We start from the raw sequence: 55,556 nt of genomic DNA, 5'->3' as shown, positions 1-55,556 counted from the left end.
CGACGACTTCTGCTCCGGTCCCGGCATCCTCGCCGCGATCGACGCGGCGACCAGCGACGGCGTCGACGTGATCAACTTCTCGATCGGCGGCGGCTCGGCCACCTCCACGCTCACGTTGATCGACGAGGCGTTCCTCAACGCCGCCGCCGCGGGCGTCTTCGTGGCGGCATCGGCCGGCAACTCCGGCCCCGGCGACTCCACCCTCGACCACGCCTCGCCGTGGTACACGACGGTCGCCGCCTCCTCGATCCCGACCTACACGGCCACCGCCACCCTCGGTGACGGCCAGGCCTTCCCCGGCGGATCGATCACCGTCCACGAGGACGTGACCGGACCGCTCGTGAACAGCGCCGACGTCGTCCTCCCTGGCGCCGAGACTCCCGAGATCTGCGAGACCGGCACCCTCGACCCCACGAAGGTCGCGGGGAAGATCGTCGCCTGCACCGCCGGCGTCACCGCCCGCGTGTCGAAGTCGGCCGAGGTCGAGCGGGCGGGCGGCATCGGCATGCTGCTGCTCAACCCGTTCCCCAACGCCCTGCACGTCGACGACCACTCGGTCCCGAGCATCCAGATCGACTCGGAGGCGTACAACCCCATCACCGCCTACGCGTCCACTCCCGGTGCGACCGTCACGCTGAGCGAGGGCAACACCTCGGGGATCGCCATCGCGGTTCCCCAGGTCGCCGGCTTCTCGTCGCGCGGTCCGGCCGAGGCCGACGGCAGTGACGTGCTGAAGCCCGACATCACGGCGCCCGGCGTCGCGATCCTCGCCGACAGCTTCAACGCCGAGGGCGACGACCCCGCCTTCGCCTTCGAATCCGGCACGTCGATGTCGTCGCCGCACATCGCCGGCCTCGCCGCGCTGATCCTCGGCGCCAGCCCGAACGCGTCGCCCTCGGCCGTCAAGTCGGCCATGATGACGACCTCGTACGACAGCGTCGACCAGTCGGGGAACGCCTCCGAGGACGTCTTCGCCCAGGGCGCCGGTCACGTCGACCCGACCGCCTTCCTCGACCCCGGACTGATCTACGACAGCGGCCCGAGCGACTGGATCGCGTTCCTCAAGGGTGCCGGCTACGTCTTCAACCCCGACCCCGCGATCGACCCGATCGAGGCCATCGACCCGTCCGACCTCAACCAGGCCTCGATCGCCATCGGCGCGCTCGCCGGAACGCAGACCGTCACCCGCACGGTGACGTCGACCGCTCCCGGCACCTACACCGCATCGCTCGACATCCCCGGTGTCGAGACCGTCGTGTCGCCCTCCACCCTCTCCTTCACCGGAGCAGGCCAGACGGCCGAGTACACGGTCACCTTCACGACCGGGGACGCCGAGCTCTCGGAGTTCGCGACCGGCTACCTCACCTGGTCGAGCGCCGAGCACGAGGTGCGCAGCCCCGTCGCCGTGCGCCCCGTCCTGCTGGACGCGCCCTACGAGGTCTCGGGCTCCGGCTCGACCGGCTCGACCGACGCGACCATCACGCCGGGCATCGACGGCGCACTGCCGCTGTCGACGACCGGACTCGCCCAGGGAGTCCTCGCCGAGGACGCCACGGCGGCCGACGGCCACTCCGGCACCCTGCCGGCGGGCACGACGCTGATCACCGAGGTCGACGTGCCCGAGGGCGCCGACTTCGCGCGCTTCGATCTCGACTCGCTGGACGAGACGGCCGACCTCGACCTGTACGTCGAGCTGCTCGATGCGGCGGGCGAGCCCGTCTCGCAGGCCGTCTCGGCCACCGCCTCCGCCGACGAGCGCGTCGACCTCGCGGAGCCGGAGGCCGGCACCTACCGTGTCACCGCCGACATCTACGCGGTCGGCGCGGAGACCACGGTCACCTTCGACCTGCGCAGCTTCGTCATCACTCCCGAGAACGGCGTCGGCTCGCTGACGACCGAGCCCGCGGTGATCGACGCGACGCAGGGCGAGCCGACGAGCTACGCGATCTCGTGGTCCGACCTGGCCGGCCCCGCCCGGTACCTCGGACGGGTCGCCTACTCCGACTCGGGTCTCGCGACTCTGGTGAGCGTCGACGTGACGGAGTCGGCGACGCCGACTCCCACGCCCACCGCGACTCCGGAGCCCACGGGAACCCCGGAGCCGACGGCGACGCCTGAGCCGACGCCGACCGCAGGACCCACTGCGGGCCCGGCGCCGACCACGACGCCGACGTCCACGCCGTCCGCCTCGCCGACCGCCGGACCGGGTGCGCCCGGCCACGGCGGCGGCTCGGGCGGCCTGCCCTCCACCGGTTTCGAGGGCGGTCTTCTCGGAGCCGCGGCTCTGGCGCTGATCGGCGCCGGAGTGGTGATCTCCGGTGTCCGCCGCCGGGCCCTCGCCCAGCGTGAGGGAGTGGCTGCGGAGTAGCCCTCCGCGTCCGCCTCGACGGCCGCCCCGCGCGCTCCCACCGGAGCCGCGGGGCGGCCGTTCGCGTTCGCGGCGCCTCCGGAGGTCGGGGCGCGCTCGGAGGAGACCTCGAGGGAGGCGTCAGGAGACGGCGCGACGCCCGGCGATCACGCCGGACACGACCGCGACGACGCCGAACACGATCGCGACGATCGGCTGGCCCATGTCGAGCCACGCCACGGCGGCGGCGCCCATGACCAGCAGCTCGATCAGCGAGCGCCCGTAGACGTCGATCGAGAGAACGGCCCGCGGAGAGAGGAACAGCGCCCAGACCAGAGCGGCGAGAACGGGCGCTCCGACGCCGAAGACGATGCTCAGGGGCAGGGTCCAGCTCGTGAAGCCCCAGATCCCGAAGGTCGCCAGAGCGAAGAGCTCGAGGACGAAGCGCAGCACGTCGTTCGGACCGATCCTGATGTCGGATCCCGCGGCGGTCGCTCCTGCTCGATTCACGCCGACCATCGTAGCCGCGCCGTCCTGGGCGCGAGGCCTAGCGGAAGATGATCGTCCGCGCTCCGTCGAGCAGCACCCGGTCCTCCGCGAACCACTTGACCGCCTGCGTGAGCGTGCGGCTCTCCTCGTCCTGCCCGATCGCCACGAGCTGGGCCGCCGAGCGCGAGTGCTCGACGCGCACGACGTTCTGCTCGATGATCGGTCCCTCGTCGAGATCGCTCGTGACGAAGTGGGCCGTCGCTCCGATCAGCTTCACGCCGCGGGCGTGCGCCTGCTTGTAGGGGTTCGCCCCCTTGAAGCCGGGCAGGAAGGAGTGGTGGATGTTGATCGCGCGGCCGGCCAGGCGTGCGCAGAGCTCGGGGGAGAGGATCTGCATGTAGCGGGCGAGCACGACGAGCTCGATGTCGTACTGCTCGACGACCTCGATCACCCGCTCCTCGAACTCGCGCTTCGACTCCGGAGACACCACGGGCCGCGACTCGAACGGCACGCCGTAGAACTCGGCGAGATCGCGGAGGGTGGCGTGATTCGAGAGGATCAGCGGCACGTCGACCGCCAGCTGCCCCGCGCGTTGGCGGAACAGCAGGTCGTTCACGCAGTGCGCCGCGGTCGAGGCGAGCACGAGGGTCCGGAGCGGCCTGCCCACGACGTCGAGCCGCCAGGTCATCCCGTAGCGCTCGGTGACCGGCAGCAGCGCCCGCTCGAACTCGTCGCGCGTGACGGCCGACTCGACCTGCAGCCGCATGAAGAAGCGGCCGGTGTCGGCGCTCGAGAACTGCTGGCTCTCGGTGATGTTGCCGCTCGCCTGCACCACGGCTCCGGAGACGGCGTGCACGATGCCCGGCAGGTCGGGGCAGGTGAACGTCAGGGTCCAGTGGTTGGCGGGCTGCTGCCGAGTCGCGCCGGCGTCGTCGGTGCCGGTGGGCACGGGCAGGTCGGAGGAGGGCGCGGCGGGGTCGGACTGCATCCGCTCAGGATATCGGCGCCCGTCAGCGCACGACGACGGTGGTCGAGGCGGTGGCGCCGGTGCGCCCGTCCCGGGAGGCGTAGCGCGCGCTGATCACGTGATCTCCCGCCCCGAGATCGACTGTCGCGACGAAGCCGACGCTCGAGACCGTCCGTTCGAGCGCGACCTCGCCGTCCACGAGGAGCTGCACGATGCCCGGCTCCGCCAGCACGAGCACGGGGACGCCGGAGTCGGAGCTCGCCGGGGCGAGGATGCTCGGCGCCAGCAGTCGCACGGTCTCGGAGGCGCCCACCGTCTCGGTGCCGTCGGGCGAAGTGGTCCGCACGATCACCGCGGTGTCGCCCGCCGGCAGCGGGATCGCCTGCAGCGACCACGTCCCGTCGGCTCCGGCGACCGTGCTCGCGTAGACGACGCCCGACTCCGCGTCCTCGACCGTCACCGTCGATCCGGGAGTCGCGGTTCCCGTGGCCTCCGGGAGCAGGCGCTCCGCGGGGTCGGGCTCGAGAGTCGTCGTGGTCGGGATCGTCGGGGTGGGTGTCGGGAGGGGGGAAGGGGTGGAGGTCGGCGGAGGGGTCGCGGACGGCGCCGCGGTGGGGGTCGGAGTCGGCCCCGGCGAGGACGGCGGCTCCACGGTCTCGGGGACGGCCGTCGCAGCCTCGTCGATCGGATCGGGTCGGGTGGTGGGCGCGGGTTCGACCGGCGCATCCGGCTCGCGACTCGGCGTCGGCTCGACGGCCGGGACCGGGGCGATCGTCGCCTCCACCGCCGGAGTCGACGAGACCTCGTCCGGCGCAGCACTCACCGACTCCGGCACCTCTGATGCCTCGGGTCCCGAGGCGGGCAGCAGCGCCGCGATCGCGACGCCCGCGACGAGCAGCAGTCCGGCGGCAGCGACGACGACCGCGGTGACGGAGACGCCCCCCGCGGCCGTCCCGGCGCTCGCCACTGCGCCACCCGCGCCGGCCACAGCAGCACCGGCCCCGCCCGAGACCGCACCGCCTGCGGCGTAGGCCGCCGCACCTCCGACGCCCGCGACGAACGGGAGGAGCACCGTCGCCAGTCGAGCGCCCGTCTGCTCCGCGTCGGCGAGAGCCGTGCGGCAGGACGCGCATTCCACGAGGTGCGAGCGCACCCGGAGGCGGCCGCGCGCCGGCAGGCGTCCCCGCACGTGCGACCCCGCCCGCTCGAGCACCCAGCGGCACTCTCCCTCCGCCGCCACGTCGGTCACGTGCTCCTGGATCCACGCCCCGCGCAGCCCCTCTCGCGCGCGATGGCTCAGAGCGGCCACCGAGTTGGGACGCAGGCCGAGAAGGGGCGCGGCCTCGACCGGGGTGAGTCCCTCCACCTCCGTGTACCAGAGCACCTCCTGCCAGCGGGCGGGGAGTGCGCGGAAGGCCCGCACGCCCAGATCCCGATCGAGCGCCGCGAGCGCGGTCTCCTCCGGGCCGGGGCCCGACTCGACGACGTCCTCCTCCGACCCGAACGGGCGCTCGCGGTCCTGGCGTCGACCCCACGAGGCGGCGACGTTGCGGATCGCGGTGAAGAGGTAGGGGCGGAATGCGCCCTCGGGCCCGCCGCCGCGCTCGATCGTCGAGAGCACGCGGAGGAACGCCTCCGAGACGAGGTCGTCGGCGTCGAGCGACCCCGACCATGCTCGCGCGACGGAGCGTGCGGCTGCCGCGTGCCGCCGCCACAGCTCCGCCGTGGCCGAGGCCTCGCCGTCGCGGACCAGCTCGATCAGCTCGGCGTCGCCGAGCGGGTCGACGGCCGTGCGAGCGCTCGCCCTGCCTCTCACGATGGTCCCTCCCGCGTCCGGCACCAGGGACGACTCCGAGAGATCCTCGCACAGACGTGAGGGAGCTTCAGCCTCCGGCTCTTGCTACACTTGCCGCGTCGCGACTGGCGTTCGGATGGGTGACCATCAGGGAGCGACACCTCCTCCGGTGCATTCTCGCCGGACACTTTTCCTGCCGCACGCCTGGGCCGGAACGGATACCGTAGTCCCGGTCGCCCGAACGAGCCTCGTCGCCTCGCCGCGACGGCACGGGTGCCATCCGTTTCGCCGTCAAGGAGCGTCCGTGTCCTCTTCCTCCGCCGCGAGCACCAGCCTCGCCGCCACGTTCGACCAGCCCGTCTCGGTCGTCGATCCCGAGATCGCCGCCGTCCTCCAGCAGGAGCTCGACCGCCAGCGCGGCTACCTCGAGATGATCGCGAGCGAGAACTTCGTCCCGCGCGCGATCCTCGAGTCGCAGGGCTCCGTGCTCACCAACAAGTACGCCGAGGGCTACCCCGGCCGCCGTTACTACGGCGGTTGCGAGTACGTCGACATCGCCGAGCAGCTGGCGATCGATCGGGCCAAGGCACTGTTCGGCGCCGAGTTCGCCAACGTCCAGCCGCACTCCGGAGCCACGGCCAACGCGGCGGCGCTCGCCGCGCTCATCCAGCCCGGCGACACCATCCTCGGGCTCGAGCTCGCGCACGGCGGCCACCTCACGCACGGCATGAAGCTCAACTTCTCGGGCAAGCTCTACAACGCCACGGCATACGGAGTCGACCCGCAGACGTTCCGCATCGACATGGACGTGGTCCGCGAGAAGGCCCTCGAGGTGCGCCCCCAGGTGCTCATCGCCGGCTGGTCGGCCTACCCGCGCCACCTCGACTTCGAGGCGTTCCGCGCCATCGCCGACGAGGTCGGCGCGAAGCTCTGGGTCGACATGGCGCACTTCGCAGGTCTCGTCGCCGCGGGGCTGCACCCCTCGCCCGTGCCGCACGCCGATGTCGTCACCTCGACGGTGCACAAGACGCTCGCGGGTCCCCGCTCCGGCCTCATCCTCGCCAAGCAGGAGTACGCCAAGAAGCTCAACTCGGCCGTCTTCCCGGGTCAGCAGGGCGGCCCGCTCATGCACGTCATCGCCGCGAAGGCGACCGCCTTCAAGCTGGCCGGCGAGGCCGAGTTCGCCGATCGTCAGGAGCGCACCATCCGCGGTGCGCAGATCCTCGCCGAGCGCCTCGTCGCCGCCGACACCAAGGCCGAGGGCATCGACGTGCTCACCGGTGGCACCGACGTGCACCTCGTGCTCGCCGACCTGCGCAACTCGCCACTCGACGGTCAGCAGGCCGAGGACCGCCTCCACGAGGTCGGCATCACGGTCAACCGCAACGCCGTGCCGTTCGACCCGCGCCCGCCGATGGTCACCTCGGGCCTCCGCATCGGCACGCCCGCGCTCGCGACCCGCGGCTTCGGCGACGCCGAGTTCACCGAGGTGGCCGATGTCATCGCCGAGGCGCTGAAGCCCTCGGCCGACCTCGAGTCGCTGCGCGCCCGCGTCGCGCGGCTCACCGACGACTTCCCGCTCTACCCGGGCCTGTAGTCGCCACCATCCGAGCGCTCGGGAGGAGCCGTGGCCAGTGCCGCGGCTCCTCCCGAGTGCCCCAGCACGAGGAGTTCCGACATGACGGCACAGGTACTCGACGGAGTCGCGACGGCGGCCGCGGTCAAAGCCGAGATCACCGAGCGGGTCGCCGTTCTGCGCGAGAAGGGCGTCGTCCCGGGTCTGGGCACGCTGCTGGTCGGCGACGACCCCGCCTCGCGCTCGTACGTCGCCGGGAAGCACCGCGACTGCGCCGAGGTCGGGATCGAGTCGATCCGCGTCGACCTGCCCGCCACGGCGTCCGCCGACGACATCCGGGCGGCGATCCGCGATCTCAACGATTCGCCGTCGGTGACCGGCTACATCATCCAGCTCCCGCTGCCGAAGGGCATCGACGAGAACGCGATGCTCGAGCTGATGGATCCTGACAAGGACGCCGACGGCCTGCACCCCACCAACCTGGGGCGACTCGTGCTGGGCGTCGAAGGCGAGCTCGACAGCCCGCTGCCCTGCACGCCGAACGGCATCGTCGAGATGCTGAAGCGCTACGACATCCCGCTGCAGGGTCGCCACGTGGTCGTCGTCGGCCGGGGGCTCACGGTCGGACGCCCGCTCGGGCTGCTCCTGACCCGCAAGGGCCTCGACGCGACCGTGACGCTGACCCACTCCCGCACGACCGACCTCGCCGCCGAGGTGCGCCGCGCCGACATCGTGGTGGCGGCGGTCGGCGTCCCCGGCCTGATCGCGGCCGACTGGGTGAAGCCCGGCGCGGCCATTCTGGATGTGGGGATCACGCGGGTCGAGAACCCCGAGACGGGCAAGGCGAAGCTCACGGGCGACGTCGCTCCTGGAGTCGCCGAGGTCGCGGGCTGGCTGTCGCCGGTGCCGGGTGGAGTCGGCCCCATGACGCGGGCGATGCTGATCCACAACGTGGTATCGGCGGCGGAGCGCGCCCTGCGCTGACCGGGTGCGCGCTCTGCAGGTGTCCCTGTGCTCTGCAGGTGCTGGTGCCGTCTGCAGGCGTTCGTGCCATCTGCAGGCGATCCCCCGTTCTCCACTCCCTTCATACGGAGGAGAACGTTCTCTGGTTGCGACCGCCTGCGAATCGCACCATCGCCTGCGAATCGCACCATCACCTGCGAATCGCACCATCACCCTCGGCGACGCGCGGCGCGGAGGCTCACCGGGCTCCCCGGTACCAGCTGCGCCAGCAGATCCAGCGATGCGGAGTCGACCACCGCGACGACGGGGTATCCGCCGGTCACCGGGTGATCCGGCCCGAACACCACCGGCAGCCCCGAGGGCGGCAGCTGCACCGAGCCGTGCACGAGCCCCTCGCTCGGCAGCTCGCTCGAGTCGCCCGTCGGCAGTGGCGATCCGCGGAGCCGGACCCCGACCCGGTCGGCCTCGCCGCTCACTGTCCACGGCGCGGCGAGCAGTCGCTGCCAGGTGCCGTCCGGGAGGCGCTCGAGACGCGGACCCGGGTGCAGGTCGAGGGTGATCCAGGCGCCCGGAGCATCGAACGGCCACCAGTCGACCGGCAGCACCGGACCACGAGCCGAGCCGACGGGCAGCACGTCTCCGGCGCGGAGCGGCTCCGGCCCGAGACCCGAGAGCGTGTCGCGGGACCGGGAGCCGAGCACCACCGGCACCTCGACTCCGCCGCGCACCGCGAGGGTGCGGCGCAGCCCCGTCGGCAGCGGTCCGAGCCGCAGGACCGACCCCGCGCGTGCGAGGGCGGGCAGGAGGCGGTCGAGCGCTCGCCCGTCGAGGGTCGCGACCCCCGCGGCTCCACCGAGGCTGATCCACGTGTCCGCCTCGAAGCGCGCCGCGAATCCTGCGCCGAGGAGCTCGAGCACCGCCGCGTGCTCCGCATTCCCGAGGAGTCGGTTCGCCGTCCGTCGGGCGTTGCGGTCCATGGCGCCGGAGCGGCCGACGCCGAGCGCGGCTCGACCCGCGCGCCCGTCGTCCTCGACCAGCGCGAGCGGTCCCGGATCGAGCACCAGAAGGCTCACGGCACCGCCCGGAAGCGGATCTCGTCGCCGGGTGCGACGAGCGCGGGCGGGAGGCGGTCCACGTCCCACAGCACCGCCTCCGTCGACCCGATCAGCTGCCAGCCGCCGGGGGAGGAGCGCGGGTAGATCCCCGACCAGCCGCCGGCGAGGGCGACGGAGCCGGCCGGCACGCGCGTCCGCGGCTCGGCGCGCCGCGTGATCTCGGGCCAGGGTGCGAGGGCCGCGAGGTAGGCGAAGCCGGGAGCGAAGCCCCCGAACGCCGCGCGCCACACGCTCGCGGTGTGGCGGCGGACGAGCTCGTCCGCGCTCCAGCCGAGCCCCTCGGCCACCGCGTCGAGGTCCGGGCCGTCGTAGCGGACCGCGATCTCGTGCCGCCGCCCGCCGAGCCCCGTGTCGCCGACAGTGGCGGTGCCGGCGACGGCGCTGATCCAGCGACCGGCCGCGGCGAGCGTGAGGTGCCCCGGATCGAGGATCACCAGCACGGTCCGGGCGGCCGGCACCAGGTCGAGCACACCGACCAGGCGCTCACGATCGAGTGCGGACCGCAGTGCGAGGGCCTCGTCGAGACCCTCGACCTCGACGAGCACGGCGCGGTCGCCGGAGGGGAGGAGCCGCGTCGCGATCACGGCGCAGCGGGAGCGAGCGCGACGTCCGCCTCCGCGAGGGCCGCGCGCACCGCCTCCGCCATCGCGAGCGCACCCGGGGAGTCGCCGTGGACGCAGAGCGAGTCGACATCGACGGCGAGGTGCTCGCCCGAGCTCGTCTCGACGGCGCCCTCGACCACCATCCGCACGGCGCGGGCGGCGACGAGCGCCGGATCCGAGAGGACCGCTCCGGGCTCGCCGCGCGGCACGAGGGAGCCGTCGGCCCGGTAGCCGCGGTCGACGAACGCCTCCCGGAGGAAGCGGAGCCCGGCCGCCGCCGCCGCTCGCTCGACCGCCGAGGCGGCGAGGCCGAGCAGGGCGAGCTCGGGCGCGACGTCGCGGACCGCCGCGGCCACCGCCTCCGCCTGGAGCTCGTCGTGCACGATGCGGTTGTAGAGGGCGCCGTGCGGCTTGACGTACCGGACCCGGGTGCCGGTCGCGCGAGCCGACGCCTGCAGTGCACCGATCTGATACGCCACATCGGCGTAGAGCTCGTCGCTTGTCACCGGGATGTCGCGGCGGCCGAAGCCGGCGAGATCGCGGTACGAGACATGGGCGCCGATGGCGACGTCGCGTTCAGCGGCCGACCGGCAGCGCGCGAGCATGATCGACGGGTCGCCCGCATGGAAGCCGCAGGCGATGCTCGCGCTCGAGACCACACCGAGGATCGCCTCGTCGTCGCCGAGCTCCCAGACGCCGAAGCCCTCGCCGAGGTCGGCGTTGAGGTCGATCGCGCTCCGCATGCTCCGAGCCTACGGGGAGCGTCCAGACCCGATCGATAGCCTGGAGATGCGCACTCGCGTCCCCACCCCCGCACGACCCCGTCGTTCGCGTGCGCCCGCCCCACGAGGAGAACACATGCTCACCGTCAACGCCTACGCCGCTCCGTCCGCCACCGAGCCGCTGATCCCCACCACCATCGAGCGCCGCGATGTCGGCGCCCACGACGTGCTCATCGAGATCGCCTACTCCGGCATCTGCCACTCCGACATCCACACCGTCCGCGGCGAGTGGGGTCCCGTGAAGTACCCGCTGACCGTCGGCCACGAGATCGTCGGCGTCGTCGCCGAGGTGGGCTCCGAGGTCACCAAGCACTCCGTCGGCGACCGCGTCGGCGTCGGCTGCATGGTCAACTCCTGCCGCGAGTGCGAGAACTGCCTCGCGGGCGAGGAGCAGTACTGCCTGAAGGGCAACACCGGCACCTACGCCTCCGTCGACCGCGACGGCACGATCACCCAGGGCGGCTACTCGACCCACGTCGTCGTGGTCGAGGACTTCGTCCTCCGCGTGCCGGAGTCGATCCCCTACGAGGCCGCCGCGCCGCTGCTCTGCGCCGGCATCACGACCTACTCGCCGCTCTCGCACTGGGAGGCGGGCCCCGGCAAGCGCGTCGCGGTCGTCGGTCTCGGCGGGCTCGGTCACATGGCCGTCAAGTTCGCGCACGCCATGGGTGCCGAGGTGACCGTGCTCTCGCAGTCGCTGAGCAAGCAGGAGGACGGCCTCCGCCTCGGAGCCGATCACTACTACGCGACGAAGGACGAGGAGACGTTCACGACTCTCGCGAACACCTTCGACATCATCATCAACACCGTGAGCGCCGTGCTCGACCTCGACGCCTACCTCGGGCTGCTGCGTCGCAACGGCACCATGATCAACGTCGGCGCCCCGGCCGAGGCCCTGCCGCTGCACGTCTTCACGCTGTTCGGCGCTCGCCGCTCCTTCGCGGGATCGGGCATCGGAGGCATCAAGGAGACCCAGGAGATGCTCGACTTCTGCGCCGAGAAGGGCATCGCGAGCGAGGTCGAGGTCGTCTCGGCGTCGCAGATCAACGAGGCCTACGAGCGCGTGCTCGCCTCCGACGTCCGCTACCGCTTCGTCATCGACATCGCGACGCTCAAGAGCTGAGCCTGCCGCTAGCCTCGGCGACATGAGCGAACGCAGCCATCCCGCCGTCGACCGCGTCCTCGCCGATCTCGCGGAGCACGGCGTCCACCCGCCGGTCCGCTGGCTCGACGAGGCGGCGTCGACGGCGGCGCTCGCCGCGGCGGCGCTGGGGATCGAGGTCGGCCAGATCGCGAACTCGCTGGTGTTCCTGCTCGACGGTGAGCCGCTGCTCGTACTCACGAGCGGCGGCCACCGCGTCGACACGGCGTGGCTCGGGGAGGCGCTCGGCGGTGCGATCACGCGGGCGTCCGCCTCGGTCGTCAAGGCCGCGACCGGGCAGACCATCGGAGGCGTCGCACCGGTCGGTCACCCGCGGCGCCTGCGCACGGTGGTCGACGACGAGCTCTCGCGGTACGACACGGTCTGGGCCGCCGCGGGCCACGCCCACACCGTCTACCCGACGACCTTCGCAGAGCTCGTCGCCGTCACCGGAGGCACTCCGCGCGCCGTCGTACCGCCGTCTGAGGCCTGAGGACCGACTCCGCGATGCGGGCAAGCGCTTCGCACCGCCCTACTGATCGGGCCCGCAGCCCACGGAGCGGGCGGAGCGAGATCCACCAGCGTCAGCAGTGCGGGTCGAGCGGCTGATCCGCGGTCGGTGGCGGGGTCTCGACAGGCTCCTCCGGGGCTGCTCGACCATCAGGCATGGGGCTGATCAGCCGTGAGGTCGAGAGCCTGCCCCCTCGCGCACAGCTCGCGTCTCAGCGCACGCGCCCGGCGCCGTCCGCCGCCGTGACGAGGAAGAGCTCCGGCGCGCGGAAGCCCTTCTCCGCGAAAGCGGCGAGCACCGCAGCGCGGACCTCCGCCTCCTTCTCGACCGGCGTCAGCGCGATCGCCGAACCGCCGAAGCCGCCACCCGTCATCCGGGCGCCGATCGCACCGGCGCCGCGGGAGGACTCGACCGCCGTGTCGAGCTCGGGGACCGAGATCTCGAAGTCGTCGCGGAGCGACAGGTGACCCGCGTCGAGCAGCTCGCCGATCGCCCGCGGTCCCTCCTCGCGGAGAGTGCGCACCGTGGCGAGGACGCGCGCGTTCTCGGTGATGATGTGCCGCACACGGCGGAAGGTGACGTCATCGAGCAGATCCTCGGCCTGTGGCAGGTCGTCGACGGACAGCTCGCGCAGCGACTCGACCCCCATGGTCGAGGCACCGAGTTCGCACGAGGCGCGCCGTTCGGCGTAGCCGCCTGTTGCGTGGGCGTGCTCGACACGGGTGTCGATCACCAGCAGGACGAGACCCGCCTCCTCGAAGCCGAGCGGGATGACCTCGGTGTCCAGGCTCCGGCAGTCGAGGAACACTGCGGAGTCCCGTTCGCCGAAGAGCGAGGCCGACTCGTCCATGATCCCGGTCGGCGCACCGACCGCGACGTTCTCGGCCCGGCGCCCGACCCTGGCGAGGGTCGCCCGGTCGAGGCCGAGCTCCCACAGCTCGTCCAGCGCGACGGCCATGGCGCACATCAGCGCGGCCGAGCTCGACAGCCCGGCGCCGACCGGCACGTCCGAGTCGACGAAGGCGTCGAAGCCGGTCCGATCGTCGAGGTCGACGCCGTACTCCGAGAGAGCCCAGACGACGCCGAGCGGGTACGCCGACCACCCCGCGAGTGCGCCCGGGCCCAGCTCGTCGATGGTGGTCTCGACGATCTCGGGCGAGAAGGCGCTCGCGATGCGGATGACGCGGTCCTCCCGCGGTGCGACCGCCATCGCGGTCGCGCGGTCGATGGCGAAGGGGAAGACGAAGCCGTCGTTGTAGTCGGTGTGCTCGCCGATGAGGTTCACCCGGCCGGGGCCGGCCCAGACGCCGGCAGGGGCGCGGTCGTAGGCGCGCTCGAAGTCGCGGACCGCGCGCTCGGAGACGGAGTCGAGGGGTGCGCTCGTGTCGGTCATCGGGACTCCTCGGTGGTGTCGGAGACCGCGGCCTCGGGGTTGTCGTCGGCCTCGGCGGCCAGGGTCGCGGCGTCGGCGCGCCCGATGGCGGCGCGCAGGGCGGCGGCGCTCGTCTCGGGAGCGATGTCGCCGATCCAGGCGCCCATCGCCGCCTCGCTGCCCGCGAGGTACTTCAGCTTGCTCTCGGCGCGGCGGGGCGAGGTGATCTGCAGCATCAGCCGCACCTCGTCGCGACGCTCGTGCACGGGGGCCTGGTGCCAGGCGCTGATGTAGGGGGTGGGCGAGTCGTAGAGCGCGTCGATGCCGCGGAGCAGTCGCTGGTACATCGCCGCGAGCTCGTCGCGCTCCTCCGGGGTCGTCTCGCTGATGTCGGCGATGTGGCGGTGGGGGAGCAGGTGCACCTCGATGGGCCAGCGCGCCGCGAACGGCACGAAGGCGGTGAAGTGCTCGCCGCGGATCAGGACGCGCTCGCCGGCCTGCTCGAACGCCAGGATGTCGGCGAAGAGGGTGGGACCGTAGGAGTCGAGCGAGGCGAGGAGCCGCGTCGTCCGTGGCGTGACGTAGGGGTAGGAGTAGATCTGGCCGTGCGGGTGGTGCAGCGTGACGCCGATCGCCTCGCCGCGGTTCTCGAAGGGGAACACCTGCTGGACCCCGGGGAGCGCCGACAGGGCGGCGACGCGGTCGGCCCACGCCTCCACCACGGTGCGCGCGCGCGACGCGCTGAGGGTCGCGAACGAGCCCTCGTGCTCGGGGCTGAAGCAGACGACCTCGCAGCGGCCGACGCTGGTCAGCGTGCGGCCGAGGCCCAGCGTCCGCAGGTCGTCGAGGGAGGCGGGAGCGTCGGCGTCCTCGAGCAGCGGCCCGAAGGACGGCGAGCGGTTCTCGAAGACGGCCACGTCGTACCGGCTGGGAACCTCCGACGGATTGGTCGCCGAGGCCGGCGCGAGCGGGTCGAGCTCGGCCGGGGGCAGGAACACCCGGTTCTGCCGCGAGGCGGCGATCGACACCCACTCCCCGGTGAGGGGGTCCTGGCGCATGCTCGCCGTAGCGGGGCGCGGATCGAGCTCGCGCGCGTCGGCAGCGCGATCGGCCGGCAGCGTCGTGTCGGCGTCGTCGAAGTAGAGGAGCTCGCGGCCGTCGGCGAGCGTGTGCGGGCGCTTGACGACGCCGCCGGTGAGTGTGATCGCTTCATTCATGACAGGTACGAGAGTACCGTCCGACCTTCGGAAAGGAAAGACGGTTTTCTCTTTGACAAGCACTCGGTCACACGCCACGATGGGGCGCATGGCAGCCGACCGAGAGACCGAGGGCCACTCCGCCCTCGAGCGCCGGCTGCGCATGCTCGTGCTCGCCCAGCAGCAGGGGTTCGTCTCGGTCGCCGACCTGTCGGAGCGCCTGGGCGTGTCCGTCGTGACCGTGCGATCCGACCTCGACGTCCTCGTCGGCGAGGGCTCCGTGCAGCGGGTCCGCGGCGGTGCCATCCCCGTCGCGGAGCGCGTCGGCGAGCGCTCCCTCGAGGAGGGGCTGGCCGCCGCCGCGGACGAGAAGGCCGCGATCGGCCGCGAGGCCGCCGCCTCGGTCTCGTCGGGTGAGAGCGTCATCCTCGACGTGGGCACCACCCCGCTGGCCATCGCCCACGCCCTCGTCGCCCGCGACGATCTGCACGACGTCACCGTCATCACCAACGGCCTGTCCACCGCACTGGCCCTCGAGCCCGCGATCCCGCGCTTCACCGTCGTGGTCACCGGCGGCACGCTGCGCCCCCTGCAGCACTCGCTCGTCGAGCCGCTCGCGTCCGAGGTGCTCGAGCGCCTCCGCGCCGACGTCGTCTTCATCGGCTGCACCGGCGTCGACCCGTCGGCCGGCATCACCAATGTCAACCTGCCGGAGGCGACCCTCAAGCGCCGCATGCTGCAGGCCGCGTCTCGGCGGGTCGTCGTGGCCGACTCGCGCAAGCTCGGCGTCGTCGACCTCGGCCGAGTGGCCGCGACCGCGGAGTTCGACCGCCTCCTGACGGGCGAGGCGGCGCCCGACGACGTCGTGTCCCGTCTCGAGGAGGCGGGTCTGGCAGTCACGCGCTGCGAGCGATCTCGCGCGGCCTCCCGCCGCAGCGTCAGTCCGTAGGATTCAGCCATGGCCGACTTCACCCCCGCCCCCGCAACCGGGCGCCAGTTCGCTCTCGACCTCACCGCCGAGGGACGCACCCTGCACGCCGTCGTCACAGAGGTCGCCGCAGGGCTGCGCCACCTCTCGGTCGACGGGATCGAGATCACCGCCGCCTACCCCGAGAGCGTCGTGCCGCCGTTCGGCTCGGGCATCGTCCTGATGCCCTGGCCCAACCGCGTCAAGGACGGCAAGTGGCACCACGGCGGCCGGACCCTGCAGCTCGACATCACCGAGCCCAAGTACTCCAACGCGATCCACGGACTGCTCACGGCCACCTCCTACCGCCTCGTCGAGCAGGGGCCGTCCTTCGTCGAGCTCGCCGCCGCGGTCGTCCCGCAGCGCGGCTGGCCCTTCCACCTCGAGACGACCGTCCGCTACGAGCTGCGGGCCGACGGCCTGAAGGTCGTGCACCGCGTCGTCAACGTCGGCGCCGAGGAGGCTCCGGTCGCGATCGGCACGCACCCGTTCCTCGCGATCGGGGACGTGCCCACCGACGAGCTCACGATCACCGTCGATGCCGCTGTGCACATCGAGGTCGACGAGCGGCTCAACCCGACAGGTCAGAGCCCGGTCGACGGCTCCGACTGGGACCTCCGCGGTGGACGCCGCGTCGGCGACCTCGAGCTCGACGACGCCTGGGCAGATGTCACCGTGGTCGACGGCGAGAGCGTCCACGGGGTGAGCGCCGCCGACGGCCGCCGCGTGCTGCTCTGGGCCGACGCCTCGCACAACTACATCCAGGTCTTCATCACCCGCATCTTCCCGGAGGGCGATGACGTCAAGACCGCCATCGCGGTCGAGCCGATGACCGCTCCGGCTGACGCGCTCAACAGCGGCCAGGGCCTGCGCTGGCTCGAGCCCGGCGAGGAGTGGACCGTCGCCTGGGGAATCCGTCACGAGGGGTTCCCCGCCTCGTCATGACGCTGGCGACCACCTCCGTCGGCCGGGACGACGAGCAGAAGCGGGCCGCCCTCGTCCGGATGAAGCGCCTGGCCACGGGGCTGCTGGTGGTGATGGCGATCGTCTTCACCGTCTCCTTCGCTCTGCAGGACCGCTATCCGTGGCTGCAGTGGGTCCGGGCCGCCAGCGAGGGCGGGATGGTCGGCGCGCTCGCCGACTGGTTCGCCGTCACGGCGCTGTTCCGCCGGCCCCTCGGACTGCCCATCCCGCACACGGCGATCATCCCGACGAAGAAGGACGAGATCGGCGCGAGTCTGGCGCAGTTCGTCGAGGAGAACTTCCTCCGCGGGGCGATCGTGCGCGAGAAGCTCGACTCGTTCGGCATCGCGCGGCGAGCCGGGCAGTGGCTCGCCGAGCCGGCCAACGCCCAGCGGGTCGGCGGTGAGAGCGCGGCGGCGGTGCGCGCCGCGATCGCGCTGCTCGACGACTCCGACGTCCAGCGGGTCATCGAGGCGCTGGCCCGCCGCCACCTCCTCGACCCGCAGTGGGGCCCGCCGCTCGGCTCGCTCGTCGGCGGCATCGTCGAGTCGGGTCACCACCGACGACTCGTCGACACGCTGGTCGAGCAGGCGGAGGCGTGGCTCGCCGCGAATCCCGAGAGCTTCACCCGCATGGTCAGCGGCCGCCTCCCGAGCTGGCTGCCCTCGGCCGTCAGCCGCGTCGTCGACGAGCGGCTCTACCACGAGGCCCTGGTCTTCGTCGGGGCCGTCCGCGACGATCAGGGCCACCCCTTCCGGATCGCGATCGACGGCTATCTCGCGACACTCGCGAGGGATCTGGGGACCGATCCCGACCTCATCGCACGGGTGGAGGAGATCAAGAACCGCGCCTTCGACAGCCCGCGCGTGCGCGACCTCGCTGGTGATGTGTGGGAGACCACGAAGGCTTCGCTCCTCGGTGCGATGGACGACCCGACCAGCCCGCTGCGCGCCAGCATCGAGTCGATCGTGATCGATCTCGGCCGCCGGCTGTCGACCGACGACGCGCTGGCGACCACCGTCGACACCTGGATCGGGACGGTCGCGTCGAACCTCGTCGACCGCTACCGCACCGACATCGCCAGCATCATCGGCGAGACCATCCAGCGCTGGGATCCTCGCGAGACCTCCGAGAAGCTCGAGCTGCAGGTCGGTAAGGATCTGCAGTTCATCCGCATCAACGGCACCGTCGTCGGCTCGCTCGCGGGTCTGGTCATCTTCACGGTGGCGCACGCTCTGCTCGGGTCCTGACGCTGCGGAACGGCCCGGAGTGAGGCGATCCGCAAGCCCTCGTCCGTGTCGGTGGTCGGGCGTAGCGTCGCACGCATGAGCGATGACAACACCACCGATCCCGACGTCAAGACCGAGGGCGACGTCCTCGGTGCCCGAGCCGACGACAGCAGCGACACCAGCGCCAGTAAGGACCCGTCCGACTGGGTCACCGGCGACGAGCCGATGACCGGTCCGCAGCGCAGCTACCTCGACACCCTCGCCCGAGAGGCCGGAGAGACCCTGCCCGCAGACCTCACCAAGGCCCAGGCCTCCGAGCACATCGATCGCCTCCAGTCGGCCACCGGCCGCGGCGACGGCAGCACGAGCTGACCCGAGCACGATCCGGTCCACGCCTCGCGCGGAGTCGGGCGACAGCTGAGCAATGATGCTGTCGCTCGCCCCCGCCGCGGGGCGTATCCTCGTTCTCAGAGTCTTCATAGGGTTCGGGCATGGCGATCTCTCGCACCACGCGGACTGCTCTCGACCTGATCGTCGCGGTGCGGATCCCGGGCGGGATCGACCCCCGGCTCGCACGGCAGGTCGCTGCATCACTCCGCCTGCTCGTCGAGGCCGGTTCTTTCGGGCCCAGCGAGCGAGTCCTGCGTCGCCGTTCGCGGAGGATGCGCTCAGCGTTCTCCTCCGGCAGGCCCGGGCATCGCCGCTCCTTCGTGACCTCGCAGGGGGCAGACACCCGCCGCTCAGCGGTCTAGAGTTCGGGGCATCCGGTCCGCCGGACGCCCGCGGAGCATCCGATCGAGTGACAGCGCTGTCGCCCGGTCGAGCGGATGCCCCGTCGTCGCTCGTTCGTCGAGCGCCCCGCCACTGCCGACGCACTGCGCCGACGCCGTCTCGCTGAGGAGACCGTCATGCCGTCCTTCCGCTCCACCGTCCTCGCTCTCGCCGCCGCCGTCGCCCTGGTGGGCGCCGCCGCGACTCCTGCCCTCGCCGACCACAACGCCGGCGCCAACCTCGATCACTACGCCTCCACCGACATCTCGTCGAACGGCTCCTGCTACTACGGCGCGCTGCTCCCGGGTTCGCCGGACATCAATCTCAGTACGACGAGCTACCGCTTCGTCCGAGCGGGAGCGTCGCTGACGCTCCTGTGCTCGTACACCGGCATCCCGTCCTTCATCGCCGGAACCGAGCAGGGCGACGGAGGCGACTGGTACGCCCCGAAGAAGCCGACCCGCTACACCGCGCAGGACGCCTGCCTGCCGCCCGGAGTCGACTCCGCCGGCGAGCTCTATCCCGACGATGAGGACCGCCCGGTCGACAAGGTCGACGCCAAGACCCTCTTCTACCGCTCCACGATGACGATGGTCTGCTTCTGGGCCGACGACCCGACCCGGTGACACACGCGGGGCGGTCGGCGACCCCTTTCCGCCGGCCGTCCCGCCCCCTGGCCTCGCCTCGGCCCGCCGCTACTCGCCGCCCGCCCCGTCTGCCTGACGCCCGCCGTTTTCCGCCCGCCGTCCGTTGCCTGCTGGTCGAGTAGCCGCCGGAGGCGGCGTATCGAGACCAACCTCTGTCAGCAGATGAGCTCCGGCCCCATCCACCGCACGACCCTCCACCTCCACCCGAAAGGACGACGATGTCCCCTCGCGTCGGCACCCGCAGCGCCGTGACCGTCCGACTCGTCCGCTGGTACCGCACCGACGAGGGGTGGGCGTCCGAGATCGTCCACGGCCGCCTCCTCGAGCACCACGGCGGCGTCTGGCGTCTCCTCGACGGCGCCGTCACCCGCGACTACCCCGACACCGACTGGTCCCTCTGCCACGAGTAGTGGGAAGGGGTGCAGCAGGGGAGCGGAGGCGCGGCCTGTGGATCGGTCCGCTGCGGCGTGCGATGTGTCCACGGTGGGCCCCGTCGGGCTCGAACCGACGACCCGCGGATTAAAAGTCCGCTGCTCTGCCAACTGAGCTAGAGGCCCGCGGCATCCAGGGTAGCGCCCGGGGAGGCGGGGGCGGCACGGGGGCATACGCAGGCGCGCCCGCGCGTTACCCTCCTCGAACCGACCGGCACCATCGAGCCGATTCGGTCGAGCACCTCCACCGCGGAAGGCGGCCCCATGACAAACGGCTTCCACAAGCCGACCAAGTTCCCCTCCCACGTCTTCGAGGCGTTCCAGGGAGGCGAGGACCCGGCGCAGATCAGCCGCGTCGCGCACGAGACGGCCGTCGCGCTGCTCAGCCGCGTGCGGAACGACCCCGACCCCGTGATCATCGACCGCCTGGTCGAGTACACCGACCACAACGGCATCGACGCGCTCGCCGAGCTGTGGGCCCGCTCGAGCGCGGCCAGCCTGCCCGGCGCGCTCTGGCGCATCTACCTCCTCCGCCTCGTGATCCGGCAGGATCCCGAGAGCACGAGCTTCCTCTACCAGCGGGGTGTCGAGCTGTCGGCGACCATCGACCCCGTCGTCGCGGGAGCCGTCACCCCGACCGGTCCGGCCGAGATCACCGAGCTGGCCGACCGCATCCTCCGAGGGGTCTTCGACGGCGACTTCGCGGTGGCGCTCGATCGCGCGGCCGCCTTCTGCCGGGTGAGCGCCTCCGGTGCCGCCTCGGTCGCCGACGACGTCGAGTTCACCGACGGGGCACGGGCGAGCGAGCTGACCACCCGCGCGCTGCGGCTCTCGACGACCGCGGCCGAGCTGGTGAGCTGCGCGCGGCTCTGGCGCAGCGACTCCCTCGAGTAGCCGGCGCAACCCGCTCCCGCCCGGCGTTCTCGGACCGCGAACGCTCCTCGCGGGCTCCCGGGGGGCACCCGTTACACTGGCATGAGCCGGATCGCAGTAACCCCGGGCTCCACTTATAGCCGCTTCGAGCGGCCTCGCGCCGAGAGGCGTTTCTGCGGTCCGGCCCCATCCTTCGCGTCGGAGCGACCGGCCGAGGATCCGCGGAGAGTGATCGTCCCGATCCCCGACAGACAGGCGAGATCCGGAATGAAGAGTCCCAAGGCCTTCCGGATCGCGGCACGGCTCGTGGCGGGCCTCGGCCTCCTCGTCGCGGCTGTCCTCTACCTCGTCGCGGCTCCGGGAGTCGACTCCGCAGAGGGGGCTCTGCTGGGCGGCGGCGTCGTCGTCTCGCAGGGCGCGATCATGCGCACCCTCGCGGTCCTCGACATCGCCGCCGGCCTCTGGGTACTCCTCCGCCCGCGCAGCTACCCCGGGCTGACGGCCGCCGTGGTCGCGGTGATCTCGCTCTGGCTGGCGCCCCGGTTGTCCGACCCGGCGCTCGTCGATCTCGGGGTCGTCCCGATCGACGTGCGATTCGTGACCCACCCGCTCGAAGTGTCGGTCGTGATCGCGGGCCTCGCCGTGGCAGCCTTCTGGATGTCCCGGAACCTCACGAACCGGGCGCGAGCGGGGCGACGCGGATGACCGACGACACGACGGCCGATGCCGGAGCGCTCCTGGAGCGCATCACGACGGGCGACCAGCGCGCCTTCTCAGAGCTGTACGACCTCTTCGCCTCCCGGGTGCTCGGACTCATCACCCGTGTCCTCCTCGACCGCGCGCAGTCCGAGGAGGTCACGCAGGAGGTCTTCCTCGAGATCTGGCAAACCGCCGCGAGGTTCGCTCCGAATAAAGGAAGCGCGACGACCTGGATCCTCACGATGGCACACCGCAGGGCCATCGATCGGGTACGCGCGGCTCAAGCGGGCCGCGATCGGGACGTGCGCATCGGTATCCGAGACCTCGGTCGTGAGTACGACCAGGTCGCCGAGCAGGCGGAGGTGTCACTTGAGCACGAGAAGGTCGCCGTCGCTCTCGGGCGCCTCACCGAGCTCCAGCGCCAGGCGCTTCAGCTCGCGTACTACGGCGGGTACTCGCACAGTGAGATCGCGGGGATCCTGAAGTGCCCCATCGGCACCGTCAAGACGCGACTCCGCGATGGAATGATCAGACTTCGAGAAGAGATGGGGGTGGCCCTGTGAACGACATGAACGATCCCGATGGCGCCGCCGATCCGCGCGAGCTCGCGGCCGGCCACGCGCTCGGCATTCTTACCCCCGACGAGGAGGCGCGGTTCGCCCGCTACCTCGACGAGCACCCGGAGGCGCGCGGCGAGGCCGACGAGTTCTCCGCGGTCGCCGAGGCGCTCGCTTCCAGTGCGCCCCCCATCGCGCCCTCTCCGGCCCTCAAGACCGACCTGATGGCACTCATCGCGACGACGCCGCAGCTGCCGGCCCCGGCGGCTCCCGAGACGGCCTCCGAGCAGACCGAGGCACCGCGCCTGCGGGCCGTGACGACGCCCGACGAGGCACCCGCCCCCGCGCGACACGGCGCAGAGGCGCGGAGCCGCAGCCGGTGGTTCGCCCGTCCGGCCGTCTACCTCTCGGCCGCAGCCGCCGCCGCAGTGATCGTGGTCGGCGGAGTGACCCTCCCGCCGCTCCTCGCTCCGGACGCCGGACAGACCCAGCAGCTCACCGCGCTCGAGCAGATCCGCAGCGCTCCCGATGTGCAGGAGACGGCGGGCGCGCTCGCCACGGGTGAGACGGCGACGCTGGTCTGGTCGAGCTCGCTCGGCCGCTCGGCGCTCGTGGTCGACGACCTCGCCGCCCTCCCCGACGACAAGACGTACGAGCTCTGGTACATCGGCACCTCGGGCGCCGTGCCCGCTGGCACCTTCGACGGAGGCGACGGCCGCACGGTGGCGCCGCTCGAGGGCACGCTCGCCGCGGGGGCGGTCGTCGCCGTCACGGTCGAGGACGCGGGCGGATCGGACGTTCCGACGACCGATCCGATCCTCGCCATAGCGACCGCCTGACGACCCGAACGCAGAAGAGCCGCACTCCCCGAGGAGTGCGGCTCTTCTGCGTCGAGGCGTCGGATCAGCCGAAGCGACCCGACACGTAGTCCTCGGTCGCCTGGACGGACGGACGCGAGAACATCGTCGCGGTGTCGTCGTACTCGATGAGCTTGCCCGGCTTGCCGGTGCCCGCGATGTTGAAGAACGCGGTGCGGTCCGACACCCGCGAGGCCTGCTGCATGTTGTGCGTCACGATCACGATCGTGTAGTCGTTCTTCAGCTCCTCGATGAGGTCCTCGATGGCGAGGGTCGAGATCGGGTCGAGCGCCGAGCACGGCTCGTCCATCAGCAGGACATCGGGTGAGACCGCGATCGCGCGGGCGATGCAGAGGCGCTGCTGCTGGCCACCGGAGAGGCCGGAGCCCGGCTTGTCGAGCCGGTCCTTGACCTCGTTCCACAGGTTCGCGCCCTGGAGCGAGCGCTCGACGAGCGCGTCGGCGTCCGACTTGGAGATGCGGCGGTTGTTGAGCTTGACGCCCGCGAGCACGTTGTCCCGGATCGACATCGTCGGGAAGGGGTTCGGGCGCTGGAAGACCATGCCGACCTGCCGGCGCACCTGCACGGGGTCGACGCCCTGCGCGTAGAGGTTGTTGCCGTCGATCAGCACCTCGCCCTCCACGTGGGCGCCGGGGATGACTTCGTGCATGCGGTTCAGGGTCCGGAGGAAGGTGGACTTGCCGCAGCCGGACGGACCGATGAACGCCGTGACGGTGCGCGGTTCGATGGCGAGCGAGACGCCCTCCACCGCGAGGAACTGGCTGTAGTAGACGTTGAGGTCGTTGACCTCGATGCGCTTGGACATTGCTTCCTTCGGGAGTGGCGGCCGGAGCCGAGTGGTGGGTGTCAGCGGCCGAGCTTGGGGGCGAACGCCTTGGCGATGAGCCGTGCGCCCAGGTTGAGCACCATGACGATCAGGATGAGGACCAGCGCCCCGGTCCAGGCGCGGTTGAGGAACGCCTCCGAGTCGGGGCCCTGGTTCGCGTACTGCGTGTAGACGAAGACCGGGAGGGTCATCATCCGCTCGCTGAACAGGTCGTAGTTCATCGAGGCGGTGAATCCGGCGACGATGAGCAGCGGAGCCGTCTCGCCGATCACGCGGGCGATCGCCAGCGTGATGCCGGTGGTGATGCCGGCGATCGAGGTCGGCAGGACGATCTTGACGATGGTCAGCCATTTGGGCACGCCCAGCGCATAGGAGGCCTCGCGCAGCTCGTTCGGGACGAGCTTGAGCATCTCCTCGGACGAGCGGACGACCACGGGGATCATCAGCACGGCGAGGGCGATCGAGCCCGCGAAGCCCATCCGGACGCCGGGGCCGAGCAGGAGGGAGAAGAGGGCGTAGGCGAACAGACCGGCGACGATCGAGGGGATGCCCGTCATCACGTCGACGAAGAACGTGATCGCCCGGGCGAGGTGCCCGCGCCCATACTCGACGAGGTAGATCGCGGTCAGCAGGCCGATCGGCACCGAGATGACGGCGGCCATGGCGGTGATCTCGAGCGTCCCGACGATCGCGTGCAGTGCTCCACCGCCCGCGTCGATGACGTTGCGCATCGAGGAGCCGAAGAACAGGGCGTCGAAGCGCGCGGTGCCGTTCGTGACGACGGTCCAGAGCAGCGAGATGAGCGGGAGCAGCGCGACGATGAACGCCGTCGCGACGAGCGAGGTGACCAGGCGGTCGACCGCCTTGCGGCCGCCCTCGACGAGGCGCGAGACCACGTAGATGGCGATGTCGAAGAGGACGGTGCCCCAGAAGATCGCGCCGACGAGGCTGAAGTCGTTCATCATGCCGGCCGCCTGGAGTACCAGGAAGACGAGCGCGAACACGACCCAGCTGCCCACCAGGAGCATCCAGGGGGTCCCCTTGGGCAGCTTGCCTGTGATCAGCGTGACGGGAGGGACGACGGCGGTCGAGGTGGCGGCGGACATCAGTTGGCTCCAGAGAAGGCCTTGCGACGATTCACGATGAATCGCGCGATCGAGTTCACGACGAGGGTGATGACGAAGAGGATGAGGCCGGAGGCGACGAGCACGTTGACCCCGACGCCGCTCGCCTCGGGGAACTGCAGGGCGATGTTGGCCGCGATGGTGTTCGAGTTCTGCGAGGTCAGCAGGAGGAACGAGACGACCGTGGCGGGCGAGAGCACCATCGCGACGGCGAGGGTCTCGCCGAGGGCGCGGCCGAGGCCGAGCATCGCGGCCGAGACGATGCCGGGGGCGCCGAAGGGGAGGACGGCCATGCGGATCATCTCCCAGCGGGTGGCACCGAGGGCGAGTGCCGCCTCCTCGTGGAGCCGCGGGGCCTGGAGGAAGATCTCGCGGCACACGGCGGTGATGATCGGGATGACCATGACGGCGAGGACGACCGATGCGGTGAGGATCGTCTTGCCCGTTCCGGAGGCCTGGCCGCCGAAGAGCGGGAACCAGCCGATGTTGACGTTCAGGAAGAGGTAGAAGGGCTGCACCATCGGCGCGAGGACCGTCGCGCCCCAGAGTCCGAAGACGACCGAGGGGACAGCGGCGAGCAGGTCGACGATGTAGCCGAGCGCCATGGCGATGCGGCGGGGCGCGTAGTGCGAGATGAAGAGGGCGATCCCGATCGACAGGGGCAGTGCGATCACGAGGGCGATGACGGCCGACCAGATCGTGCCGAAGACGAGCGGGCCGACGTACGCCCAGAAGCTCGTCGCTTCTCCGGGCAGCTGGTCCGGGGTCGCGGTGAACGCGGGGATCGACTGCGCGATGAGGAAGATCGCGACGGCGGCCAGGACGAGGAGGATGAGGGAGCCGGCGGCGACGGTCGAGATCGAGAAGACCCGATCTCCGATCCGCACCTTCGCCTTCGGGCGGACGACGGTCTCAGTTGCCATTCCAGGGGACTCTCTTCAGACGAGGTGGTTCGACAGGGCTCACGGGGAGATCGTAGGGCTCGAATGCGCGCATGCGGCAGGTCGGACCCCGGTCACAGGCCGGGCCCGTCCCGCGCGTGAAGCGACGAGACGGGCCCGGCCGGTGGATTACTTGATGGACTCGATCGCGGTGGCGACCTTGTCGGCGAGGTCCGAGCTCAGGGGAGCCGAGCCGGCCTGGGCTGCGGCGGCCTCCTGGCCCTCCGAGCTGGCGATGTACGACGCGAAGGCCTTGACGACCTCGCCCTTGTCGGCGTCCGAGTACTCCTGGCACACGATGAGGTAGCTCACCAGGACCATCGGCCAGGCGTCGGCCTCGGTGCCCGTGCGGTCGATCGAGATCGCGAGGTCGTTCTCCTCGCGGCCCTCGGCGACCGGCGAGGCGGCGACGACAGCGGCGGCTCCGTCAGCGGAGATGGTCGAGAACGCGTCTCCGACCTTCAGCTGAGCCATGTCCATGCCCTGCGCACCGGACTCGTCGGCGTAGCCGATCGTGTTGGTGCCGTTCTTGACTGCGTCGACGACACCGGAGGTGCCCTTGGCGCCGTCACCGCTCTGGTACGGGAAGGTCTGCGCGGCAGGAGCATCCCAGACGTCGCTCGCGGTGGCCGCGAGGTAGTCGGTGAAGTTCTGCGTGGTGCCGGAGTCGTCCGAGCGGTGCACGGAGGTGATCGGGGCGCTGGGGAGCGTCGCGTCCGGGTTGAGGGCAGTGATCTCCGGAGCGTCCCACGTGGTGATGGTGCCCTTGAAGATGCCGGCGATGGTCGCGGCGTCGAGCTTGAGCTCGTCGACGCCCTCGACGTTGAAGATGACCGCGATCGGGGAGATGTACACCGGGAGGTCGATCGGCTTGGAGTCGGGCGCGCAGGCGGCGAAGGTGCCCGCGAGCTCCTCGTCCTTCAGCGCGGCGTCCGAGCCGGCGAAGTCGGCGGCGCCGTCGATGAAGCTGGTGCGGCCGGCACCCGAACCCTGCGGGTCGTAGTTGACGGTGACCTCGGGGTTCGCGGTCTGGAACGCGGCAGCCCAGGTGGTCTGCGCGGTGCCCTGGGCGGAGGAGCCGATGCCGGTGATGGTGCCGGAGAGCGAGGACGCGGAGGCGGAGCCTTCACCGGCGCCCGCGGAGGTCTCGTTGGAGGCGCAGGAGGTCAGCGTGATAGCTGCGACCGCGGCGATGACGGCCGCCTGGCCGAGACGCGAGAAACGCACAAGTATCCCTTTCGGGTAGAAAAGCATGGAAAACAGAACAGGGCTTGGTGCGGCCCGCAGGCGAGAGTACGGAGGGGTCGTGTCCTGGCACCGACCGCTCGGTGAACGCAGGATGAACGACGGGGTGGCCCGTTGCCCGATCCGGGCGTGCGGAGCAGAGTTCGCTCCCGGTGCATCAGCTGTGCGCGGTCAGGCGAGCGGCGCGTGCGTCTCGATCGCGACGATCCCCGAGCCGGGGTGCTCGGTCGAGAGGTGCACCACGGTGAACCCGCCTGTCGGCAGTGCGGACGCCTCCTCGAGGTAGGCGCCGATCGGAGTCGCGGTCGCGAGGGCGATCTCGCGCAGGATCTCGGGGATGACCGGGCCGTGGCTGCAGAGCACGGCCGACTTACGGGCACGCACGCGCTTGCCGACGACCGTGCGCACATCGGCCGTTCCGCGCTCGAACGCCTCCTGGCTGATGTCGTCCGAGAGCCGCACGGGCCGCTTGAGGAGGGAGGAGAGGGGAGCGGTCGTCGCGCGGCAGCGCTTAGCCGTGCTCGAGATCAGGCGTCGCGGGCGCCAGGCGGCGACGGCGCGGGCGGCCGCTTCGGCCTCGGCGGTGCCTCTGCGGTTGAGGCGACGGGTCGAGTCGCGACCGTCCCAGGAGGAGGGGGGCACGGCCTTCGCGTGCCGGAGGACGACGATCGCGAAGGTGTCGAGGGTCCCGCGCGTCACGATCCGGGCGAACTCGTCGACGATCGCGACGTCGTGCGGGTAGGTCAGGTAGCTGCGGGCCCGCTTGACGGTGACCCACTCGAGCGCCTCGACCTCGTCGTTCGGCAGGAAGTCGGAGGCGAGCACCGCCTTCTCGGTGACCTGCGCGGCCCAGTAGTACACGGCCTTCGGCCGGCCGTTCGGGAGGGTGTACTCGGTCGAGCCGAGAGGCACGCCGAGGGCGACGGCGAGCCCCGTCTCCTCCCGTATCTCGCGCACGGCGGTCTCGGGCAGGGACTCGCCGGGGTCGACCTTGCCCTTGGGGAGACTGACGTCCCTCCGGTGCGGTCGGTGGATGACGAGGATGTGCGGGCGCCCCTCGATGAGCCGCCAGCACACGGCCCCTGCCGCGAAGACGGTCCCCGTCACGGCGTCAGCGGCTCGATACGCGCGAGGCGGACCGGGAGGCCGCGCGCTTGCGGTGCGAGATGTGCTGCATCAACCGGTTCTGGAGATCCGACAGCGGAGCTCCGTCCTCGTCGAGGTGATGCCGTGTCCATGTGCCGTCCGAGCCGAGCCACCACGAGGCGGTCTTCTCGTCCATCGCGCGCACGAACATGTCGTCGATCTCGGCGAGGTGCGCGGGCTCGACGATGCGCACCAGTGCCTCGACGCGGCGGTCGAGGTTGCGGTGCATCATGTCGGCGCTGCCGATGAAGACGTCCGGCTCCCCGCCGTTGACGAAGCTGAAGATCCGCGAGTGCTCGAGGTAGCGGCCGAGGATCGAGCGCACGCGGATGGTCTCGGAGAGGCCCTCCTGCCCGGGCTTGAGGCCGCAGATGCCGCGGACCCAGACGTCGACCGGCACGCCGGCCTGGCTGGCGCGGTAGAGCGCGTCGATCACGGATTCGTCGACGATCGAGTTGACCTTGATGCGGATCCCGGAGGGAAGACCCTTGCGGGCGTTCTCGGTCTCGGCGTCGATGCGCTTGAGCAGGCCCTTGCGCAGGTGGCGCGGAGCGACCAGGAGGCGCTTGAACTTCTTCTCGATCGCGTAGCCGGAGAGCTCGTTGAAGAGCCGGGTGAGGTCCTTGCCCACCTCGGCGTCGGCCGTGAGCAGACCGAGGTCCTCGTAGATCCGCGAGGTCTTCGGGTTGTAGTTGCCCGTGCCGATGTGGGAGTAGTGGCGGAGGACTCCGCCCTTCTCCTGGCGGATCACGAGCGCGAGCTTGCAGTGCGTCTTCAGCCCGACGAGCCCGTAGACCACGTGCACGCCGGCCTTCTCGAGCTTGCGCGCCCACGAGATGTTGGCCTGCTCGTCGAAGCGCGCCTTGATCTCGACCAGCGCGAGCACCTGCTTGCCCGACTCCGCCGCATCGATCAGCGCCTCGACGATGGGCGAGTCGCCCGAGGTGCGGTAAAGGGTCTGCTTGATCGCGAGCACGTCGGGGTCGGCCGCCGCCTGCTCGAGGAACGCCTGCACGCTGGTCGCGAACGACTCGTACGGGTGGTGCAGCAGCACGTCGCCGCGCGAGACCGCCTTGAAGATGTCCTGCCGCTGGTTCGAGTCGCTCGGTGAGAGCTGCACGGCCGTCGTCGGCACGTGATTGGGGTACTTGAGGTCGGGCCGGTCGATCTTCTGCAGGCTGAAGAGCCCGCCGAGGTCCAGCGGCGCGGGGAGCTTGTAGACCTCCTGCGTCGTGATGTCGAGCTCGCGGACGAGCAGCCCGAGCGTCTCGTCATCCATGTCGTCGGTGACCTCGAGGCGGATGGGCGGGCCGAACCGTCGACGGAGGAGCTCTTTCTCGAGCGCCTTGATGAGGTTCTCGGTCTCGTCCTCGTCGACCTCGACGTCCTCGTTGCGGGTGATCCGGAAGACGTGGTGGTCGAGGATCTCCATGCCCGGGAAGAGGTCGTCGAGCTGGTTCGCGATCAGGTCCTCGAGCGAGATGAAGCGCATCGGCTCGCCGGGTGCCGCGACGCCGGCGATCCGGACGAAGCGCGGCAGCATCTGCGGCACCTTGAGGCGCGCGAACTCGGTCTTCTGCGTCTTGGGGTTGCGCACGCGCACCGAGAGATTGAGCGAGAGGCCCGAGATGTAGGGGAACGGGTGCGCCGGGTCGACCGCGAGCGGCATCAGCACGGGGAAGATCTGGGCCGAGAAGTAGTCGTCGAGCACCTCGCGCTCGGCGTCGCTGAGTTCGCTCCACCGCACGATGTCGATGCCGGAGTCGCGCAGGGCCGGCTCGACGAGGTCCTTGAACGCCCGCGAGTGACGCTGCTGCAGCAGGTGCGCCTTCTCGGAGATGTCGGTCAGCACATCGACCGGCACGCGGCCGATGTTGGTCGGCAGCGCGAGGCCGGTGAGGATGCGGCGCTTCAGCCCGGCGACCCGGACCATGAAGAACTCGTCGAGGTTCGAGGAGAAGATCGCCAGGAAGTTCGCCCGCTCGAGCACCGGTACCAGCGGGTCCTCGGCCAGTTCGAGCACGCGCTGGTTGAACGCCAGCCAGCTCAACTCGCGATCGAGGTAGCGGTTGTCCGGGAGCAGGGGATCGGAGTGCTCCTCCTCCTCGTCGTCGAAGTCGTCGTCGAGCTCGTCGCTCAGACCGTCTTCGAGAATCAGGTTGTCGCCGTCCATGCGACCATCCTGGCACCGCCTCCGGCCGCCTCGCGCCGCCGGTGGTGAATGCGGGGTGAACGCGGCCTGGGGAGGAGCCTCGTGGTCAGCGGACCGCCGGGCGCCGTTGCAGGTACTGCACGTCGACGGAGGCGTCGGTGAAGCCGAGCGAGCGGTAGAGGGCGACGGCCGAGAGGTTCTCGGCCTCGACATAGAGGTCTGCGGCGGTGCACCCGCGCTCGAGCATGCGTGCGAGGCCGGCTCCGAGGAGTGCCCGGCCGAGGCCGCGGCCCGCGGCCTCGGGTGCGATGCCGAGCACGTAGATCTCGCCCGTCGTCGATCCCGGCTCGATCTTGACCCAGTCGTAGCCGACGAGGTCGCCGCGCGCGTCTCGGAGGACGAGGAAGTCCCCCTCGTCGAACCAGGGCTCTGCCCGGCGGGCGGCGAGGTCGTCCTCGGTGAGCCGACCCTGCTCCGGATGAGCGGCGAAGACCCGCGCGTTGAGCGCGACCCACTCTGCGGGGTCGAGATCGTGGGCGTCCGCGACCGTGTACCCCTCCGGGACGACGACGTCGGGCGCGACGAGCGGCTCCAGCGCCAGGTGCAGCAGCGTCCGGACGGGGGAGAATCCGTGCGAGGCCGCGAGGGCCCGCGCCGCCGGGTGGTCGCCGTGCGCCCACGCCAGAAGGCCCGTGCGACCGCTCGCCAGCACCTGCTCGAGCGTCGCCCGGCCGAAACCGACGCCCCGCCACTCCGGATCCACGACGAACTCCAGCTCGCCCTGGCCGAGCACGGCAGCCGCGACGACGACGTCGGCGCGCAGGCCGATCAGCAGCGTGCGCGACCCCGCTCGGGCATCGACCAGGGTCTGGTCGCTGAAGGGAGGCTGCTCGTCGAACCAGGTGGCCCGGCCGATGAGGTGCTCGAGTCCGGCCGCCACGGACGGGTCGGACAGGTTCTCAACCGAGAGATTGAGCGACTCGCTCATTGTCCTCTTCGTACACGTTGAAGCGGTATCCGACGTTGCGCACGGTGCCGATGAGCGACTCGAGATCGCCCAGCTTCGCGCGAAGGCGCCGCACGTGGACGTCGACGGTGCGTGTGCCGCCGAAGTAGTCGTAGCCCCACACCTCGCTGAGCAGCTGCTCGCGGGTGAACACCCGAGACGGGTGCGTGGCGAAGAAGCGCAGGAGCTCGAACTCCTTGAAGGTGAGATCGAGCGGGCGCCCGTGGACCTTGGCCGAGTAGCTCGCCTCGTCGATGACCACGCCGGAGGCCTGGATCCGCGAGGCGGACTGCTCCTGCGCGAGCCGCCCGATGACGAGGCGGATGCGCGCATCGACCTCGGCGGGACCGGCCGAGTCGAGGATCACGTCGTTGACGCCCCAGTCGGCGCTCACGGCGGTCAGGCCGCCCTCGGTGAGGATCAGGATGAGGGGGACGTTGATGCCGGTGGTGGTGAGGATCTTGCAGAGGGACTTCGCGCTGGCGAGGTCCTGCCGGGCGTCCACGAAGATGAGGTCGCAGCTCGGGGCGTTCACGAGGTGCGCGGGTTCGGCCGGGATCTGCCGTGTCTTGTGGCTGAGGAGGCCCAGAGCGGGCAGTACCTCAGTGCCCCCCGCAGAGGTCAGTATCAACAGCTGCGCCACGGATCCTCCAGAACTGTTCTGCGGCAATCCTAGCGGCGGGCCGGGAGGGCCGATCGCCTGGGGCACAATTGACGGATGAGCAGGGACCGGGTGGGCGTCGGAATCGTCTGGGCGCTCGCCCTCATCGGCTCGGTCGTCACTCTGATCGTCGCCCCCGATGGATCCGCTCAGCTCTGGCTCGCGCTCACCTTCGGCGGCAGCGTCCTCGCCACCTTCGCCGTGCAGCTCGCGGTCGCCCGTGCCGCCGGCTACCTGCTGCGCACCATGACGAGCATGGTCGGAGCCCTGGTGATCGTCGGCGTCGCCAGCGGGATCGCCGCGATCGCCTCCCGCTGAGTTGCGGTCCGCCCGGCCTCCGTGCCGGAGCCGCCGGATAGGATGGGGTCATGCTTCTCGCCCTCGAACTCTTCTATCTCGGACTGCTCGGGCTCGCCTCGCTCGCCATCGCGTGGGTGTCCGGCGTGGTCGTCTTCAAGCTCTACCGCGGCCAGCGCTAGTCGCGCGGGCAGAGCCGGTTTGATCTCGCTGCCATCGGGCCTCCCGTCCGAGCTCGTTCCCCTCTCCTGGCTGCTCGGCGTCTGGGAGGGCTCGGGGGTCGTCGACTACGTCGTCGGCGAGGAGTCGATCCAGGCCGAGTTCGGCCACCGCATCAGCTTCAGCTACGACGGCCTGCCGTACCTCAACTACAGCTCGTACACCTGGCTGATCGAGGACGGCGAGGGCGACGGGGTCGGCCACCGCCCCCTCGTCAGCGAGACGGGCTACTGGCGCCTCAGCCGCCCGCTGACCGACGCCGATGCCGGTCCGGCGATGCTGCCCGGCCGCGGCGCTCCCGCGTTCCCCGACGCCGAATCGGTCGAGACGCTCCGCAACGCCGCGGGCGGCTTCGAGATCGAGGTCTCGCTCGTGCATCCCGACGGCGTGAGCGAGCTCTACCTCGGTCAGGTCAAGGGTCCGCGCATCGACCTCGCGACCGACGCCGTCATGCGTACCGCGGCCGCGAAGGACTACGCGGCGGCGACCCGCCTCTACGGCCTGGTCGACGACCACCTGCTCTGGGCCTGGGACATCGCCGCGCTCGGTCAGGGCCTCCGCACCCACGCCTCCGGAAGGCTCGCCCGTGTCGACTGACCCGACCCCCTCTCCTCTCCTCGCGGTCGACGGAGCCGTCGCGACGGCGAGCCCCGCCGAGCCGGGAGTCGCCGCTCACTACGGCGAGCCGTTCCGCGAGCAGCGCGCCCTCGCCGCGGGCACGGCTCTCGTCGATCTCTCGGGTCGCGGAGTCGTCACCGTCACCGGCCCGGACCGCCTCACCTGGCTCGACTCGCTGACCAGCCAGTCGCTCGCCCGTCTCGCGCCCGGCGCTTCGGCCGAGACCCTCCTGCTCGACCCGTCCGGTCGCATCGAGCACGTGATCCGCTTCGTCGACGACGGAGAGGCCGCCTGGCTCCTCCTCGACCGCGACGAGACCGCGGGGCTCGCGGCGTGGCTCGACAGGATGCGCTTCATGCTCCGGGTCGAGATCGCCGACCGCACCGACGAGTTCGCGACCGTCGCGACGCTGGGCGACGCCTCCGCCACGGCCCTCGCCCTCTCGCTGGGCGACATCGCCTGGCTCGACCCGTGGTCCGACGTCCAGCCCGGCGGTTGGCAGTACGCAGCGGTCGAGGCTCACCCCGCCGCGCTCTGGCGCTATCGCGAGACCCTCGTGCCGCGAGTCGTGCTCTCCGAGCTGGCCGCCCGGGCCGCCGACGCCGGGGTCGCCCTCGCGGGGTCCGACGCGCTCGAGGCCCTGCGCATCGCAGCCTGGCGTCCGCGACACGCGACCGAGGTCGACGACCGCTCGATCCCGCACGAGCTCGATCTGCTGCGCTCCTCCGTGCACCTGGCCAAGGGCTGCTACCGCGGGCAGGAGACGGTCGCCAAGGTCCACAACCTCGGGCACCCGCCGCGGCGCCTGGTGCTGCTGCAGCTCGACGGCTCCGACTCGGCACTGCCGGCGCACGGCGACGTCATCACCGCGCTGAAGGGCGGCGAGCCCGTCGAGGTCGGCGCCGTCACCTCGAGTGCCTGGCACTTCGAGGACGGCCCGATCGCACTCGCGGTGATCAAGCGCTCGGTGCCCGTCGACCACGAGCTCACCGTGATCGCGGGCGAGGTCCTCGTCGCCGCGTCGCAGGAGGTCGTCGTCCCGCCCGGAGCCGGAGCGGAGGCGGGAGTGCCCCGTCTGCCCCGACTCGGAGCGAAGTCCAGGTAGGCCACGCCGTGGTGGCCGCAGGATCCGCGAGGCCGGATCGGGCGGCCGAGCGGCTCCGGCGGCTCATCAGCATCGACGGACTCCGCCCGGGCCGAGGGCTCGCGCGGGCCGCCGCCTCCCTGCCCGCGGTGCTGCAGATCGTGCTCGCCGCGATCCTCGCGTACTCGGTGTCTCGCTTCGTCTTCGGGCATCCTGCTCCGGTCCTCTCGCTCACGGCGACGATCTCGAGTCTCGGCATCGCGCGCGACACCCGTCCGAAGCAGGTCGCCGAGACGGCCGTCGGGATGCTGATCGGCATCACTGCCAGCGAGGTGCTCCTCCTGCTGTGGGGTACCGGCGTCTGGCAGCTGGCGGTCGTGCTCGCCGTCGTCTTCACGGTCGGGCGGGCCCTGTCCCCCTCTCCGGGATTCGCGGTCGCCGCGGGCACCCAGGCGATGCTCGTGATGGTCCTGCCGGCGCCGGACGGAGGCGTGTTCACCCGCAGTCTCGACGGTCTCGTCGGCGGTCTCGCGGCGCTGCTCTGCACCGCGATCGTGCCGCGGAGCCCCCTCCGTACGGCTCGCGCGGAGGCCCGGCGCCTCGTCGCCGCCCTGACCGCGACGATCGACGGCCTGACCGAGGCGCTCCGCGACGGTGATGGCGCCGCTTCCCGAGCAGCTCTCGAGCGCATCCGCTCGACGCAGCCGACCATCGACGGCTGGTCGGCCGCGCTCGAGTCGGCCCTCGGAGTCGCCCGGATCTCGCCGTTCGTCCGACGCCATCGCGGCGAGCTCGAGCGGCAGCGTGCGATGCTGGCCGCCCTCGACCTCGCGACCCGCAACCTCCGGATCGTCGCCCGGCGCTCCGACTTCCTCGTCGGCGACGGAGTCCCGCGCCCGGCGCTGGCCGCTGTCGTGGCGTCGTTCGGGCCGGGGATCTCCCTGCTCGGGCGTTCCCTGAGCGACGCCTCCGTGCTGGCACTCGCCCGTCAGGATCTGGTGCTGCTGGCGACGACGCTCGACCCGCAGGAGCTGATCCCCGAGGCGCGGCTGGCCGAGAAGACGCTCCTCGTCATCCTCCGGCCGCTGGTCGTCGACCTGCTCACGGCCGCGGGGACCAACCCCGCCGAGGCGCGAGCGGCGCTCCCCGAGCTGCGCTGACGCGAGTGGTCACCGCGGATGCGGGCGATCGCCTCCGATGCGAGCGGTCACAGGAGTGACGGGGCCGGGCCCGCGGGCGCGACTGCGTTCCACGCGACGGTCACCTCCCCGAGCCGCCACCGCCGCGGCCCGTCGAGGATCGGCCACTCGGCGCGGAGAGCGCTGACCGACGCCTGCCAGCGCTGAGCCGGTCCGTACACCGCGAGCGGAGCGTTCAGCGTCCAGGCCCGCTCGAGTGCCTGGAGGAACGCGTGCACCGGCTCTCCCGGGACGTTGCGGTGGATCAGCGCCTTCGGAAGGCGCTCGGCGGCGATCATCGGCGAGGGGACGGCGCCGAGACGGAGTGACAGTGTCAGTGACCGGGGCCCGTCGCGGCCGATCGCGATCCAGGTGCAGATCCGCCCGATCTCGTCGCAGGTCCCCTCGACGAGCAGGCCGTCGGGCGTGAGCCGCTCGATCATCACCCGCCAGGCGCTCGCGACGGCCGACTCGTCGTACTGGCGCAGCACGTTGAACGCGCGGATCGAGCTCGCCCGCCGCCCGGCCGCGAGCGGGATCTCGAAGCCGCCCCGCTCGAAGCGCACACGCGCGTCGCTCGGGAACGCGGTGCCTCCGGCTCTGACTCGTGCGAGCTGCTCGCGAGCGGTGGTCACCCGCGCCGGCTCGATCTCGAGGCCGACGACCTCGACTCCCGGAGCGGCGCGGACGAGCCGGCGGTGCAGCTCGAGCGTGGTGACGGCGCTCGCACCGAACCCGAGGTCGACCACGAGCGGGTCGGCGGTGCCGCGCAGGACGGGCAGCTCGGCCATCCAGCGGTCGACCCTGCGGAGCCGATTGGTGCCCGTCGTCCCGCGGGTCACGGCTCCGATCGGCATGCCGCCCAGCGTATCCGCGCGCGAAAGGGGCCACCTCTACACTGGGCGCATGTCCGAGACCTACACCCTCATCCTCGTGCGCCACGGCAACAGCGAGTGGAACCAGAAGAACCTGTTCACCGGCTGGGTCGACGTGCGACTGACCGAGCAGGGCATCGCCGAGGCGACCCGCGCCGGCGAGCTCCTGAGCGAGGCGGGGCTGCACCCCGACATCGTCTACACCTCCCGCCAGACCCGCGCCATCCAGACGGCGAACATCGCCCTCGAGACCGCCGACCGCCTCTGGATCGACGTCAAGCGCTCCTGGCGCCTCAACGAGCGCCACTACGGCGCGCTGCAGGGCAAGGACAAGGCGCAGACCCTGGCCGAGTACGGCCCCGAGCAGTTCCAGACCTGGCGCCGCTCGTTCGACGTGCCGCCGCCCCCGCTCGACGACGACGACCAGTACTCGCAGGCCCACGACGAGCGCTACGCCGACCTCGGCGACGACCTCCCGCGCACCGAGTCGCTCAAGCTGGTCATCGAGCGGATGCTCCCGTACTGGGAGTCGGACATCAAGCCGGACCTCGTCGCGGGCAAGACCGTCATGATCACCGCGCACGGCAACTCGCTGCGCGCCCTGGTGAAGACGCTCGACCACATCTCCGACTCCGACATCGCCGAGCTCAACATCCCGACCGGGATCCCGCTCGTCTACACCCTTGACGAGAACTTCGAGCCGACCGAGCCGGCCCGCTACCTCGACCCGGAGGCGGCCGCCGCGGGTGCCGCTGCCGTCGCCGCCCAGGGCGCCAAGAAGTAGTCCTCACCCCGTCGGACGGCCCGCAGAACCCCGGTTCTCGCGGGCCGTCCGCGTCTGCGCCCGGTGTCGGAGCACCTCCGGCTCGTGAAACCACGTTCGGCTCGTAGGAATCACCGATTCCGACGAGCCGAAGCACAGCGCACGAGCCGTACGTCGTCGCCTGCGATCCCCGGCACTCAGGAACGCCTTCGGCTCGCAGGATGAGACGATTCCTGCCAGCCGAAGCGTTTCTGACGAGCCGAAGCAGCGCTCTCCCGTGCGGCAGCCTAAGAGCGCTCCACGCCGGACGATCGGTGCCGTACAGCTCTACACCAGGGAGTAGGCGAACCGGCGAATCGTGTGCGAGCGATTCGGCGTAGCCGTTCGTGACCCGCTCTGCGGTTCGCGACCCCGCTGGACAGCCGACTGCGGTCGATATCGCGCTTCGCGCGATATCGACGAATGGATTCAGGCGTAGTCGCCTGAGATCAAGTACTGCACCTTCTTGGCGATCGACACGGCGTGGTCGGCGAAGCGCTCGTGGTAGCGGCTGGCGAGCGTGGCGTCGACGGTGTCGGCGGCCTGGCCCTTCCACGCCTCGCTCAGCACCTTGTCGAAGACGCTGACGTGCAGCTCGTCGATCTTGTCGTCCTCGTCGCGGATCTCCTCCGCGATGCGGGGGTCCTGCGAGCGGAGGAGCTCGGTGAGCTTGTGCGCGACGACGACGTCGAGGCGCCCCATCTCGACGAAGGTCGGGCGGAGGCTCTTCGGCACCACCTTGTCGGGGAAGCGGTAGCGCGAGAGCTGGGCGATGTGCTCGGCGATGTCGCCCATCCGCTCGAGCGAAGCGCTGATGCGCAGCGCGGAGACGACGGTGCGCAGGTCGCGGGCGACCGGTCCCTGACGGGCGAGGATGTCGATCGCGAGCTCGTCGAGGTTGATCGCGAGCTGGTCGATCCGGTCGTCGTTGGCGATCACCTCTTCGGCGAGGGCGACGTCGGAGTGGTTGAACGCCTGCGTCGCCTTCTCGATCGCGATCTCGACGAGGCCGGAGATCTCGACGAGGCGGTCCTGGACTTCAGCAAGCTCCTGCTGGAAAACTTCGCGCATCTTCTGATCGACCCTCTCTGCGGCACGCACGAGGCCGATGCCGGGTTTGCGTCGCGCACCACGCACGACACTGCGCCTGCACCGAATCGGCGCAAGCGCAGCCATGATGACCACGGCAGGTTAACGGACGGTGCCGGGGGTTTGAACAGTACTCGACCGCCAGCCGGTCGGTCGGCGTCCGGTAGGGAGACGGTCGGTGGATGGCTAGCCTGGGTCCGTGGATACGGGCTTGTTCGTTGTTCTGGCGCTCGTGCTCGGGCTGGCCATCGGCGTCGCCATGACCGTCGTCGTCACGCTCGCCGCTCGCCAGGGCAGGGCCGCGGCCGAGGTCGCGGCGGTCGGACTCCCCGAGGGGATCGGCGCCATCATCGACGCCATCGATGCACCCGCCTTCGTGACGGACCCCTCGCACAACGTCCTCAAGGCCTCGACGAGGGCGATCTCGCTGGGGCTCGTGAACCAGGACATCCTGCTGCACCCCGATCTCGTCGCCATCGTCGACCGGGTACGGCGCTTCGGCGACGACATCGAGCAGGATCTCGAGCTGTCGACCAGCCCCCTCTCGGACGCGGCCGTCACCCTGGTGGTTCACGCCACGCGGCTCGGCTCGCGCTTCGTTCTGGTGATCGCCGAGGACCACACCGAGGCCCGTCGGCTCGAGGCGGTCCGGCGTGACTTCGTCGCCAACATCTCCCACGAGCTGAAGACTCCGATCGGCGCGGTCGGCCTGCTCGCCGAGGCACTCGACTCCGCCGCCGACGATCCGGCGCAGGTCCGCCGCTTCGCGCACCGTCTCACCCAGGAGTCGCACCGCCTCGCCAAGATCACCCGCGAGATCATCGAGCTCTCGCGGCTCCAGTCGACCGACGTCGCGGGCACCGCCGAGGTCGTCCGCGTCGACGACATCGTCGTCGCAGCACTCGAGACGACGCACGTGATGGCGGAGTCGCACGACGTGACCCTGGTCAAGGGCGGCATGAAGAAGGCGTACGTCGCCGGCCAGGAGAAGATGCTCGTCTCGGCGCTGCACAACCTGCTCGCGAACGCCATCCAGTACTCGCCGGCGGGCTCCCGCGTCGGGGTCGGCGTGCGGGCGACCGGGGGAGTCGTCGAGATCGCCGTCACCGACCAGGGCATCGGCATCCCCGAGGAGGACCTCGACCGCGTCTTCGAGCGCTTCTACCGCGTCGACCAGGCGCGATCACGGCACACCGGAGGCACCGGCCTCGGCCTCAGCATCGTCAAGCACGCGGTGCAGAACCACGGCGGCGACGTCCGCGTCTGGTCCAAGCCCGGCCGCGGCTCCACCTTCACCATCCGACTTCCCGAAGTAGACCCGGCCCGGACGCCCTACGCGTCGACGGCACCGATAGGAGACACCGCGTGACCAGCATCCTGCTCGTCGAGGACGAGAGCGCACTCAGCGAGCCCCTCAGCTACCTGCTCGAAAGAGAGGGCTACGACGTGACGGTCGCCGAGGACGGCACTCGCGCCGTCGCCGCCTTCGACGAGGGCGACTACGACCTGATCCTGCTCGACCTGATGCTGCCCGGCATGCCGGGAACGGAGGTGTGCCGCGAGATCCGCACCCGGTCCTCCATCCCGATCATCATGGTGACCGCGAAGGACTCCGAGGTCGACATCGTCGTCGGGCTCGAGCTCGGAGCCGACGACTACGTCACCAAGCCGTACTCGACCCGCGAGCTGCTCGCCCGCATCCGCGCCGTCCTCCGCCGCCGCACCGAGGACCCGGGGGAGGAGCGCATCGTCGTCGCCGGCCCCGTCAAGATGGACATCGAACGCCACACGGTCGAGGTCGACGGAGTCGAGACGCCCATGCCCCTCAAGGAGTTCGAGCTCCTCGAGATGCTCCTGCGGAACGCCGGCCGCGTCCTCACCCGCGGCCAGCTCATCGACCGCGTCTGGGGCAGCGACTACTTCGGCGACACCAAGACACTCGACGTCCACGTGAAGCGCATCCGCTCCAAGATCGAGAAGACCCCGAAGGAGCCGACGCTCCTGGTTACTGTCCGCGGACTCGGCTACCGCTTCGACGCGTGATCGCGGGCCCTGATCGCGGGCCCTGGTGGGGGCATCTGCGGCGTTGTCGTCGATTGCGATACTTCCAGTATCGCGCCCTCCTCCGCCTTGCACCTGCCCCCACCAGGACCCGCGATCCCCTCCTGCAGAAGGATTCGCGTGAGCACGCCGTCGTAGAGACGTGCGGCTTGAGGTGGGGCCGTCGCTGCGCGACGAGCAGGGCTCACGGGGCCGTCGCTGCGCGACGAGCAGTGGTCAAGGGCGCGGCGCCTGCCTGCTGGTCGAGTAGGCCTGCAGGGGCGTGTCGAGAGCCACGTCCCTTCGAGGGTGAGCCGCCTGCCGCACGCCGAAGCGCCGCCCGCTGAAGCGGACGGCCCTTCGGCGTGAGGCTGCGGACTACTCGTTCGAGGGCTCGATCGAGTTGCCGGGCTCGGTCGTGGGGGTCGGCAGGGCGGTGTTCGCCGGGTCGGGCGTGGCGGTCTGCGTCGGGGTGGCCGAAGGGGCCGGGGTGAGGGTCGCGTAGGACTCGAGGGCGGAGGTCAGGACCGGCACCAGCAGCTCCTTGCCCTCCTCGGACCCGTACTGGAAGTAGACGGGGAGGAGGCTGCCCGGGATCGTGTCGAGATCCGACATGGTCACCGAGGCGTCCTTCTGCGGGCCGACCTCGGTGTTGCCGGGAACGGCGGACACCTCGGCGTCGGTGCGACCGGTGGTCGACTCGTACTGCACCTCGAGGGTCTGCGTCTCGTCGCCGGAGTTGACGACGGTCACGACCAGGGTGCCCAGCTCGCCGTCGTCGGAGACGATGAACGCGTTGCGGAGGGCCAGATCGCCGATGGTGGCACCGACTCCGTCACTCGGGTCGTACAGATTGCGCGTCGCCTGCGGGGCGACGAGGTTGCAGCCGGCGGTTGCGAGGGCGACGCCGACCGCGAGAACGACGGATGCAGCGATACGGGCCTTCACGGATACCTCCAGATCGTCGGCCCTGCTCGCCCCGGACAGGGCTGATCCACGGAGCGGGAGCCGGACACCAGATTAGCGTAGCCAGGCCGCCGCCCATGCCCGCCGAGGCTGCCGTCGGTGCGGAGCCCCGTGCTACTCTGCCCAGCGCTGAGAGGACGTCACGCATGCAGGTCGACCCCGCCACGGCGCTCCTGGCGCCGAGCGCCGCCGTCGTCATCGTCGCCGCGGGGAGCGGGACCCGCCTCGGACGGGAGCGTCCGAAGGCCTACGTCGAGTGCGCCGGCGTGACCATTCTGGAGCGCAGCCTCCGCACCGTCCTCACCCTGTCGGAGCCCGTGCAGATCGTCGTCGTCGCGCCGCTCGAGCTGGTCGACGAGACCACGCGGCTCTGCGCCGCCGCGGCGGGACGCGCCGTCGACTCCGTCACCGTCACGGCAGGAGGCGCGACCCGCCAGGACTCGGTCGCCCGGGGCCTCGCACTCCTCGTCCCCTCCGTCCGGACGGTCCTCGTGCACGATGCGGCGCGGGCGCTGACGCCCGTCGGCCAGTTCGAGCGGGTGATCACCGCGGTCCACGAGTCGGGCGGCGGAGTCGTCCCTGGTCTCCCCGTGACCGACACCATCAAGCGCGTGGACGCGGCAGGGACGATCCTCGACACCGTCGACCGCTCCGAGCTCGCCGCCGTGCAGACTCCGCAGGGCTTCCCGCGTGTCCTGCTCGACCAGGCGTACGCCGCCGCCGAGCGCGAGTTCACCGACGACGCGGCCCTGCTCGCCGCCCACGGCCACCCGTCCGTCGTCGTCGCCGGCGACGCCCTGGCCTTCAAGATCACGACCCCGTGGGATCTGGCGCGCGCGGAGCAGCTGCTCGCGCCCTCCGCCTCGAGCACCGTCCCGCGGGTGGGCGTCGGGATCGACGTGCACGCCTTCGACGACGCGTCGCCGCTCCGGCTCGCCGGTCTGCACTGGCCGGGGGAGCGCGGGCTCTCGGGCCACAGCGACGGCGACCCCGTCGCCCACGCGATCTGCGACGCCCTCCTGTCGGCGGCCGGGCTCGGCGACATCGGCTCCCGGTTCGGCACCGATGATCCGCGGTTCCGCGACGCCCACGGCGATGTGTTCCTCCGTGCGACCCGCGAGCTGGTCGAGGCGGCCGGGTTCACGATCGGCAACGTGTCGGTCCAGCTGGTCGGCAACAGGCCGAAGTTCTCTCCGCGACGCGAGGAGGCGCAGGCGCTCCTCTCCGCGCTGCTCGCCGCTCCGGTCAGCGTGGCCGCCACGACGTCCGATGCTCTCGGCTTCACCGGTCGCGGGGAGGGAGTGACCGCTGTGGCGACGGCGCTCGTCCTCCCCAGCCCCGCGCCGCGGGTCTGATCCCCAGGCGGGCAGCGCCGCCGGGCCGCAGGGCGTCCGCCCGGTAAACTCCCCACCGTGACTCTGCGACTGCATGACTCGAAGGCCCAGGCCCTCGTCGATTTCACCCCCCTCCGCGCGAACGAGGTCGGGATGTACGTCTGCGGACCCACGGTGCAGTCCTCTCCGCACATCGGGCATCTCCGCTCGGCGCTCGTCTACGACCAGCTGCGCCGCTGGCTGCACTACCGTGGCTTCCGGGTCACGCTCGTGCGCAACGTCACCGACATCGACGACAAGATCCTGGCGATCGCGGAGGCAGCGCGCATCGCGGCGCCCGTCGGTGCCGCGTCCGAGCAGTGGTGGGCGCTCGCCTACCGCGTCGAGCTCGAGTTCACGGCCGCGTACAACGCTCTCGGAATCCTGCCCCCCACCTACGAGCCGCGTGCGACCGCGAGCATCGCCGAGATGATCGCCCTGGTGCAGCGCCTGGTCGAGCTGGGCCACGCCTACCCCGCGCCCGACGTCTCCGGCGACGTCTACTTCGACACCCGCTCGTGGCCCGACTACGGCTCGCTCACCCACCAGCGCCTCGAGAGCATGGAGGCGGCGACCGACGCCGATCCGCGCGGCAAGCGCGACCCCCACGACTTCGCCCTGTGGAAGGGCATCAAGCCCGACGAGCCCGCGTCGGCCTCCTGGGATTCCCCGTGGGGCGCCGGGCGTCCGGGCTGGCACATCGAGTGCTCCGCCATGTCGACCAAGTACCTCGGCACGCAGTTCGACATCCACGGAGGCGGGCTCGACCTGCGCTTCCCGCACCACGAGAACGAGCTGGCCCAGTCGAGCGCGGCCGGCTACGCCTTCGCCAGCTACTGGCTGCACAACGGCCTCGTCTCGGTGACGGGCCAGAAGATGAGCAAGTCGCTCGGAAACTCCGTGTTCGCCTCCGAGCTCCTCGACTCGGCGCGCCCGCTCGTCGTGCGCTACTACCTCGGCTCCGCGCACTACCGGTCGACCCTCGAGTTCCACGACGGCGCGCTCGAGGAGGCGGAGGCGGCGCTCGAGCGCATCGAGGGCTTCCTCGACCGCTCGCGCCGACGCCTCGAGGGGACTCGCTTCGCCTCCCTGGGCGACCCGGTGGTGCCCGACGCGTTCGCCGAGGCGATGGACGACGACCTCTCCGTCCCGCAGGCCATCGGCGTCCTGCACGAGACGGTCAGGGCGGGCAACGCCGCCCTCGACGCCGAGGACCTCGGGACGGTGTCCTCGCTGCGCACCCAGGTGCTCGCGATGGCGTCCGTCCTCGGCATCGATCCGGAGGCGCCAGAGTGGGCGCGCGCCGACGACGAGCCGACCTACCGGGCGCTGAGCGTCCTGGTCGACAGGCTGGTCGCCGACCGCCAGACCGCGCGAGAGCAGCGCGACTGGGCCGCCGCCGACCGCATCCGAACCGATCTCGCCGCGGCGGGAATCACGATCGAAGACACCCAGACGGGTGCACATTGGAGTCTCGATGGCGAATAAGGACAACCGCCCCGGCGCGGTCAGGAAGAAGAGCAGGGGCAAGGCCGTCGGCTCCGGTGGCCAGGGCCGCCAGGCGCTCGAGGGCAAGAAGCCGACCCCCAAGGCCGAGGACCGTCCGTACCACCCCGCGGGCAAGGCCAAGGCGGCGCGCGAGCGCTTCGTCGCGGCCGGAGGCAAGGGGCGCCCGGGCAGTGCGCTGTCGGCCGCGGCGCGCGGTCAGGGCCGTTCGCCCGGGCCCCGCAAGCCCAAGAGCGGCGACGAGTCCGAGATGGTCACGGGCCGCAACTCCGTCCTCGAGGCGCTTCGGGCGAAGATCCCGGCGACGACGCTCTACCTCGCCACCCGCATCGAGATGGACGACCGGGTCAAGGAGGCGATGAAGCTCGCGACGGCGCGCGGCCTCCCCGTCCTCGAGGTCATGCGCCCCGAGCTCGACCGGCTCGCCGGCCCCGACTCGGTGCACCAGGGTCTCGTGCTCAAGGTGCCGCCGTACGAGTACGCGCACCCCAGCGATCTGCTCGAGAAGAGCGTCTCGCGAGGCCTCGTGCCCCTGTTCGTCGCGCTCGACGGTATCACCGACCCGCGCAACCTCGGTGCGATCATCCGCTCCGTCGCGGCGTTCGGCGGCCAGGGCGTCATCGTGCCCCAGCGTCGCTCGGTCGGCCTCAACTCGGCCGCGTGGAAGACGTCGGCGGGAGCCGCGGCGCGTGTTCCCGTGGCGATGGCCGCGAACCTCACCCAGATGATCAAGGACTACAAGCGCGAGGGCGTCTTCGTGATCGGCCTCGACGGTGACGGCGACGTCATGCTGCCGGGCCTCGAGCTGGCCGACCGGCCGCTGCTCGTCCTCGTCGGCAGCGAGGGAAAGGGGCTGTCCCGCCTCGTCGCCGAGCAGTGCGACGCGATCGTCTCCATCCCGATCAGCTCGGCAGCGGAGTCGCTCAACGCGGGCATCGCGGCGTCCGTCGCGCTCTACGAGATCTCGAAGCGCCGCTCCACCTCCGAATAGCGAGGCGCCCGGTACGGCGATCTGCGGCGTTGTCGTCGGTCGCGATACCTCCGGTATCGCTCCCTCCTCCGCCTTGCAGCTCACCGCACCGGGTACCTCGCCGGGGCGCGAGGTGGGACAGCAGGACGGGCTCGTCCGGATCAGTGATCCGGACGAGCCCTTCGGCGTTCAGAGGGTCAGACGTTCTTCGTCCAGTCGACGTCGGAGTCCTCGTCGGTCAGCTCGGCGTCGCCCGCCTCGTCGATGACGAGATTGGGGAGAGTGAGAGCCTCGGTCGGAGGCGCGATGATCGTCGCCTCGTCGCGGCGGTGACGGAGGATGTCGTTCACGTAGGCGGTGACCGCCTCCGCCAGCGGCACGTCGCGGGCCTGCTGCTGCGACATGAACCAGCGGTGCTCGAGCAGCTGGTGGAACATCTCCGCCGGTTCGAGCCGCCCCTTCAGATCGCGGGGGATCGAGCGGATGACGGGCTCGAACACCTGCGCGAGCCACTCGTGCGCCACCATCTCCTCATCGAGGCCCTGCTTGTCGTAGGTCGCCGTGTACGAGTCGAGGTCGTTCAGGAGGCGGCGCGCCTGGTTCTCCTGCGCGTCCAGACCGGTCAGGCGCAGCAGTCGGCGCTGGTGGTGACCGGCGTCGACGACCTTGGGCTGGATCCGCACGGTCGAACCGGCCTCATCGGTCTTGATCGCCAGCTCCTCGATGTCGAAGCCGAGGTCGTTCAGGCGGTTCACGCGGTCGTTGATGCGCCAGCGCTCCGAGGTCGCGAACGACTCCACGCCGGTCAGCTCCTTCCAGAGGCTGCGGTAGGCCGCGACGATGCCGTCGGACACCGTGATCGGGTCGAGGTCGTCGTCGACGCGACCTCCCGCCTCGAGATCGAGCAGCTCGCCGGCGATGTTCACGCGGGCGATCTCGAGGTCGTTCTCGCGTTGGCCGTTCGAGAGGCCCCCCGTGTAGAGCTGACCCGTCTCGGCGTCGACCAGGTAGGCCGCGAAGGCGCCGGCGTCGCGCCGGAACAGGGTGTTCGAGAGCGAGACGTCACCCCAGAAGAACCCGATGACGTGCAGCCGCACCAGCAGCAGTGCGAGCGCGTCGACGAGGCGGGTCGCCGTGTCGGGGCGCAGCGTCTGCGAGAACAGCGCGCGGTAGGGGAGCGAGAACTTGAGGTGCCGCGTCACGAGGACGGCGGGCAGCTCTCCGCCCTCGTCGTCGCTCCGGTTGGTGATGACCGCGCCGGGGACGACGCACGGGACGTCGAGGCGCTGGAGGGTCTTGAGCATCTCGTACTCGCGACGCGCCATCTCGGCGGTCGTCTCCTTGACGGCGACGACGTGCCCCGAGAGGTGCGCGAAGCGGACGGTGTGCCGCGAGATGCCCTTGGGCAGTGCGGCGATGTACTCGTCGGGCCAGTCGTTCAGCCGCAGAGCCCACGGCAGATCCAGGAGCGCCGGGTCGACGGTGGCGGAGGTGATGTTGAGGGAGCCGGACATGCTGCGCCGTTCGTGTGGTGGTGCGGACGGTGGGGAGGCCCCGCGAACGACACTGCCGCCGTCCCGGAGGAGACGGCGGCAGTGTCGTTCGCGAGGTGACGCGAGGTCAGGAGAGGCGCAGGCCCGACTCGCCGTCGAAGATGTGCACGCGGTGGTTCGCGGTCACGTAGACGCGGTCGCCCGCGGTCGGGTGCACACGGCCGTCGACGCGCGCGACGATGTCGGTGCGGCGACCCTCGACCTCGGTGTGGCCGTAGAGGTAGCCGTCCGAGCCGAGCTCCTCGATGAGGTCGACCTCGATCGGCAGGCCGCCGGGCTGGGTCGAGACGGTGACGTCCTCGGGACGCACGCCGAGCGTGACGACCTTCTGGGTGGTCTTCGCGAGCGCCTCGCGGGCGATCGGGAGGACGGTGTCGCCGAACTTGACGCCGCCGTCGGTGACGTCGGCGTGGAACAGGTTCATCGCGGGCGAGCCGATGAAGCCGGCCACGAAGACGTTGTTCGGGTTCTCGTAGAGGTCGCGCGGGGTGCCGACCTGCTGGAGGAGGCCGTCCTTGAGGACCGCGATGCGGTCGCCCATGGTGAGCGCCTCGGTCTGGTCGTGGGTGACGTAGACCGTGGTGATGCCCAGGCGGCGCTGGAGGGTGCCGATCTGGGTGCGGGTCGAGACGCGGAGCTTCGCGTCGAGGTTCGACAGCGGCTCGTCCATGAGGAAGACCTGCGGCTTGCGGACGATGGCACGACCCATCGCGACGCGCTGACGCTGACCACCCGAGAGGGCCTTCGGCTTGCGGTTCAGGTAGGGCTCGAGGTCGAGCATCTTCGCGGCCTCGAGGACGCGGGCGGCGCGCTCGTCCTTGTTGACGCCGGCGATCTTGAGCGCGAAGCCCATGTTCTCGGCGACCGACATGTGCGGGTACAGCGCGTAGTTCTGGAACACCATCGCGATGTCGCGGTCCTTCGGCGGAACGTCCGTGACGTTGCGGTCGCCGATGAGGATGCGGCCCTCGTTGACCTCTTCGAGGCCGGCGAGCATGCGGAGGGAGGTGGACTTGCCGCAACCGGAGGGGCCGACGAGGACGAGGAACTCCCCGTCACCGACCTCGAGGTTGAGCTTGTCGACGGAGGCACGCGTGGCCCCGGGGTAGACGCGGGACGCGTGGTCGAAAGTTACGGACGCCATTGTGCTTGCTCCTTCACCGGCAGGTACGTGCCGGACGATCCGAGTGAATGGAAGTGATGGCCATCGCCGTCTGGACGACAGTGACCAACCGTCACAGTATGCCATGGGCGGTGATCGCGGGAGTGTCCGGCGGGTGGACGCTCCGCCGCCCGGGGCCGTATCCGTCGTTTGGAGGATTCCCAGGGCTCGCGCGTAGGATTCCGGCGAGTCGCTGCCCGAGCGACAGTCTTCCCCTCTCACTCGGAGTGTCCTTGTCATGACCAACGGCGGAGCCAACGACCGTCTCTCGAAGAATCAGCGTCGAGAGGCCGCCCGCGAGAAGGCCAGGCGGCTCCGAGAGCAGCAGAAGCGCCGCGACCGCGTGAGCCGTTTCGCTCTGCAGGGCGGCCTGGCCGTGGTGGTCATCGCGATCGTCGCCGTGGTCGTCTTCGCGGTCACCTCGAGCATCCGCCCCGCCGGCCCCGGCCCCGCGAACATGGCCAGCGACGGCATCGTGATCGGCGAGGGCATGGTCGCGCAGACCACCGCGGCGATCCCGGCGGACGGCACTCCCAGCCCGAGCGCGCTCGACACGTCCTCCGGCACTGTCGACATCCGGGTCTACCTCGACTACCTCTGCCCCTACTGCGGCCAGTTCGAGGCGACGAACGGCGAGCAGATCAAGGAGTGGGTCTCCAGCGGAGCCGCCACGGTAGAGATCCACCCGATCGCGATCCTGACGACCCGGTCGAACGGCACCAAGTACTCGGAGCGGTCCGCCAATGCCGCGGCGTGCGTCGCCGACACGGCTCCCGATTCGTTCTTCGACTTCAATGCGCTGCTCTTCGCGAACCAGCCGGAGGAGGGGACCGACGGGCTCTCGGACGACCAGCTGAAGGACTACGTCTCCGAGGCGGGAGTCGAGGACACCACGGCGATCGACACCTGCATCGACGATCAGTCGTTCGTGAGCTGGGTGCGCGCCGCGACCGAGCGCGCAACGGCCGGTCCGCTCCCGGGCACCGAGGTCGCAGCCGTCTCCGGGACGCCCACCGTCCTCGTGAACGGCGAGGCCTACTCCGGATCGCTGACCGACCCCGACGCCTTCAGCTCGTTCGTCCTCTCGGCGGCCGCCGACTCCTACTCCTCCGCAACGCCGAGCCCTACGCCCAGCAGCTGAGTGCCCGGCAGGGGAATGCAGAACGGCCCGCTCGTGATGAGCGGGCCGTTCTCGTCTCGGCGGGTGGTGTCCCGCAGCAGGGGAGCCGACGACGGGACTTGAACCCGTAACCGCCCGATTACAAGTCGGGTGCGCTACCAATTGCGCCACGTCGGCAGGTGCGTCGCCGCGCCTCTCGTCACCCTATCGCGGGCGTCGGAGCCGGACGGGCTCCGGCCCGCGAGGGAGGATCACGGCTCGAGAATGCTGAGGTGGCGCGCCGCCGGGCTGGGCCGCTTGGGCCCGCCGATCTTGCCGTCGGGGCGTCCGACGTAGAGCCAGCCGAGCAGTTCCTCGCCCTTCTCGAGCCGGTGCGCCTTCCGCACCTGCTTGGCGCGCGTGTACGAACCGGTGCGCCAGAACACGCCCCAGCCCGCCTCGTCCAGCAGCAGGCTCAGGAGGTGCGCGACGCCGGAGGCGACCGCCTCCTGCTCCCAGGCCGGGACCGATGACTTCTTCACGCTCACCACGACGGCGAGCAGGAGGGACGCCCGGTGGGTCTTCTCGATGTACTTGTGCGGGTCCTTCTTCGACCCGGAGGCGGCCGCGAAGCTGCGGCCGATCCGATCGCGCGCGGCACCCCGGATCTCGATGACGCGCCACGGCCGGAGCGAGCTGTGATCGGCCAGGCGGGAGGCCGCCGAGACGAACGCGGCGATCTCCTCGTGACCGGGCGCCTCCGGAGTCACCTTCGAGCGCGAACGGCGCGCGAGGACGGCCTCGAGAACGGGTGCCGACGCCATCGTCACTCGCTCTCGGCCTGGAAGTCGAGCGCGAGGGAGTTCATGCAGTAGCGGTCGCCGGTCGGCGTGCCGAAGCCGTCGGGGAACACGTGTCCCAGGTGCGAGCCGCAGCTGGCGCAGCGGACCTCGGTGCGGACCATTCCGAGCGTGCTGTCCTCGATGAGCTGCACGGCCTCGGGGTTCACCGACTCGTAGAAGCTCGGCCACCCGCATCCGGAGTCGAACTTGGTGCCGCTCTTGAAGAGCTCGGCGTGACAGGCGGCGCAGGTGTAGAGGCCGGAGCGGTGCTCGTCGAGCAGCTCGCCGGTCCACGGACGCTCGGTGGCGGCTTCGCGCAGGACCGCGTACTTCTCGCGGTCGAGCTCCTCGCGCCACTCGGCATCGGTCTTGTTCACGGAATACGACATGGGTCTCCCTAGGAATCCTCGCCAGTTTACGGGGGAGGGGCGTCCCCTCCTCTCTGATGAACCCCGTCGTGCGCAGGCGCATTCCGTCATCTCGTCGGCATGGAGGGAACTCACGTCCGCGGACGTCGGCGGCACCACGACGTGGTGCTCCGTCGACCTGCTCCGGAGCGCCTTCCCGGCTCCTGCATCAGGTCTGCCTACCCTGGACAGGTGAGCGGAACCGCGGGTACGGACAGCAGGCAGGGCGCCGCTCTGCCCGAACGGGATCGCCGGGTGCTCGAGTTCGAACGCGAGTGGACCGCGCGGACCGGCGGCAAGGACGACGCGATCCGCTCGCAGTTCGGTCTTTCAGCCGCCCGCTACTATCAGGTCCTCGGCGCGGTCCTCGCCTCTCCGGCGGCCCTCGCTCACGACCCGATGCTCGTCACGCGGCTGCAGCGCATCCGCGACGGACGCGCCGGCGCCCGCGCGGCGCGACGACTCGGGCGACCCGAGTAGATCCGCTGCTCGAGCCCACTGCAACGGAAGGCCGGCCGTCACACCGATGTCGAACACGCACCAGAAGGACCGCTTCGACGAGATCCCGGCCACCGAGGGCCGCGTGGGTGCGCACCGTCGCCCGCCCGCGCCGCACGCCAGGGCCATCGCCCTCGCCTGGGCGGCCCTCGCGACCGGAGTGATCGTGCTGCTGGGCTTCATCGGCCTGCTGGTCATCGACAACCGCGTGCAGTTCAACGACGTCTTCACTCCTCCCACCGGTCTCGCGGAGACCACGGCCACCCCGACCGTCTCCCCGACCGTGGACCCGTCCCTCACCGTCGCCGTCCTGAACGGCACCCCGACCGCGGGCCTCGCCGCGAGCGCCGGGCAGGTGCTCACCGCCGCCGGCTGGAACGTGCCGACGGTCACCAACGCCAGCACCGAGGACGAGGCGGCGACGACCGTGTACTACTCCGATGCCACGCAGGAGGGCGCGGCGCTCGGTCTCGTGAGCTCGCTCGGGACGGGGACCGTCGTCCTGACGCAGGACTTCGTCGAGACGGCGAACCTCGTCGTCGTCCTCGGGGCCGACTACACCGCCGAGTAGGGCGCTCTGAGAGGCGTTTCACCGCCTCGGAGGAGCTCTTCTGTTTCGGGCACGTTTAATTCATGTTGAATCCCGGGCAACTCTTTCCGTCACGCCCGGATCAGCCCCATCCGGCCCGAATCGCCGCATTAGTATTCCCAACCAGGCACCTGCGCATCGCACGTGCCGCGGGCAGCACAGCACTGGGGAGTGGAAATGGCGAACGGAACCGTCAAGTGGTTCAACGCTGAGAAGGGCTACGGCTTCATCACGGTCGACGGCGGCGGGCAGGACGTCTTCGTCCACTACTCCGCGATCGACATGTCCGGTTACAAGGTCCTCGAAGAGGGCCAGCACGTGGCGTTCGAGGTCGGCAGCGGGTCCAAGGGTCCGCAGGCGGAGTCGGTGCGCGTGGTCTGAGTCGCTCATCGCTCCAGCAGCCGTCGTCCGCCTCGCGGACGGCGGCTGCTGTCGTTGCGGCGCGTGACGCGGGCCGCTGTCCGCCTCGCGCGAGCGGCGGCTCCCGTCGTCGTGCCGGCCTTCGGCGTCACTTGCACTCGTCACCCGCGAGTGCCAGAATCGCTCTTGGCACTCGCTCCGGCTGAGTGCCAATCGAGAATTTTCCTGACGTCCGGGAGGGACGAGAAACACACATGGCCAAGATCATTGCTTTTGACGAAGAAGCCCGCCGCGGCCTCGAGCGTGGACTCAACACTCTGGCCGATGCGGTCAAGGTGACCCTCGGCCCGCGCGGCCGCAATGTCGTGCTCGAGAAGAAGTGGGGCGCCCCCACCATCACGAACGACGGCGTGTCGATCGCCAAGGAGATCGAGCTCGACGAGCCCTACGAGCGCATCGGCGCCGAGCTCGTCAAGGAGGTCGCCAAGAAGACCGACGACGTCGCCGGCGACGGAACCACCACCGCCACCGTGCTCGCCCAGGCGCTCGTCCGCGAGGGTCTGCGCAACGTCGCGGCCGGTGCCGACCCGATCAGCCTCAAGAAGGGCATCGAGAAGGCCGTCAAGGCCGTCACCGCCGAGCTCGTCGCGGGCGCCAAGGCGATCGAGACCAAGGAGGAGATCGCGGCGACCGCTTCCATCTCCGCCGCTGACCCCGAGATCGGCGCGATCATCGCCGAGGCCATCGACAAGGTCGGCAAGGAGGGCGTCGTCACCGTCGAGGAGTCGAACACCTTCGGCACCGAGCTCGAGCTGACCGAGGGCATGCGCTTCGACAAGGGCTACCTGTCGCAGTACTTCGTGACCGACCCCGACCGCCAGGAGGCGGTGTTCGAGGACCCCTACATCCTCATCGTCAACTCCAAGGTCTCGAACATCAAGGACCTCCTCCCCGTCGTCGACAAGGTGATCCAGGCGGGCAAGCAGCTGCTGATCATCGCCGAGGACGTCGACGGAGAGGCGCTGGCGACCCTGGTCGTCAACAAGATCCGCGGCATCTTCAAGTCGGTCGCCGTCAAGGCTCCGGGCTTCGGTGACCGTCGTAAGGCCCAGCTCCAGGACATCGCGATCCTGACCGGTGGCCAGGTCATCTCCGAGGAGGTCGGTCTCAAGCTCGAGAACGTCACCCTCGACCTGCTCGGCTCGGCCCGCAAGGTCGTCATCACCAAGGACGAGACCACGATCGTCGAGGGTGCCGGCGACGCCGAGGCCATCGCCGGTCGCGTCGCGCAGATCCGCGGCGAGATCGAGAACACCGACAGCGACTACGACCGCGAGAAGCTCCAGGAGCGCCTCGCGAAGCTCGCCGGTGGCGTTGCGGTCATCAAGGCCGGAGCAGCGACCGAGGTCGAGCTCAAGGAGCGCAAGCACCGCATCGAGGACGCCGTTCGCAACGCGAAGGCCGCCGTCGAGGAGGGCATCGTCGCCGGTGGTGGCGTCGCCCTCATCCAGGCCGGCAAGATCGCCTTCGAGAAGCTCGAGCTCGTCGGAGACGAGGCGACCGGCGCGAACATCGTCAAGGTGGCCATCGACGCCCCGCTCAAGCAGATCGCGCTGAACGCGGGCCTCGAGCCCGGTGTCGTCGCCGCTAAGGTCCGCGAGCTGCCCACCGGACACGGCCTCAACGCCGCGACCGGCGAGTACGTCGACCTCATCGCTGCCGGCATCATCGACCCGGTCAAGGTCACGCGCTCCGCTCTGCAGAACGCTGCCTCGATCGCCGGTCTCTTCCTCACCACGGAGGCCGTCGTCGCCGACAAGCCGGAGAAGAACCCGGCCGTCGGTGGCGGAGACCCCACGGGTGGCATGGACTTCTAGTCCGACCCGTTCCACGCAGAAGGCGGTTCCCCTCCGGGGGAGCCGCCTTCGGCGTTTCCGGGGGCCGGCTCTGGCGGGAGGGGGAGCCGGCGCCGCTCCTCCTCCGCCGGCCGCTCAGTACGCGAAGAGACGGGCGTTCGCCTGCTCGGTCTCGGCGTACTGCTGTCCGGCGGTACCGAGTGCCACGGTGATCGAGGCGAGCCCCTCGTGCACCTGGCTCTGCGTCGTCCGCCAGATGCCGACGATCCCCTGGAACGCTGTCGCAGCCTGGCCGGTCCAGGACGACTCGAGGCTCAGGAGGTGGCCGAGGAGGCCGTCGACCTCGGCTTGGATGCGCTCGCTGTATCCGTGGGCGGTGCCGGTCATGGACGAGATCGCGTCGGCGTCGGTCTGGTAGTGGGTCATCGGTAGGTCCTCTCGCTGTGCTGCACGCCGGTCGGCGCGTGCGAGAAACCTAGGCCGGAGGGCACGGGAGCCGCGGCCCCTCAGACCGAAGCTGGGGAGGACTCGCCGTTCGGGCCGATGGTGAGGAGAGGCAGCGCGACGCGGAATGTGGCGCCTCCGCCCGGCGTCTCGACGACGTCGACCCGGCCCTTGTGAGCGCTGACGATGGAGGAGACGATCGCCAGGCCGAGGCCGCTGCCGCCGGTCTCGCGGGTGCGCGAGGTGTCGGCGCGCCAGAAGCGCTGGAAGATCTTCTCGCGGATCTGCGGCGGGATGCCGTCGCCGTGGTCGATGACCTCGAGCAGCGCGAGGCGTCGCGAGCGGTCGACGGCGACGCCGATCTCGATCGGGGTGTCATCGGGGGTGTAGCGGACGGCGTTGCCGATCAGGTTGGTGAGCACCTGGCGGATCTTGTTCTCCTCCGCCATCACCATCGCGGGGACGCCCGGCTCCTCGGGGGCGGCGACGGCGGTGCCTGCGGCGATGTCCTCGGCTGCGAGGCGGCGCGGTCGCCGCCTGAAGCGCGCGAGCCGCGCGCCGGCTGCGGCGATCGGTCCGGTCAGGCCGGGGGAGGCGATCTCCATCGTCTGCGTGGCGGAGCCGTCGAGCTCCTCCGCGTCGAGCGCCGGGGTCTCGACCGGGGTGTCGTCGCGGGTCTCGACGCCGAAGTCGCGATCGGGCCACGAGGCCATCGCATCCATCGCGGCGTCGCGGGCGAGGGGCATGAGGTCGACCGGAGCCAGGGCGAGCGGCTTGGTCTCGTCGAGGCGGGCGAGCTCGAGGAGGTCCTCGACGAGGCCGCCCATCCGGATGGCCTCCTTCTCGATGCGCTCCATCGCCTGGCCGACGGCCTCAGGGGTCTGCAGCGCGCCCATCCGGTAGAGCTCCGCATAGCCGCGGACCGAGACCAGGGGAGTGCGCAGCTCGTGGCTGGCGTCGCCGACGAAGCGGCGCATCTGGTCGATCGTGCGCGCGCGATCGCGGAAGGCGGTGTCGATGCGCCCGAGCATCGCGTTGAGGGAGCGGTTCAGCCGCCCGACCTCGGTGTTGGGCGTCGTGCTGTCGAGCCGCTGGCTGAAGTCGCCGTCGGCGATCGCGGCGGCGGTGCGCTCGACCTCGCGGAGCGGCGCGAAGGTGGTGGTCACGAGCAGACGGGTGAGCATCGCGCCGATGACGACGATCGCGACTCCGAAGCCGAGGAAGATCGTCAGGTACAGCGTCATGATGTAGTCGACGTTGCGGGTCGACGTCGCCAGCAGCAGCGTCGCGATCTCGTTGCCCTGCGAGTACGTCGTGGCGACGTAGTGGTACTCGATCTTGCCGTTGGCGCTGTAGACGGTCTCCACGTGGTCGGTCATCTTGAGCGACTGCTCGATCGTGAACCGCTCGGGGAAGACCGGGTCGGAGGGTCCGACGGCCGTCGTGTCTCCAGGATTGCCCGCCGCGTCGTAGACGGCCCCGCTGTAATCGGCGTCGTCGTCGTCGAGGCCCGCCTCGCCGACGGTCGCGAGAGTGTCGGCGACGGACTGCGCCTTGAGCGTCAGATTGCGGTCGAGCTGCGAGATGAGCTGGGGCTTCAGCATCGTCATCGTCCCGATGCCCGAGACGAGCAGGCCGAGCGTCAGCAGCAGCACCGTGACGGCGGTGATCTTGGTGCGCAACGAGATGGAGTTCCACCGCTCGGCCAGACCCTGGTGCATGGCGGTGGAACTCCCTCGAGATCAAGCGGGCGGCGA

The 55,556-nt window shown here is 70.8% G+C and carries 55 protein-coding genes, 2 tRNA genes and 1 riboswitch (1 of these 58 cut by a window edge); of the genes, 30 read left to right on the top strand and 27 right to left on the bottom strand.

Features of this window, described 5'->3' with window-relative positions; translation table 11 throughout:
- Positions 1-2,368: the 3' portion of a S8 family serine peptidase gene (locus ASG06_RS00580; protein WP_056037088.1), read on the top strand. The gene continues 1,097 nt to the left of window position 1, outside the view; 2,368 of the gene's 3,465 nt are visible here — the last part of the coding sequence; the start codon falls outside the window, past its left edge; its stop codon occupies positions 2,366-2,368.
- Positions 2,369-2,488: 120 nt separating this feature from the next.
- Here the strand turns inward: ASG06_RS00580 and ASG06_RS00575 are convergent, their stop codons facing one another.
- From ASG06_RS00575 to ASG06_RS00565, 3 genes are read right to left on the bottom strand one after another with little or no spacing between them, the layout of a single operon-like run.
- Entirely contained in the window at positions 2,489-2,857 is a 369-nt protein-coding gene (locus tag ASG06_RS00575; RefSeq protein WP_056040289.1) for a YrdB family protein, read from the bottom strand.
- A 37-nt stretch (positions 2,858-2,894) separates the two neighbouring features.
- The gene (gene purU, locus ASG06_RS00570; RefSeq protein ID WP_082498838.1) at positions 2,895-3,824 is read right to left on the bottom strand and encodes a formyltetrahydrofolate deformylase; all 930 of its coding nucleotides are present in this window, start codon (positions 3,822-3,824) and stop codon (positions 2,895-2,897) included.
- Positions 3,825-3,846: 22 nt separating this feature from the next.
- Positions 3,847-5,619, bottom strand: a complete 1,773-nt coding sequence (locus ASG06_RS00565; RefSeq protein ID WP_156465815.1) for a sigma-70 family RNA polymerase sigma factor — start codon at positions 5,617-5,619, stop codon at positions 3,847-3,849.
- A 90-nt stretch (positions 5,620-5,709) separates the two neighbouring features.
- Positions 5,710-5,815, top strand: a riboswitch (ZMP/ZTP riboswitch).
- 87 nt (positions 5,816-5,902) lie between these two features.
- Here ASG06_RS00565 and glyA point away from each other — a divergent pair.
- Together glyA and ASG06_RS00555 are read left to right on the top strand one after the other, a co-directional pair.
- Positions 5,903-7,195 (top strand): serine hydroxymethyltransferase, encoded by a 1,293-nt coding sequence (gene glyA / locus ASG06_RS00560; protein WP_056037082.1) that lies wholly within the window; start codon positions 5,903-5,905, stop codon positions 7,193-7,195.
- A gap of 81 nt (positions 7,196-7,276) precedes the next feature.
- Positions 7,277-8,158 (top strand): bifunctional methylenetetrahydrofolate dehydrogenase/methenyltetrahydrofolate cyclohydrolase, encoded by an 882-nt coding sequence (locus tag ASG06_RS00555; RefSeq protein ID WP_056037078.1) that lies wholly within the window; start codon positions 7,277-7,279, stop codon positions 8,156-8,158.
- A gap of 188 nt (positions 8,159-8,346) precedes the next feature.
- Here the strand turns inward: ASG06_RS00555 and ASG06_RS00550 are convergent, their stop codons facing one another.
- Genes ASG06_RS00550 through ASG06_RS00540 form a run of 3 tightly spaced genes read right to left on the bottom strand, consistent with a single transcriptional unit; the run spans position 8,347 to position 10,597 of the window.
- The gene (locus tag ASG06_RS00550; RefSeq protein ID WP_056037076.1) at positions 8,347-9,210 is read right to left on the bottom strand and encodes a biotin-dependent carboxyltransferase family protein; all 864 of its coding nucleotides are present in this window, start codon (positions 9,208-9,210) and stop codon (positions 8,347-8,349) included.
- Positions 9,207-9,836, bottom strand: a complete 630-nt coding sequence (locus tag ASG06_RS00545) for a 5-oxoprolinase subunit B family protein (RefSeq protein WP_082498836.1) — start codon at positions 9,834-9,836, stop codon at positions 9,207-9,209. The genes ASG06_RS00550 and ASG06_RS00545 overlap by 4 nt, the downstream gene beginning before the upstream one ends.
- On the bottom strand, positions 9,833-10,597 hold the full coding sequence (locus ASG06_RS00540) for a LamB/YcsF family protein (protein ID WP_056037073.1): 765 nt from the start codon (positions 10,595-10,597) through the stop codon (positions 9,833-9,835). The genes ASG06_RS00545 and ASG06_RS00540 overlap by 4 nt, the downstream gene beginning before the upstream one ends.
- A 115-nt stretch (positions 10,598-10,712) precedes the next feature.
- Here ASG06_RS00540 and ASG06_RS00535 point away from each other — a divergent pair, with 115 nt between their 5' ends.
- Positions 10,713-11,759: an NAD(P)-dependent alcohol dehydrogenase gene (locus tag ASG06_RS00535; RefSeq protein WP_056037071.1), complete on the top strand. Its 1,047-nt coding sequence runs from the start codon at positions 10,713-10,715 to the stop codon at positions 11,757-11,759.
- A gap of 22 nt (positions 11,760-11,781) precedes the next feature.
- Positions 11,782-12,270 (top strand): YbaK/EbsC family protein, encoded by a 489-nt coding sequence (locus tag ASG06_RS00530; protein WP_056037069.1) that lies wholly within the window; start codon positions 11,782-11,784, stop codon positions 12,268-12,270.
- Positions 12,271-12,499: 229 nt separating this feature from the next.
- On the opposite strand, the gene galK is transcribed toward ASG06_RS00530, so the two are convergent.
- On the bottom strand, positions 12,500-13,681 hold the full coding sequence (gene galK, locus ASG06_RS00525) for a galactokinase (protein ID WP_056037066.1): 1,182 nt from the start codon (positions 13,679-13,681) through the stop codon (positions 12,500-12,502).
- Complete coding sequence (gene galT, locus ASG06_RS00520) at positions 13,678-14,877, bottom strand: galactose-1-phosphate uridylyltransferase (RefSeq protein WP_082498835.1); 1,200 nt, start codon at positions 14,875-14,877, stop codon at positions 13,678-13,680. The genes galK and galT overlap by 4 nt, the downstream gene beginning before the upstream one ends.
- 88 nt (positions 14,878-14,965) lie before the next feature.
- Here galT and ASG06_RS00515 point away from each other — a divergent pair, with 88 nt between their 5' ends.
- The 6 genes from ASG06_RS00515 to ASG06_RS00490 all read left to right on the top strand — a co-directional run bounded on the left by ASG06_RS00515 (position 14,966) and on the right by ASG06_RS00490 (position 19,843).
- Positions 14,966-15,805: a DeoR/GlpR family DNA-binding transcription regulator gene (locus ASG06_RS00515; RefSeq protein ID WP_056037063.1), complete on the top strand. Its 840-nt coding sequence runs from the start codon at positions 14,966-14,968 to the stop codon at positions 15,803-15,805.
- Between the two features lie 9 nt (positions 15,806-15,814).
- On the top strand, positions 15,815-16,768 hold the full coding sequence (locus tag ASG06_RS00510; RefSeq protein WP_056037060.1) for an aldose 1-epimerase family protein: 954 nt from the start codon (positions 15,815-15,817) through the stop codon (positions 16,766-16,768).
- Positions 16,765-18,036, top strand: a complete 1,272-nt coding sequence (locus ASG06_RS00505) for a DUF445 domain-containing protein (RefSeq protein WP_056037058.1) — start codon at positions 16,765-16,767, stop codon at positions 18,034-18,036. Before ASG06_RS00510 ends, ASG06_RS00505 begins: the two co-directional genes overlap by 4 nt.
- Positions 18,037-18,111: 75 nt before the next feature.
- Positions 18,112-18,387 carry a DUF3072 domain-containing protein gene (locus ASG06_RS00500; protein ID WP_056040281.1) on the top strand — a complete coding sequence of 92 codons (276 nt, stop codon included), beginning with the start codon at positions 18,112-18,114 and terminating at the stop codon, positions 18,385-18,387.
- Between the two features lie 536 nt (positions 18,388-18,923).
- Complete coding sequence (locus ASG06_RS00495; protein ID WP_156465814.1) at positions 18,924-19,412, top strand: hypothetical protein; 489 nt, start codon at positions 18,924-18,926, stop codon at positions 19,410-19,412.
- Between the two features lie 239 nt (positions 19,413-19,651).
- Positions 19,652-19,843, top strand: coding sequence for a hypothetical protein (locus ASG06_RS00490; RefSeq protein WP_056037052.1), 192 nt, complete (start codon positions 19,652-19,654; stop codon positions 19,841-19,843).
- Between the two features lie 74 nt (positions 19,844-19,917).
- Here the strand turns inward: ASG06_RS00490 and ASG06_RS00485 are convergent.
- Positions 19,918-19,990 (bottom strand) — tRNA-Lys (locus ASG06_RS00485).
- Positions 19,991-20,128: 138 nt separating this feature from the next.
- Here ASG06_RS00485 and ASG06_RS00480 point away from each other — a divergent pair.
- The 4 genes from ASG06_RS00480 to ASG06_RS00465 all read left to right on the top strand — a co-directional run bounded on the left by ASG06_RS00480 (position 20,129) and on the right by ASG06_RS00465 (position 22,832).
- On the top strand, positions 20,129-20,758 hold the full coding sequence (locus ASG06_RS00480; RefSeq protein ID WP_056037048.1) for a hypothetical protein: 630 nt from the start codon (positions 20,129-20,131) through the stop codon (positions 20,756-20,758).
- A 246-nt stretch (positions 20,759-21,004) separates the two neighbouring features.
- Entirely contained in the window at positions 21,005-21,442 is a 438-nt protein-coding gene (locus ASG06_RS00475; protein WP_056037045.1) for a hypothetical protein, read from the top strand.
- Entirely contained in the window at positions 21,439-21,999 is a 561-nt protein-coding gene (gene sigK / locus ASG06_RS00470) for an ECF RNA polymerase sigma factor SigK (RefSeq protein ID WP_056037043.1), read from the top strand. The genes ASG06_RS00475 and sigK overlap by 4 nt, the downstream gene beginning before the upstream one ends.
- Before the next feature lie 5 nt (positions 22,000-22,004).
- Positions 22,005-22,832 (top strand): anti-sigma factor, encoded by an 828-nt coding sequence (locus ASG06_RS00465; protein WP_082498998.1) that lies wholly within the window; start codon positions 22,005-22,007, stop codon positions 22,830-22,832.
- Positions 22,833-22,896: 64 nt separating this feature from the next.
- On the opposite strand, the gene pstB is transcribed toward ASG06_RS00465, so the two are convergent.
- The 8 genes from pstB to ASG06_RS00425 form a co-directional block, all read right to left on the bottom strand.
- Positions 22,897-23,676, bottom strand: a complete 780-nt coding sequence (pstB, locus tag ASG06_RS00460; protein WP_056037038.1) for a phosphate ABC transporter ATP-binding protein PstB — start codon at positions 23,674-23,676, stop codon at positions 22,897-22,899.
- Positions 23,677-23,717: 41 nt separating this feature from the next.
- The gene (gene pstA, locus ASG06_RS00455; protein ID WP_056037033.1) at positions 23,718-24,803 is read right to left on the bottom strand and encodes a phosphate ABC transporter permease PstA; all 1,086 of its coding nucleotides are present in this window, start codon (positions 24,801-24,803) and stop codon (positions 23,718-23,720) included.
- Positions 24,803-25,744, bottom strand: a complete 942-nt coding sequence (gene pstC, locus ASG06_RS00450) for a phosphate ABC transporter permease subunit PstC (protein WP_056037029.1) — start codon at positions 25,742-25,744, stop codon at positions 24,803-24,805. The genes pstA and pstC overlap by 1 nt, the downstream gene beginning before the upstream one ends.
- Positions 25,745-25,891: 147 nt before the next feature.
- On the bottom strand, positions 25,892-26,989 hold the full coding sequence (pstS, locus tag ASG06_RS00445) for a phosphate ABC transporter substrate-binding protein PstS (RefSeq protein WP_056037028.1): 1,098 nt from the start codon (positions 26,987-26,989) through the stop codon (positions 25,892-25,894).
- Between the two features lie 189 nt (positions 26,990-27,178).
- Complete coding sequence (locus tag ASG06_RS00440) at positions 27,179-28,114, bottom strand: NUDIX hydrolase (RefSeq protein WP_056037026.1); 936 nt, start codon at positions 28,112-28,114, stop codon at positions 27,179-27,181.
- A 4-nt stretch (positions 28,115-28,118) separates the two neighbouring features.
- Complete coding sequence (locus ASG06_RS00435) at positions 28,119-30,326, bottom strand: RNA degradosome polyphosphate kinase (RefSeq protein ID WP_056037022.1); 2,208 nt, start codon at positions 30,324-30,326, stop codon at positions 28,119-28,121.
- Positions 30,327-30,411: 85 nt separating this feature from the next.
- Complete coding sequence (gene mshD / locus ASG06_RS00430) at positions 30,412-31,293, bottom strand: mycothiol synthase (protein ID WP_056037019.1); 882 nt, start codon at positions 31,291-31,293, stop codon at positions 30,412-30,414.
- A complete protein-coding gene (locus ASG06_RS00425) occupies positions 31,265-31,954 on the bottom strand; it encodes a winged helix-turn-helix domain-containing protein (RefSeq protein ID WP_056037016.1) in 690 nt (229 codons plus the stop codon). Before ASG06_RS00425 ends, mshD begins: the two co-directional genes overlap by 29 nt.
- 75 nt (positions 31,955-32,029) lie before the next feature.
- On the opposite strand from ASG06_RS00425, the gene ASG06_RS00420 reads away from it, so the two are divergent.
- From ASG06_RS00420 to ASG06_RS00405, 4 genes are all read left to right on the top strand, one after another.
- Positions 32,030-32,290, top strand: coding sequence for a hypothetical protein (locus ASG06_RS00420; RefSeq protein ID WP_156465812.1), 261 nt, complete (start codon positions 32,030-32,032; stop codon positions 32,288-32,290).
- A 180-nt stretch (positions 32,291-32,470) separates the two neighbouring features.
- Positions 32,471-33,085 carry an FABP family protein gene (locus ASG06_RS00415; protein ID WP_056037007.1) on the top strand — a complete coding sequence of 205 codons (615 nt, stop codon included), beginning with the start codon at positions 32,471-32,473 and terminating at the stop codon, positions 33,083-33,085.
- On the top strand, positions 33,075-34,211 hold the full coding sequence (gene ygfZ / locus ASG06_RS00410; RefSeq protein ID WP_056037004.1) for a CAF17-like 4Fe-4S cluster assembly/insertion protein YgfZ: 1,137 nt from the start codon (positions 33,075-33,077) through the stop codon (positions 34,209-34,211). The genes ASG06_RS00415 and ygfZ overlap by 11 nt, the downstream gene beginning before the upstream one ends.
- A gap of 11 nt (positions 34,212-34,222) precedes the next feature.
- On the top strand, positions 34,223-35,350 hold the full coding sequence (locus ASG06_RS00405) for an FUSC family protein (protein WP_156697659.1): 1,128 nt from the start codon (positions 34,223-34,225) through the stop codon (positions 35,348-35,350).
- 47 nt (positions 35,351-35,397) lie between these two features.
- Here the strand turns inward: ASG06_RS00405 and ASG06_RS00400 are convergent, their stop codons facing one another.
- The gene (locus ASG06_RS00400) at positions 35,398-36,225 is read right to left on the bottom strand and encodes a class I SAM-dependent methyltransferase (RefSeq protein ID WP_056036998.1); all 828 of its coding nucleotides are present in this window, start codon (positions 36,223-36,225) and stop codon (positions 35,398-35,400) included.
- A gap of 49 nt (positions 36,226-36,274) precedes the next feature.
- Here ASG06_RS00400 and ASG06_RS00395 point away from each other — a divergent pair, with 49 nt between their 5' ends.
- The gene (locus ASG06_RS00395; protein ID WP_056036996.1) at positions 36,275-37,027 is read left to right on the top strand and encodes a phosphoglyceromutase; all 753 of its coding nucleotides are present in this window, start codon (positions 36,275-36,277) and stop codon (positions 37,025-37,027) included.
- Positions 37,028-37,474: 447 nt separating this feature from the next.
- Here the strand turns inward: ASG06_RS00395 and phoU are convergent, their stop codons facing one another.
- Entirely contained in the window at positions 37,475-38,116 is a 642-nt protein-coding gene (phoU, locus tag ASG06_RS00390; RefSeq protein WP_056036994.1) for a phosphate signaling complex protein PhoU, read from the bottom strand.
- A gap of 217 nt (positions 38,117-38,333) precedes the next feature.
- On the opposite strand from phoU, the gene ASG06_RS00385 reads away from it, so the two are divergent.
- Both ASG06_RS00385 and ASG06_RS00380 read left to right on the top strand, forming a co-directional pair.
- Positions 38,334-39,503 (top strand): sensor histidine kinase, encoded by a 1,170-nt coding sequence (locus tag ASG06_RS00385; RefSeq protein WP_056036992.1) that lies wholly within the window; start codon positions 38,334-38,336, stop codon positions 39,501-39,503.
- On the top strand, positions 39,500-40,177 hold the full coding sequence (locus ASG06_RS00380; protein ID WP_056036989.1) for a response regulator transcription factor: 678 nt from the start codon (positions 39,500-39,502) through the stop codon (positions 40,175-40,177). Before ASG06_RS00385 ends, ASG06_RS00380 begins: the two co-directional genes overlap by 4 nt.
- A gap of 375 nt (positions 40,178-40,552) precedes the next feature.
- On the opposite strand, the gene ASG06_RS00375 is transcribed toward ASG06_RS00380, so the two are convergent.
- Entirely contained in the window at positions 40,553-41,122 is a 570-nt protein-coding gene (locus ASG06_RS00375) for a hypothetical protein (protein WP_056036987.1), read from the bottom strand.
- A gap of 164 nt (positions 41,123-41,286) precedes the next feature.
- Between ASG06_RS00375 and ispD the strand changes: the two genes are divergently transcribed.
- The 3 genes from ispD to rlmB are packed head-to-tail and all read left to right on the top strand — an operon-like array spanning position 41,287 to position 45,010.
- Entirely contained in the window at positions 41,287-42,495 is a 1,209-nt protein-coding gene (gene ispD / locus ASG06_RS00370; protein ID WP_056036980.1) for a 2-C-methyl-D-erythritol 4-phosphate cytidylyltransferase, read from the top strand.
- A gap of 57 nt (positions 42,496-42,552) precedes the next feature.
- Entirely contained in the window at positions 42,553-44,001 is a 1,449-nt protein-coding gene (cysS, locus tag ASG06_RS00365; RefSeq protein ID WP_056036978.1) for a cysteine--tRNA ligase, read from the top strand.
- A complete protein-coding gene (gene rlmB / locus ASG06_RS00360; protein WP_056036977.1) occupies positions 43,991-45,010 on the top strand; it encodes a 23S rRNA (guanosine(2251)-2'-O)-methyltransferase RlmB in 1,020 nt (339 codons plus the stop codon). The genes cysS and rlmB overlap by 11 nt, the downstream gene beginning before the upstream one ends.
- 176 nt (positions 45,011-45,186) lie before the next feature.
- On the opposite strand, the gene ASG06_RS00355 is transcribed toward rlmB, so the two are convergent.
- Together ASG06_RS00355 and ASG06_RS00350 are read right to left on the bottom strand one after the other, a co-directional pair.
- Positions 45,187-46,503, bottom strand: coding sequence for a DUF4032 domain-containing protein (locus tag ASG06_RS00355; protein ID WP_056036972.1), 1,317 nt, complete (start codon positions 46,501-46,503; stop codon positions 45,187-45,189).
- A 106-nt stretch (positions 46,504-46,609) separates the two neighbouring features.
- Positions 46,610-47,686, bottom strand: a complete 1,077-nt coding sequence (locus ASG06_RS00350) for an ABC transporter ATP-binding protein (protein WP_056036968.1) — start codon at positions 47,684-47,686, stop codon at positions 46,610-46,612.
- Between the two features lie 256 nt (positions 47,687-47,942).
- Here ASG06_RS00350 and ASG06_RS00345 point away from each other — a divergent pair, with 256 nt between their 5' ends.
- Entirely contained in the window at positions 47,943-48,845 is a 903-nt protein-coding gene (locus ASG06_RS00345; RefSeq protein WP_056036965.1) for a DsbA family protein, read from the top strand.
- 83 nt (positions 48,846-48,928) lie between these two features.
- On the opposite strand, the gene ASG06_RS00340 is transcribed toward ASG06_RS00345, so the two are convergent.
- The 3 genes from ASG06_RS00340 to msrB all read right to left on the bottom strand — a co-directional run bounded on the left by ASG06_RS00340 (position 48,929) and on the right by msrB (position 50,034).
- Positions 48,929-49,001 (bottom strand) — tRNA-Thr (locus ASG06_RS00340).
- A 74-nt stretch (positions 49,002-49,075) separates the two neighbouring features.
- On the bottom strand, positions 49,076-49,627 hold the full coding sequence (locus ASG06_RS00335) for a nitroreductase family protein (RefSeq protein WP_056036951.1): 552 nt from the start codon (positions 49,625-49,627) through the stop codon (positions 49,076-49,078).
- Positions 49,628-49,629: 2 nt separating this feature from the next.
- Entirely contained in the window at positions 49,630-50,034 is a 405-nt protein-coding gene (gene msrB / locus ASG06_RS00330; protein ID WP_056036949.1) for a peptide-methionine (R)-S-oxide reductase MsrB, read from the bottom strand.
- A gap of 210 nt (positions 50,035-50,244) precedes the next feature.
- Here msrB and ASG06_RS00325 point away from each other — a divergent pair, with 210 nt between their 5' ends.
- From ASG06_RS00325 to groL, 4 genes are all read left to right on the top strand, one after another.
- Complete coding sequence (locus ASG06_RS00325; RefSeq protein WP_231727571.1) at positions 50,245-50,532, top strand: DUF3263 domain-containing protein; 288 nt, start codon at positions 50,245-50,247, stop codon at positions 50,530-50,532.
- A gap of 46 nt (positions 50,533-50,578) precedes the next feature.
- Positions 50,579-51,121, top strand: coding sequence for a LytR C-terminal domain-containing protein (locus tag ASG06_RS00320; protein WP_056036946.1), 543 nt, complete (start codon positions 50,579-50,581; stop codon positions 51,119-51,121).
- Between the two features lie 195 nt (positions 51,122-51,316).
- Entirely contained in the window at positions 51,317-51,520 is a 204-nt protein-coding gene (locus tag ASG06_RS00315; RefSeq protein WP_056036943.1) for a cold-shock protein, read from the top strand.
- Between the two features lie 233 nt (positions 51,521-51,753).
- Positions 51,754-53,376 (top strand): chaperonin GroEL, encoded by a 1,623-nt coding sequence (gene groL, locus ASG06_RS00310; RefSeq protein WP_056036941.1) that lies wholly within the window; start codon positions 51,754-51,756, stop codon positions 53,374-53,376.
- A gap of 114 nt (positions 53,377-53,490) precedes the next feature.
- On the opposite strand, the gene ASG06_RS00305 is transcribed toward groL, so the two are convergent.
- Together ASG06_RS00305 and ASG06_RS00300 are read right to left on the bottom strand one after the other, a co-directional pair.
- Positions 53,491-53,781, bottom strand: a complete 291-nt coding sequence (locus ASG06_RS00305; RefSeq protein ID WP_056036937.1) for a WXG100 family type VII secretion target — start codon at positions 53,779-53,781, stop codon at positions 53,491-53,493.
- Positions 53,782-53,861: 80 nt separating this feature from the next.
- Positions 53,862-55,520 carry a sensor histidine kinase gene (locus tag ASG06_RS00300; RefSeq protein WP_056036934.1) on the bottom strand — a complete coding sequence of 553 codons (1,659 nt, stop codon included), beginning with the start codon at positions 55,518-55,520 and terminating at the stop codon, positions 53,862-53,864.
- Positions 55,521-55,556 lie beyond the last annotated feature (36 nt).

Source organism: Rathayibacter sp. Leaf185 (assembly GCF_001423885.1).
GTDB lineage: Bacteria > Actinomycetota > Actinomycetes > Actinomycetales > Microbacteriaceae > Rathayibacter.
This window is presented reverse-complemented; position numbering and strand designations above follow the sequence as displayed.

Bases quoted from the DNA above. Each gene is read 5' to 3' on its own strand.
- ASG06_RS00490 (WP_056037052.1), top strand. From the start codon at position 19,652: ATGTCCCCTCGCGTCGGCACCCGCAGCGCCGTGACCGTCCGACTCGTC.
- ASG06_RS00505 (WP_056037058.1), top strand. From the start codon at position 16,765: ATGACGCTGGCGACCACCTCCGTCGGCCGGGACGACGAGCAGAAGCGG.
- ASG06_RS00420 (WP_156465812.1), top strand. From the start codon at position 32,030: ATGAGCAGGGACCGGGTGGGCGTCGGAATCGTCTGGGCGCTCGCCCTC.
- mshD (WP_056037019.1), bottom strand. From the start codon at position 31,293: ATGAGCGAGTCGCTCAATCTCTCGGTTGAGAACCTGTCCGACCCGTCC.
- ASG06_RS00400 (WP_056036998.1), bottom strand. From the start codon at position 36,225: ATGCCGATCGGAGCCGTGACCCGCGGGACGACGGGCACCAATCGGCTC.
- ASG06_RS00500 (WP_056040281.1), top strand. From the start codon at position 18,112: ATGAGCGATGACAACACCACCGATCCCGACGTCAAGACCGAGGGCGAC.
- pstB (WP_056037038.1), bottom strand. From the start codon at position 23,676: ATGTCCAAGCGCATCGAGGTCAACGACCTCAACGTCTACTACAGCCAG.
- ASG06_RS00305 (WP_056036937.1), bottom strand. From the start codon at position 53,781: ATGACCCACTACCAGACCGACGCCGACGCGATCTCGTCCATGACCGGC.
- rlmB (WP_056036977.1), top strand. From the start codon at position 43,991: ATGGCGAATAAGGACAACCGCCCCGGCGCGGTCAGGAAGAAGAGCAGG.
- ASG06_RS00515 (WP_056037063.1), top strand. From the start codon at position 14,966: ATGGCAGCCGACCGAGAGACCGAGGGCCACTCCGCCCTCGAGCGCCGG.
- ASG06_RS00315 (WP_056036943.1), top strand. From the start codon at position 51,317: ATGGCGAACGGAACCGTCAAGTGGTTCAACGCTGAGAAGGGCTACGGC.
- ASG06_RS00535 (WP_056037071.1), top strand. From the start codon at position 10,713: ATGCTCACCGTCAACGCCTACGCCGCTCCGTCCGCCACCGAGCCGCTG.
- ASG06_RS00435 (WP_056037022.1), bottom strand. From the start codon at position 30,326: ATGGACGGCGACAACCTGATTCTCGAAGACGGTCTGAGCGACGAGCTC.
- ASG06_RS00495 (WP_156465814.1), top strand. From the start codon at position 18,924: ATGCCGTCCTTCCGCTCCACCGTCCTCGCTCTCGCCGCCGCCGTCGCC.
- ASG06_RS00540 (WP_056037073.1), bottom strand. From the start codon at position 10,597: ATGCGGAGCGCGATCGACCTCAACGCCGACCTCGGCGAGGGCTTCGGC.
- ASG06_RS00300 (WP_056036934.1), bottom strand. From the start codon at position 55,520: ATGCACCAGGGTCTGGCCGAGCGGTGGAACTCCATCTCGTTGCGCACC.
- ASG06_RS00465 (WP_082498998.1), top strand. From the start codon at position 22,005: ATGAACGATCCCGATGGCGCCGCCGATCCGCGCGAGCTCGCGGCCGGC.
- sigK (WP_056037043.1), top strand. From the start codon at position 21,439: ATGACCGACGACACGACGGCCGATGCCGGAGCGCTCCTGGAGCGCATC.
- ASG06_RS00355 (WP_056036972.1), bottom strand. From the start codon at position 46,503: ATGTCCGGCTCCCTCAACATCACCTCCGCCACCGTCGACCCGGCGCTC.
- ASG06_RS00530 (WP_056037069.1), top strand. From the start codon at position 11,782: ATGAGCGAACGCAGCCATCCCGCCGTCGACCGCGTCCTCGCCGATCTC.
- ASG06_RS00395 (WP_056036996.1), top strand. From the start codon at position 36,275: ATGTCCGAGACCTACACCCTCATCCTCGTGCGCCACGGCAACAGCGAG.
- ispD (WP_056036980.1), top strand. From the start codon at position 41,287: ATGCAGGTCGACCCCGCCACGGCGCTCCTGGCGCCGAGCGCCGCCGTC.
- phoU (WP_056036994.1), bottom strand. From the start codon at position 38,116: ATGCGCGAAGTTTTCCAGCAGGAGCTTGCTGAAGTCCAGGACCGCCTC.
- msrB (WP_056036949.1), bottom strand. From the start codon at position 50,034: ATGTCGTATTCCGTGAACAAGACCGATGCCGAGTGGCGCGAGGAGCTC.
- ASG06_RS00320 (WP_056036946.1), top strand. From the start codon at position 50,579: ATGTCGAACACGCACCAGAAGGACCGCTTCGACGAGATCCCGGCCACC.
- ASG06_RS00350 (WP_056036968.1), bottom strand. From the start codon at position 47,686: ATGGCGTCCGTAACTTTCGACCACGCGTCCCGCGTCTACCCCGGGGCC.
- galK (WP_056037066.1), bottom strand. From the start codon at position 13,681: ATGACCGACACGAGCGCACCCCTCGACTCCGTCTCCGAGCGCGCGGTC.
- pstA (WP_056037033.1), bottom strand. From the start codon at position 24,803: ATGTCCGCCGCCACCTCGACCGCCGTCGTCCCTCCCGTCACGCTGATC.
- ASG06_RS00475 (WP_056037045.1), top strand. From the start codon at position 21,005: ATGAAGAGTCCCAAGGCCTTCCGGATCGCGGCACGGCTCGTGGCGGGC.
- ASG06_RS00345 (WP_056036965.1), top strand. From the start codon at position 47,943: ATGACCAACGGCGGAGCCAACGACCGTCTCTCGAAGAATCAGCGTCGA.
- pstC (WP_056037029.1), bottom strand. From the start codon at position 25,744: ATGGCAACTGAGACCGTCGTCCGCCCGAAGGCGAAGGTGCGGATCGGA.
- purU (WP_082498838.1), bottom strand. From the start codon at position 3,824: ATGCAGTCCGACCCCGCCGCGCCCTCCTCCGACCTGCCCGTGCCCACC.
- ASG06_RS00510 (WP_056037060.1), top strand. From the start codon at position 15,815: ATGGCCGACTTCACCCCCGCCCCCGCAACCGGGCGCCAGTTCGCTCTC.
- ASG06_RS00555 (WP_056037078.1), top strand. From the start codon at position 7,277: ATGACGGCACAGGTACTCGACGGAGTCGCGACGGCGGCCGCGGTCAAA.
- galT (WP_082498835.1), bottom strand. From the start codon at position 14,877: ATGAATGAAGCGATCACACTCACCGGCGGCGTCGTCAAGCGCCCGCAC.
- ASG06_RS00480 (WP_056037048.1), top strand. From the start codon at position 20,129: ATGACAAACGGCTTCCACAAGCCGACCAAGTTCCCCTCCCACGTCTTC.
- ASG06_RS00335 (WP_056036951.1), bottom strand. From the start codon at position 49,627: ATGGCGTCGGCACCCGTTCTCGAGGCCGTCCTCGCGCGCCGTTCGCGC.
- groL (WP_056036941.1), top strand. From the start codon at position 51,754: ATGGCCAAGATCATTGCTTTTGACGAAGAAGCCCGCCGCGGCCTCGAG.